Annotated in this window: 56 protein-coding genes and 2 pseudogenes (1 of these 58 cut by a window edge); 27 read left to right on the forward strand and 31 right to left on the reverse strand. The window is 73.6% G+C overall.

What is annotated here, in order from left to right; translation table 11 throughout:
- Positions 1–3,324: the 5' portion of a methionine synthase gene (gene metH / locus ABZ793_RS14725; RefSeq protein WP_357456989.1), read on the reverse strand. Its footprint begins 192 nt before the window's first position; only the first 3,324 of its 3,516 coding nucleotides appear in the window; it begins with the start codon at positions 3,322–3,324; its stop codon lies off the left edge, out of view.
- Positions 3,325–3,586: 262 nt separating this feature from the next.
- On the opposite strand from metH, the gene ABZ793_RS14730 reads away from it, so the two are divergent.
- Positions 3,587–4,456, forward strand: a complete 870-nt coding sequence (locus ABZ793_RS14730; RefSeq protein WP_357093678.1) for a PAC2 family protein — start codon at positions 3,587–3,589, stop codon at positions 4,454–4,456.
- A gap of 126 nt (positions 4,457–4,582) precedes the next feature.
- Positions 4,583–5,374: a GntR family transcriptional regulator gene (locus ABZ793_RS14735; protein WP_357456991.1), complete on the forward strand. Its 792-nt coding sequence runs from the start codon at positions 4,583–4,585 to the stop codon at positions 5,372–5,374.
- 132 nt (positions 5,375–5,506) lie between these two features.
- Here ABZ793_RS14735 and mshC read toward each other — a convergent pair whose 3' ends face one another.
- From mshC to ABZ793_RS14755, 4 genes are all read right to left on the reverse strand, one after another.
- Complete coding sequence (gene mshC, locus ABZ793_RS14740; protein ID WP_357456993.1) at positions 5,507–6,745, reverse strand: cysteine--1-D-myo-inosityl 2-amino-2-deoxy-alpha-D-glucopyranoside ligase; 1,239 nt, start codon at positions 6,743–6,745, stop codon at positions 5,507–5,509.
- 87 nt (positions 6,746–6,832) lie between these two features.
- Complete coding sequence (locus tag ABZ793_RS14745) at positions 6,833–7,651, reverse strand: SCO1664 family protein (protein ID WP_350704363.1); 819 nt, start codon at positions 7,649–7,651, stop codon at positions 6,833–6,835.
- Positions 7,648–8,223 (reverse strand): DUF3090 domain-containing protein, encoded by a 576-nt coding sequence (locus ABZ793_RS14750; protein ID WP_350704365.1) that lies wholly within the window; start codon positions 8,221–8,223, stop codon positions 7,648–7,650. Before ABZ793_RS14750 ends, ABZ793_RS14745 begins: the two co-directional genes overlap by 4 nt.
- 124 nt (positions 8,224–8,347) lie before the next feature.
- Positions 8,348–9,061, reverse strand: a complete 714-nt coding sequence (locus ABZ793_RS14755; RefSeq protein WP_357456996.1) for a histidine phosphatase family protein — start codon at positions 9,059–9,061, stop codon at positions 8,348–8,350.
- A gap of 121 nt (positions 9,062–9,182) precedes the next feature.
- Here ABZ793_RS14755 and ABZ793_RS14760 point away from each other — a divergent pair, with 121 nt between their 5' ends.
- Positions 9,183–9,791 carry an XRE family transcriptional regulator gene (locus ABZ793_RS14760; protein WP_357456998.1) on the forward strand — a complete coding sequence of 203 codons (609 nt, stop codon included), beginning with the start codon at positions 9,183–9,185 and terminating at the stop codon, positions 9,789–9,791.
- 91 nt (positions 9,792–9,882) lie between these two features.
- Here the strand turns inward: ABZ793_RS14760 and ABZ793_RS14765 are convergent, their stop codons facing one another.
- Together ABZ793_RS14765 and ABZ793_RS14770 are read right to left on the reverse strand one after the other, a co-directional pair.
- Positions 9,883–10,719, reverse strand: a complete 837-nt coding sequence (locus ABZ793_RS14765; protein ID WP_350704371.1) for an undecaprenyl-diphosphate phosphatase — start codon at positions 10,717–10,719, stop codon at positions 9,883–9,885.
- Positions 10,716–11,768 (reverse strand): LLM class F420-dependent oxidoreductase, encoded by a 1,053-nt coding sequence (locus ABZ793_RS14770; RefSeq protein ID WP_357457000.1) that lies wholly within the window; start codon positions 11,766–11,768, stop codon positions 10,716–10,718. Before ABZ793_RS14770 ends, ABZ793_RS14765 begins: the two co-directional genes overlap by 4 nt.
- 178 nt (positions 11,769–11,946) lie before the next feature.
- Here ABZ793_RS14770 and ABZ793_RS14775 point away from each other — a divergent pair, with 178 nt between their 5' ends.
- From ABZ793_RS14775 to ABZ793_RS14785, 3 genes are all read left to right on the forward strand, one after another.
- The gene (locus ABZ793_RS14775; RefSeq protein WP_350687314.1) at positions 11,947–12,918 is read left to right on the forward strand and encodes an aldo/keto reductase; all 972 of its coding nucleotides are present in this window, start codon (positions 11,947–11,949) and stop codon (positions 12,916–12,918) included.
- Positions 12,919–12,992: 74 nt separating this feature from the next.
- Positions 12,993–13,304, forward strand: a complete 312-nt coding sequence (locus ABZ793_RS14780; RefSeq protein ID WP_357457002.1) for a metalloregulator ArsR/SmtB family transcription factor — start codon at positions 12,993–12,995, stop codon at positions 13,302–13,304.
- Positions 13,301–13,714 carry an SRPBCC domain-containing protein gene (locus ABZ793_RS14785; RefSeq protein ID WP_357457004.1) on the forward strand — a complete coding sequence of 138 codons (414 nt, stop codon included), beginning with the start codon at positions 13,301–13,303 and terminating at the stop codon, positions 13,712–13,714. Before ABZ793_RS14780 ends, ABZ793_RS14785 begins: the two co-directional genes overlap by 4 nt.
- A 178-nt stretch (positions 13,715–13,892) precedes the next feature.
- On the opposite strand, the gene ABZ793_RS14790 is transcribed toward ABZ793_RS14785, so the two are convergent.
- Genes ABZ793_RS14790 through ABZ793_RS14800 form a run of 3 tightly spaced genes read right to left on the reverse strand, consistent with a single transcriptional unit; the run spans position 13,893 to position 16,203 of the window.
- A complete protein-coding gene (locus tag ABZ793_RS14790; protein WP_357457006.1) occupies positions 13,893–14,795 on the reverse strand; it encodes a hypothetical protein in 903 nt (300 codons plus the stop codon).
- Positions 14,796–14,818: 23 nt separating this feature from the next.
- Positions 14,819–15,877: a hypothetical protein gene (locus ABZ793_RS14795; RefSeq protein WP_357457008.1), complete on the reverse strand. Its 1,059-nt coding sequence runs from the start codon at positions 15,875–15,877 to the stop codon at positions 14,819–14,821.
- Positions 15,874–16,203, reverse strand: coding sequence for a hypothetical protein (locus ABZ793_RS14800; protein ID WP_357457010.1), 330 nt, complete (start codon positions 16,201–16,203; stop codon positions 15,874–15,876). Before ABZ793_RS14800 ends, ABZ793_RS14795 begins: the two co-directional genes overlap by 4 nt.
- Positions 16,204–16,338: 135 nt before the next feature.
- Between ABZ793_RS14800 and ABZ793_RS14805 the strand changes: the two genes are divergently transcribed.
- The 5 genes from ABZ793_RS14805 to ABZ793_RS14825 all read left to right on the forward strand — a co-directional run bounded on the left by ABZ793_RS14805 (position 16,339) and on the right by ABZ793_RS14825 (position 19,490).
- Positions 16,339–16,956 carry an IS607 family transposase gene (locus tag ABZ793_RS14805; RefSeq protein ID WP_357457012.1) on the forward strand — a complete coding sequence of 206 codons (618 nt, stop codon included), beginning with the start codon at positions 16,339–16,341 and terminating at the stop codon, positions 16,954–16,956.
- The gene (locus ABZ793_RS14810) at positions 16,953–17,528 is read left to right on the forward strand and encodes a zinc ribbon domain-containing protein (protein ID WP_357457014.1); all 576 of its coding nucleotides are present in this window, start codon (positions 16,953–16,955) and stop codon (positions 17,526–17,528) included. Before ABZ793_RS14805 ends, ABZ793_RS14810 begins: the two co-directional genes overlap by 4 nt.
- A gap of 135 nt (positions 17,529–17,663) precedes the next feature.
- The gene (locus tag ABZ793_RS14815; protein ID WP_357457016.1) at positions 17,664–18,083 is read left to right on the forward strand and encodes a YbaB/EbfC family nucleoid-associated protein; all 420 of its coding nucleotides are present in this window, start codon (positions 17,664–17,666) and stop codon (positions 18,081–18,083) included.
- The gene (locus ABZ793_RS14820) at positions 18,080–19,135 is read left to right on the forward strand and encodes an SseB family protein (protein ID WP_357457018.1); all 1,056 of its coding nucleotides are present in this window, start codon (positions 18,080–18,082) and stop codon (positions 19,133–19,135) included. Before ABZ793_RS14815 ends, ABZ793_RS14820 begins: the two co-directional genes overlap by 4 nt.
- A 163-nt stretch (positions 19,136–19,298) precedes the next feature.
- A complete protein-coding gene (locus ABZ793_RS14825; RefSeq protein ID WP_053655860.1) occupies positions 19,299–19,490 on the forward strand; it encodes a DUF5703 family protein in 192 nt (63 codons plus the stop codon).
- A gap of 75 nt (positions 19,491–19,565) precedes the next feature.
- On the opposite strand, the gene ABZ793_RS14830 is transcribed toward ABZ793_RS14825, so the two are convergent.
- Both ABZ793_RS14830 and ABZ793_RS14835 read right to left on the reverse strand, forming a co-directional pair.
- Entirely contained in the window at positions 19,566–20,216 is a 651-nt protein-coding gene (locus ABZ793_RS14830) for a hypothetical protein (protein WP_350704635.1), read from the reverse strand.
- Positions 20,217–20,278: 62 nt separating this feature from the next.
- Complete coding sequence (locus ABZ793_RS14835) at positions 20,279–21,607, reverse strand: M20/M25/M40 family metallo-hydrolase (RefSeq protein ID WP_357457021.1); 1,329 nt, start codon at positions 21,605–21,607, stop codon at positions 20,279–20,281.
- Between the two features lie 182 nt (positions 21,608–21,789).
- Here ABZ793_RS14835 and ABZ793_RS14840 point away from each other — a divergent pair, with 182 nt between their 5' ends.
- The 3 genes from ABZ793_RS14840 (at position 21,790) to ABZ793_RS14850 (ending at position 23,765) form a co-directional block, all read left to right on the forward strand.
- Positions 21,790–22,398, forward strand: a complete 609-nt coding sequence (locus ABZ793_RS14840) for a hemerythrin domain-containing protein (RefSeq protein ID WP_357457023.1) — start codon at positions 21,790–21,792, stop codon at positions 22,396–22,398.
- Positions 22,399–22,507: 109 nt separating this feature from the next.
- Positions 22,508–23,503 carry a LysR family transcriptional regulator gene (locus ABZ793_RS14845; RefSeq protein ID WP_350704388.1) on the forward strand — a complete coding sequence of 332 codons (996 nt, stop codon included), beginning with the start codon at positions 22,508–22,510 and terminating at the stop codon, positions 23,501–23,503.
- Positions 23,504–23,522: 19 nt separating this feature from the next.
- Positions 23,523–23,765: a hypothetical protein gene (locus ABZ793_RS14850; RefSeq protein ID WP_357457025.1), complete on the forward strand. Its 243-nt coding sequence runs from the start codon at positions 23,523–23,525 to the stop codon at positions 23,763–23,765.
- A gap of 69 nt (positions 23,766–23,834) precedes the next feature.
- Here the strand turns inward: ABZ793_RS14850 and ABZ793_RS14855 are convergent, their stop codons facing one another.
- Genes ABZ793_RS14855 through ABZ793_RS14865 form a run of 3 tightly spaced genes read right to left on the reverse strand, consistent with a single transcriptional unit; the run spans position 23,835 to position 26,925 of the window.
- Complete coding sequence (locus tag ABZ793_RS14855; RefSeq protein ID WP_350704392.1) at positions 23,835–24,185, reverse strand: DUF3140 domain-containing protein; 351 nt, start codon at positions 24,183–24,185, stop codon at positions 23,835–23,837.
- Positions 24,185–24,355 (reverse strand): hypothetical protein, encoded by a 171-nt coding sequence (locus ABZ793_RS14860; protein WP_350704394.1) that lies wholly within the window; start codon positions 24,353–24,355, stop codon positions 24,185–24,187. Before ABZ793_RS14860 ends, ABZ793_RS14855 begins: the two co-directional genes overlap by 1 nt.
- Before the next feature lie 14 nt (positions 24,356–24,369).
- Positions 24,370–26,925, reverse strand: coding sequence for an ATP-dependent Clp protease ATP-binding subunit (locus ABZ793_RS14865; protein WP_357457028.1), 2,556 nt, complete (start codon positions 26,923–26,925; stop codon positions 24,370–24,372).
- 199 nt (positions 26,926–27,124) lie between these two features.
- Between ABZ793_RS14865 and ABZ793_RS14870 the strand changes: the two genes are divergently transcribed.
- The 4 genes from ABZ793_RS14870 to ABZ793_RS14885 all read left to right on the forward strand — a co-directional run bounded on the left by ABZ793_RS14870 (position 27,125) and on the right by ABZ793_RS14885 (position 31,845).
- Positions 27,125–27,529, forward strand: a complete 405-nt coding sequence (locus ABZ793_RS14870) for a hypothetical protein (RefSeq protein ID WP_357457030.1) — start codon at positions 27,125–27,127, stop codon at positions 27,527–27,529.
- 124 nt (positions 27,530–27,653) lie between these two features.
- Positions 27,654–27,914, forward strand: a complete 261-nt coding sequence (locus ABZ793_RS14875) for a hypothetical protein (protein ID WP_089000636.1) — start codon at positions 27,654–27,656, stop codon at positions 27,912–27,914.
- A gap of 9 nt (positions 27,915–27,923) precedes the next feature.
- Positions 27,924–29,189 carry a hypothetical protein gene (locus ABZ793_RS14880; protein ID WP_357457032.1) on the forward strand — a complete coding sequence of 422 codons (1,266 nt, stop codon included), beginning with the start codon at positions 27,924–27,926 and terminating at the stop codon, positions 29,187–29,189.
- Positions 29,182–31,845 carry an FtsK/SpoIIIE domain-containing protein gene (locus tag ABZ793_RS14885; protein ID WP_357457034.1) on the forward strand — a complete coding sequence of 888 codons (2,664 nt, stop codon included), beginning with the start codon at positions 29,182–29,184 and terminating at the stop codon, positions 31,843–31,845. Before ABZ793_RS14880 ends, ABZ793_RS14885 begins: the two co-directional genes overlap by 8 nt.
- Positions 31,846–31,964: 119 nt before the next feature.
- Here ABZ793_RS14885 and ABZ793_RS14890 read toward each other — a convergent pair.
- Positions 31,965–32,387, reverse strand: a pseudogene (locus tag ABZ793_RS14890) (RNA-guided endonuclease TnpB family protein); the annotation flags it as partial.
- Positions 32,388–32,406: 19 nt separating this feature from the next.
- Positions 32,407–32,541, reverse strand: a pseudogene (locus tag ABZ793_RS14895) (helix-turn-helix domain-containing protein); the annotation flags it as partial.
- Between the two features lie 99 nt (positions 32,542–32,640).
- Here ABZ793_RS14895 and ABZ793_RS14900 point away from each other — a divergent pair.
- Complete coding sequence (locus tag ABZ793_RS14900) at positions 32,641–33,306, forward strand: hypothetical protein (protein WP_357457036.1); 666 nt, start codon at positions 32,641–32,643, stop codon at positions 33,304–33,306.
- A 54-nt stretch (positions 33,307–33,360) separates the two neighbouring features.
- On the opposite strand, the gene ABZ793_RS14905 is transcribed toward ABZ793_RS14900, so the two are convergent.
- Both ABZ793_RS14905 and ABZ793_RS14910 read right to left on the reverse strand, forming a co-directional pair.
- On the reverse strand, positions 33,361–34,629 hold the full coding sequence (locus ABZ793_RS14905) for a cupin domain-containing protein (protein WP_357457038.1): 1,269 nt from the start codon (positions 34,627–34,629) through the stop codon (positions 33,361–33,363).
- Positions 34,630–34,638: 9 nt separating this feature from the next.
- The gene (locus ABZ793_RS14910) at positions 34,639–34,977 is read right to left on the reverse strand and encodes a hypothetical protein (protein ID WP_357457040.1); all 339 of its coding nucleotides are present in this window, start codon (positions 34,975–34,977) and stop codon (positions 34,639–34,641) included.
- A gap of 259 nt (positions 34,978–35,236) precedes the next feature.
- Between ABZ793_RS14910 and ABZ793_RS14915 the strand changes: the two genes are divergently transcribed.
- Together ABZ793_RS14915 and ABZ793_RS14920 are read left to right on the forward strand one after the other, a co-directional pair.
- A complete protein-coding gene (locus ABZ793_RS14915; RefSeq protein ID WP_357457042.1) occupies positions 35,237–35,983 on the forward strand; it encodes a PIG-L deacetylase family protein in 747 nt (248 codons plus the stop codon).
- 10 nt (positions 35,984–35,993) lie between these two features.
- A complete protein-coding gene (locus ABZ793_RS14920; RefSeq protein ID WP_357457044.1) occupies positions 35,994–36,794 on the forward strand; it encodes a DUF72 domain-containing protein in 801 nt (266 codons plus the stop codon).
- 54 nt (positions 36,795–36,848) lie between these two features.
- Here the strand turns inward: ABZ793_RS14920 and ABZ793_RS14925 are convergent, their stop codons facing one another.
- The 9 genes from ABZ793_RS14925 to ABZ793_RS14965 form a co-directional block, all read right to left on the reverse strand.
- Positions 36,849–37,277 (reverse strand): DUF2267 domain-containing protein, encoded by a 429-nt coding sequence (locus tag ABZ793_RS14925; RefSeq protein ID WP_350704411.1) that lies wholly within the window; start codon positions 37,275–37,277, stop codon positions 36,849–36,851.
- Between the two features lie 303 nt (positions 37,278–37,580).
- The gene (locus tag ABZ793_RS14930) at positions 37,581–38,453 is read right to left on the reverse strand and encodes a DUF72 domain-containing protein (protein ID WP_357457047.1); all 873 of its coding nucleotides are present in this window, start codon (positions 38,451–38,453) and stop codon (positions 37,581–37,583) included.
- A gap of 44 nt (positions 38,454–38,497) precedes the next feature.
- The gene (locus tag ABZ793_RS14935) at positions 38,498–38,896 is read right to left on the reverse strand and encodes a TraR/DksA C4-type zinc finger protein (protein WP_350704414.1); all 399 of its coding nucleotides are present in this window, start codon (positions 38,894–38,896) and stop codon (positions 38,498–38,500) included.
- A 161-nt stretch (positions 38,897–39,057) separates the two neighbouring features.
- Positions 39,058–39,696 carry a uridine kinase gene (locus ABZ793_RS14940; protein ID WP_357457049.1) on the reverse strand — a complete coding sequence of 213 codons (639 nt, stop codon included), beginning with the start codon at positions 39,694–39,696 and terminating at the stop codon, positions 39,058–39,060.
- Positions 39,697–39,818: 122 nt separating this feature from the next.
- A complete protein-coding gene (locus ABZ793_RS14945; protein WP_357457051.1) occupies positions 39,819–40,424 on the reverse strand; it encodes a winged helix-turn-helix domain-containing protein in 606 nt (201 codons plus the stop codon).
- A 374-nt stretch (positions 40,425–40,798) separates the two neighbouring features.
- Entirely contained in the window at positions 40,799–41,236 is a 438-nt protein-coding gene (locus ABZ793_RS14950) for a DUF6463 family protein (protein ID WP_357457053.1), read from the reverse strand.
- A 115-nt stretch (positions 41,237–41,351) separates the two neighbouring features.
- Positions 41,352–42,488 (reverse strand): CapA family protein, encoded by a 1,137-nt coding sequence (locus ABZ793_RS14955; RefSeq protein ID WP_357457055.1) that lies wholly within the window; start codon positions 42,486–42,488, stop codon positions 41,352–41,354.
- Between the two features lie 182 nt (positions 42,489–42,670).
- Positions 42,671–43,345 carry a response regulator gene (locus ABZ793_RS14960; RefSeq protein ID WP_357457057.1) on the reverse strand — a complete coding sequence of 225 codons (675 nt, stop codon included), beginning with the start codon at positions 43,343–43,345 and terminating at the stop codon, positions 42,671–42,673.
- Positions 43,342–45,036 (reverse strand): ATP-binding protein, encoded by a 1,695-nt coding sequence (locus tag ABZ793_RS14965; protein ID WP_357457059.1) that lies wholly within the window; start codon positions 45,034–45,036, stop codon positions 43,342–43,344. The genes ABZ793_RS14960 and ABZ793_RS14965 overlap by 4 nt, the downstream gene beginning before the upstream one ends.
- A 99-nt stretch (positions 45,037–45,135) precedes the next feature.
- Between ABZ793_RS14965 and ABZ793_RS14970 the strand changes: the two genes are divergently transcribed.
- From ABZ793_RS14970 to ABZ793_RS14995, 6 genes are all read left to right on the forward strand, one after another.
- On the forward strand, positions 45,136–46,143 hold the full coding sequence (locus tag ABZ793_RS14970; RefSeq protein ID WP_357457061.1) for a tripartite tricarboxylate transporter substrate binding protein: 1,008 nt from the start codon (positions 45,136–45,138) through the stop codon (positions 46,141–46,143).
- A gap of 5 nt (positions 46,144–46,148) precedes the next feature.
- Positions 46,149–46,907 carry a tripartite tricarboxylate transporter TctB family protein gene (locus ABZ793_RS14975; RefSeq protein WP_357457063.1) on the forward strand — a complete coding sequence of 253 codons (759 nt, stop codon included), beginning with the start codon at positions 46,149–46,151 and terminating at the stop codon, positions 46,905–46,907.
- Positions 46,907–48,412, forward strand: coding sequence for a tripartite tricarboxylate transporter permease (locus tag ABZ793_RS14980; protein WP_357457065.1), 1,506 nt, complete (start codon positions 46,907–46,909; stop codon positions 48,410–48,412). The genes ABZ793_RS14975 and ABZ793_RS14980 overlap by 1 nt, the downstream gene beginning before the upstream one ends.
- Positions 48,409–48,801 carry a universal stress protein gene (locus tag ABZ793_RS14985; protein ID WP_357457067.1) on the forward strand — a complete coding sequence of 131 codons (393 nt, stop codon included), beginning with the start codon at positions 48,409–48,411 and terminating at the stop codon, positions 48,799–48,801. The genes ABZ793_RS14980 and ABZ793_RS14985 overlap by 4 nt, the downstream gene beginning before the upstream one ends.
- A gap of 50 nt (positions 48,802–48,851) precedes the next feature.
- Positions 48,852–50,012 carry an MFS transporter gene (locus ABZ793_RS14990; RefSeq protein ID WP_357457069.1) on the forward strand — a complete coding sequence of 387 codons (1,161 nt, stop codon included), beginning with the start codon at positions 48,852–48,854 and terminating at the stop codon, positions 50,010–50,012.
- Positions 50,013–50,389: 377 nt separating this feature from the next.
- Complete coding sequence (locus ABZ793_RS14995; RefSeq protein ID WP_357457071.1) at positions 50,390–51,454, forward strand: N-acetylmuramoyl-L-alanine amidase; 1,065 nt, start codon at positions 50,390–50,392, stop codon at positions 51,452–51,454.
- Between the two features lie 240 nt (positions 51,455–51,694).
- On the opposite strand, the gene ABZ793_RS15000 is transcribed toward ABZ793_RS14995, so the two are convergent.
- The 3 genes from ABZ793_RS15000 to ABZ793_RS15010 form a co-directional block, all read right to left on the reverse strand.
- A complete protein-coding gene (locus ABZ793_RS15000; protein ID WP_357457073.1) occupies positions 51,695–53,011 on the reverse strand; it encodes a multidrug effflux MFS transporter in 1,317 nt (438 codons plus the stop codon).
- 356 nt (positions 53,012–53,367) lie between these two features.
- A complete protein-coding gene (locus tag ABZ793_RS15005) occupies positions 53,368–53,730 on the reverse strand; it encodes a cyclophilin-like fold protein (RefSeq protein ID WP_357457084.1) in 363 nt (120 codons plus the stop codon).
- Positions 53,731–53,760: 30 nt separating this feature from the next.
- A complete protein-coding gene (locus ABZ793_RS15010) occupies positions 53,761–54,744 on the reverse strand; it encodes a zinc-dependent alcohol dehydrogenase family protein (RefSeq protein WP_357457076.1) in 984 nt (327 codons plus the stop codon).
- Positions 54,745–54,926 lie beyond the last annotated feature (182 nt).

Below are 54,926 nucleotides of genomic sequence, written 5' to 3' on the forward strand. Positions count from 1 at the left end.
GTCGGTGCGCAGCAGCCCCGCCAGGTCGGCCGGGTCGTCGTCGGCCACGGTACGGCCGCCCGGCAGGGTCAGCTCGGACCGGATCCGCCGGTGCCAGTACTCCGCCAGGGCCTCGGTGAGCTGCACGGACAGCCCGTGCACCTCCAGGTAGTCGCGGTACTCGTTGCGGGCGAACAGCTTGGCGGCGTACTCGCTGACCGGCTGGCCCACGGTGACCAGCTGCAACGCCACCACGTCCAGCTCGTCGCCGCGCGGGCGGAAGAAGTCGGCCAGGCAGAGCCGCCGCTCCTGGCGCTGCCGGGGGAACGAGAACCGGGCCCGCTCGGCGTGCCCGTTCTCGTCCAGCACCACCAGGTCGTTGCCCTCGGCGTACGCCGGGAAGTAGCCGTAGACGACGGCGGCCTCGAGCACCTGGTCGGCGATGAGACGGTCCAGCCAGTAGCGCAGCCGCGGCCGACCCTCGGTCTCCACCAGCTCCTCGTAGGACGGTCCCTTGCCGCCCCGCGCGCCGCGCAGGCCCCACTGCCCCAGGAAGGTGGCCCGCTCGTCGAGCAGCGCCGCGTAGTCCGCGAGCGGCACGCCCTTGACGACCCGGGTGCCCAGGAACGGCGGGGCGGGCACCTCGACGTCGGTGGCCACGTCGGAGCGGACCGAGGCGTCGTCCAGCGCCGGCAGCGCCTCGCTGACGATCGCCCGCTGCCGCTCACGGCGGGCTCGGCGGGCCGCCAGGGCCGCCTCCCGCTCGGCGTCGACCACGGGCGCCCCGCCACGCTTGGCGGTCATCACCCGGTCCATCAGGGACAGCCCCTCGAAGGCGTCCCGGGCGTAGTGCACCTGGCCGGGGAACATCTCCCGCAGGTCGTCCTCGACGTACGCCCGGGTCAGCGCCGCCCCGCCCAGCAGCACCGGCCAGCGCTCCGCGACCCCGCGCGAGGCCATCTCGGCCAGGTTCTCCTTCATGATCACGGTGCTCTTGACCAGCAGGCCGGACATGCCGATGGCATCGGCCCGGTGCTGCTCGGCGGCCTCCAGGATCGCGTTGATCGGCTGCTTGATGCCGATGTTGACGACCTCGTAGCCGTTGTTGGACAGGATGATGTCGACCAGGTTCTTGCCGATGTCGTGCACGTCGCCCCGCACGGTGGCCAGCACGATGCGGCCCTTGCCGCCGTCCTCGGCGGTCTCCATGTGCGGCTCCAGGTACGCCACCGCGGTCTTCATCACCTCGGCGGACTGGAGCACGAACGGCAGCTGCATCTGGCCCGAGCCGAACAACTCGCCGACGACCTTCATGCCGTCGAGCAGGATGTCGTTGATGATGGACAGCGGGCTGCGCCCCTGCGCCATCGCCGCGTCCAGGTCGGCCTCCAGGCCGTTGCGCTCGCCGTCGATGATCCGCCGCTTGAGCCGCTCCTCCAGCGGCAGCGCGGCCAGTTCCTCCGCCCGGCCGGCCCGCGCCGACGCGGCATCCACGCCCTCGAAGATCTCGATGAACTTCTGCACCGGGTCGTAGCCCTCGCGGCGCCGGTCGTAGACGAGGTCCAGCGCCACCTCCCGCTGCTCGTCGGGGATCTTGTTGAACGGCAGGATCTTGCTGGCGTGCACGATGGCGCTGGTCAGGCCGGCCTGCTGGCACTCGTGCAGGAAGACCGAGTTGAGCACCTGCCGGGCGGCCGGGTTGAGCCCGAAGGAGACGTTGGAGATGCCGAGGGTGAAGTTGACGCCCGGGTAGCGGCGGGCGATCTCCCGGATCGCCTCGATCGTCTCGATGCCGTCGCGCCGGGTCTCCTCCTGGCCGGTGGCGATCGGGAAGGTCAGCGCGTCGATCAGGATGTCCGCACGGTCCATCCCCCACCGCCCGGTGAGGTCCTCGATCAGGCGGCCCGCGACCCGCACCTTCCAGTCGGCGGTCCGCGCCTGCCCCTCCTCGTCGATGAGCAGCGCCACCACGGCGGCTCCGTGCTCCTTGACGATGGGCATCACCCGCGCGTACCGGGATTCGGGGCCGTCGCCGTCCTCGAAGTTGACCGAGTTGACCACGCACCGCCCGCCGAGCATCTCCAGCCCCGCCTCGATCACCGCCGGCTCGGTCGAGTCCAGCATGATCGGCAGGGTGGAGGCGGTGGCGAAGCGGCCGGCGAGTTCCCGCATGTCCTGCGTGCCGTCGCGGCCGACGTAGTCGACGCACAGGTCCAGCAGGTGCGAGCCGTCGCGCGCCTGGCTACGGGCGATCTCCACGCAGGCCCGCCAGTCGCCGGCGAGCATGGCCTCGCGGAACGCCTTGGAGCCGTTGGCGTTGGTCCGCTCCCCCACCATCAGCAGGGAGGCGTCCTGGGCGAACGGCACCGGGTGGTAGACCGACGACACCCCCGCCTCGTGCCGCGCTTCGCGGGGTACGGGGCCCGTGCCGTGCAGGCGCTCGGCCAGGACCCGGATGTGCTCGGGGGTGGTGCCGCAGCAGCCGCCGACCAGCGAGACGCCGTACTCGGTGACGAACCGCTCCAGGGCGTCGGCCAGCTCCACCGGGGTCAGCGGGAAGTACGCCCCGTCCGCGGTCAGCACCGGCAGGCCCGCGTTCGGCATCACCGACAGCGGGATGCGGGAGTGCTGGGAGAGGTAGCGCACGTGCTCGCCCATCTCGGCCGGCCCGGTCGAGCAGTTCAGCCCGATCAGGTCGACCCCCAACGGCTCGACGGCCGCCAGCGCCGCCCCGATCTCGCTGCCCACCAGCATGGTGCCGGTGGTCTCCACGGCGACGTGGCAGATGATCGGGACCGTCCGGCCGAGCCGGGCCATCGCCCGCTTCGAGCCGACCACCGCGGCCTTGACCTGGAGCAGGTCCTGGCAGGTCTCCACGATCAGCGCGTCCGAACCGCCGTCGATCAGGCCCTCGGCGTTCTCCTGGTAGGCGTCGCGCAGGGTCGCGTAGGCGGCGTGCCCGAGGGTGGGCAGCTTGGTGCCCGGACCGATCGATCCGAGCACGAACCGGGGCCGCTCCGGCGTGGCGTACGCGTCGGCGGCCGCCCGGGCGATCCGCGCCCCCGCCTCGGAGAGCTCGCGGATGCGGTGCGGGATGTCGTACTCACCGAGGTTGGCCAGGTTGGCCCCGAAGGTGTTGGTCTCGACGCAGTCCGCGCCGGCGGCCAGGTACGCCTCGTGCACCCCGCGGACCACGTCCGGCCTGGTGACGTTGAGGATCTCGTTGCAGCCCTCGTAGCCCTCGAAGTCGTCGAGGGTGAGGTCAGCCGCCTGCAGCATCGTGCCCATGGCGCCGTCGGCGATGAGGATCCGGTCTGCCAGCACGTCGAGCAATGAGGTCCGCACGGGGTTCAGGTTAGTGCCGCCGCGACCCGATGGGCTCCCCCGTGCTTGTCTTCCCACATTCTGTCAGCGGGATCACGCCGTCCGGTTCATCGCGCTATGACCGGCCGACGTCGGGCCCGACCGGCGCGGCCGACGGGCCGCTTCCCGCGCCGGGACGTAGGCTGACGGACGTGAAGGACTACAGCGACAGCACCACGCCCGGCGGGCGGGCGACCGGGTACGGTCCCGGCACCGCCCCCGACGAGCAGGGTGAGGTGACGGCGTGACCGAGTTCGACGGACTGCCGGTGCTGCGGTCCCCCGTGGCGATCGCCGCGTTTGAGGGTTGGAACGACGCCGCCGACGCGTCCACCGCCGCCGTGGAGCACCTGGAGCAGGTGTGGCAGGCCCGCCAGGTCACCGAGCTCGACCCGGAGGATTTCTACGATTTCCAGGTCAGCCGCCCCACCATCACGATGGCCGAGGGCGAGACCCGCCGGGTGGAGTGGCCCACCACGCGCTTCATGGTGGCCAGCCCCGAGGGCACCGAACGGGACGTGGTGCTGATCCGGGGCATCGAGCCGAGCATGCGGTGGCGCACCTTCTGCGAGCAGGTGCTGGAGATCTGCCACAGCCTGGAGGTCGAGCGGGTGGTCGTGCTCGGCGCCCTGCTGGCCGACGTGCCGTACACCCGGCCGCTGCCGATCAGCGGCAGCGCCTCCGACGCGGAGGCCGCGCAGCGCTACCAGCTCACCCCCACCCGCTACGACGGCCCGACCGGGATCGTGGGCGTGCTGCACGACGCCTGCAACCGCGCCGAGGTCGACGCGGTGTCGTTCTGGGTGCACGTGCCGCACTACGCCAACAACCCGCCCTGCCCGAAGGCCACCCTGGCCCTGCTGCACCGGGTCGAGGAGGTGCTCGACCTGCCGGTGCCGATGGCCGACCTCGCCGAGGAGGCCGCCGAGTGGGAGCAGCGGGTGCGCAGCGCCGCCGAGCAGGACGCCGAGCTCGGCGAGTACGTGCGCGAGTTGGAGGAACGCGTCGGCGACGCGGGCATCACCCCGCTGACGGGCGACGAGATCGCCCAGGAGTTCGAGAAGTACCTGCGCCGCCGCGGCGGCTCCGCCGGTCCGACCGCCGGCTCCTGGTAGCGCCTCTCCCCTGCCCGCCCCGGGCCCCGGACGCATGTCGTCCGGGGCCCTTTCCGCGTGTCCGGGGTGGCGCCGTCACCACCTCTACGGCATCCTAGGAACCTAGCTGTGATCGAGGAGGCGGGCATGCAGATCAATCCGGGGGCGGCCGAGTTCCCGCACCGACAGATCGCCGCGCAGCTCAAGGCGCAGATCCGCCGCGGCGACTGGGGGCCCGGCGAGCGGCTGCCGTCCATCCCGGCGATCGCCGAGATGTTCGGCGTGGCGAAGCAGACCGTGCAACGGGCCGTCGACCAGTTGCGGGTCGAGGGCATCCTGATCACCAAGCCCGGCTCCGGGACGTACGTCCGGGGCACGCGGCGGCGGCTCAACCGGCTCTCCCGGGGCCGGTACGGCGGCTTCCGCGGCTACCACACCGACCTGGCCGCCCGGTACCGGCAGCAGCTCGTCTCGGTCGGCCGGGCCCCCGCCCCGCCCGAGGTGGCCGACGCGTTCGGCGTGGCCGACGGCACCGAGCTGCTCTGCCGGCGCCACCTCGTCCGCACCGAGGACTCGCCGGTCGAGGTGGGCGCCTCGTGGTTCCTGCCCGCCGACACCGCCGGCACGTCCCTGGAGCGCGCCGAGGCGTTCGGCCGGCCGCTCTACCAGGAGGCCGAGGAGGCCACCGGCCGGCGGTACGTCTCGGCCACCGACACGATCAGTGCCCGCCAGCCCAGCCGGGAGGAGGCGGAGATCCTCCAGATCCGTCCCGACACCCCGGTGCTGCACCTGCTGCACGTCGCGTACGACGGCCACCGCAAGCCGATCGAGGTCGCCCAGGCGACCTGGCCCGGCCCGGTCACCACGCTGACCGAGGATTACAAGATCCCCTCCCCTACCCCGGACCCGGACCCCGACCCGGGGCTGGTCCTGGGCTGACGCCGCCCCTCCCGCCTCGCCCGACCGCGATCTTGCACCTGCCGCCCGGGGAAGGCGGACACACGCCGCGCGTCGAGGGCCGAAAGTGCAAGATCGCCGGTCGGGACCGGGGCGTGGGGAGCGAGGGCTGGGTTAGAGGCGGATGCCCAGGAGGGCGTCGAGGGTGTCGGCGAAGAGGGCGGGGGCGGCCGGGTCGGTCGCGGTGCCGGCGAGGGCAGCCACGGCCCACTCGTCGGCCAGCACCAGGGCGCCCGGCGAGTCGAGGTCGTCGGCGAGGCGGGCGCGTACGCCGGCCAGGAACGCCTCCCCCGACGGGCCGGCGGGCGCGGCGGCGGCCTGCCGCCAGCGGGCCAGCCGCTGCTGCGCGGCCGCCAGCAGTTCGTCGGTCCAGGTGCGGTCGGCGCGGTAGTGCCCGGAGAGCAGTGCCAGCCGGACCGCCATCGGGTCGACCTGGTCCGCGCGCAGCCGGGAGACGAAGACCAGGTTGCCCCGGGACTTCGACATCTTCTCGCCGTCCAGGCCGATCATGCCGGCGTGCACGTAGTGGTCGGCGAACGGCGCGGCGCCGGTGAGCCGCTCGGCGTGCGCGGCGGAGCACTCGTGGTGCGGGAAGATCAGGTCGTTGCCGCCGCCCTGCACGTCGATCCGATCGCCCAGCAGGTTGAGCGCGATCACCGCGCACTCGATGTGCCAGCCGGGGCGGCCGGAACCCAGGTCGCCGCCCGGCCAGGAGGGCTCGCCCTCGCGGGCGCCGCGCCACAGCAGCGGGTCGAGCGGGTCGCGCTTGCCGGCCCGGTCGGGGTCGCCCCCGCGCTCGGGGAAGATCTCCAGCATCTGCTCGCGGCTCAGGTTGGACTCGTAGCCGAACCGGGGCGTGGCGGCGATGTCGAAGTAGACGTCGCCGGTGCCGTCCTCCAGGCGGTACGCGGCCCCCTCCTTGAGCAGCACGAGGACCTTCTCGGCGATGTCGGGGATGGACTCGACCGCGCCCACGTAGTGCGCCGGCGGGATGATCCGCAGCGCCTCCATGTCCTCCCGGAACAGCGCCGTCTCGCGCATCGCCAGGACCTTCCAGTCCTCGCCGTCGCGCTCGGCCCGCTCCAGCAGGGGGTCGTCGATGTCGGTGACGTTCTGCACGTAGCGCACCTCGAGGCCCGCGTCCCGCCACATCCGCTGTACGAGATCGAACGCGATCATGGTGGCGGCGTGGCCGAGGTGGGTCGCGTCGTACGGGGTGATGCCGCAGACGTACATGGTCGCGGTGCCGGACGGCTCGCTCGGCCGGACGCCCTGCCGCGCCGAGTCGAACAACGCCAGCGGCCCGCCCCTGCCCGGCAGCCGCGGCACCTCGTGTCCCACCCAAGAGTCCATGACCGTCAGCCTAACCAGCCGCCGGACCCGGGCACGGCCACCCCACAAGTGATCATCACGACAGCCCGCCGAAGCGGTGCCGGGCGGTCACATGGGGGGCCAGGGCACCGCCGGCCAGTCCTGCGACGGCTGCGGGAAACAGCCGGTGTGGCGCATCCGGTCGACCCGGGCGGCCAGCTCGGCGATCTCCCCGATGGTGAGGTGGTCGGCCAGCTCCGCGCCGAGCGCGCCGGCGAGCTGACCGGCGAGCGCGTCGAGCATCTCCACGGCATCCCCCGGCAGCGGCCGGCCGGCCCAGCCCCAGAGCACCGTGCGCAGCTTCTCCTCGACGTGGAAGCTCACCCCGTGGTCCACGCCGTAGATCCGGTCGTCCGGGCCGACCAGCACGTGGCCGCCCTTGCGGTCGGCGTTGTTGATCACCGCGTCGAGCACCGCGAGGCGGGCCAGCCGCGGGTCGTCGGCGTGGGCGAGCGCGTAGGGCGTGCCGTCGTCGTCGCGGGCCGCGGCGATCGGGAACCAGCGGGGCGGCAGCGCGTCGGCCGGCACGAAGCCGACCAGCGGCTCGGCCTCCTCCGGCTCGTCGATCCAGAGCTGGCACGACCCCGGCCCCAACGGGCCGTCCCGCAGCACCGTGGGCGGGACCAGGTCCCACCCGGTGGCCCGGGAGACCACGTACGCCGAGACCTCCCGGCCGGCCAGGGTGCCGTCGGGGAAGTCCCACAGCGGACGCTCACCCCGCACGGGCTTGTAGACGCACCGCGCGGTCGCCCCGTCGAGGGTCAGGATGCCGCGCAGGGTGGTGTTGGAGGCGTCGACGAGTCGCCCCTCCAGGTCGAGTCGGCCGTCGCGGAGCAACCGGAGCGCGGCGTCGCCGTCCTGTCGGGGCTGGAGTTCCGACGACGTCACCGGTGATAACCGTTGTGGCGCGGGCAGAGGTGACCCGCCGGGTCGAGCGGCTGGCCGCACAGCGGGCAGGGCGGGCGGCCGGCGTTGACCACCCGTCGGGCCCGTTCGATGAACGCGCGGGTGGCCTCGGGGGTCAGCCTTACCCGGAGCCGGTCGAGGTCGTCGTCCGGCTCGTCGTCGACGTCCTCGTCGTCGTCCGGCTCGCCCAGCTCGACCTCGGCCTCCGCCTCGCCGGCGGCGATGGCCTCGATCACCACGGTCGCGGTGTCGACGTCGAAGGCCAGCCCGAGCGTGCCGACCCGGAACTCCTCGTCGACCGGCGTGTCCAGCGGGTCGTTGTCGCCGACGGCGGCCACCGGCTCGGGCAGCTCCACACCGAAGCGGCGCTGCGCCTCGGAGAGCAACTCCTCCAGCTTCTCGGCGAGCAGCGACACCTGGACCTTCTCCAGCGCGACGCTGACCAGCCGGCCGCCGCCGCGCGCCTGGAGGAAGAACGTGCGCTCCCCGGGCGGCCCGACGGTCCCGGCGACGAACCGCTCCGGCGGCTCGAAGGCGTGCACCTGGTGGGTCATACCCACGACCCTATCCGGCGCGCCACGGCACCGCGTACCCCACCGACGCGAATCGCCGCGCGCCCGCCGCGCCCGGCGGAGCGGCGGCCAGGCCCGGGCGTGGCGGTGGGCCGCCGCCGGGCCGTCACCGGCCTGCCCCCGCGCCGCCGCCCACCGCCGCGTCGGATTCGGCCGCGCCGGCCGCCCGGGCCGCCCGGCGGCGTCGCCTGGGCGGCGGCGGCACCAGGGTGGCCAGGTCGCCGCCGGTGTCGTTGAGCCGCACCAGGAACGGCCGCAGCGGGGTGTAGCGGATCGCCGTCACGGATGCCGGGTCGGCCACGATCCGCTGGAACAGGTCGAGGTGCACGCCGAGCGCGTCGGCCACGATGGCCTTGATCACGTCGCCGTGGCTGCACGCCAGCCACACCGCCTCCGGGCCGTGCTCCGCGGTGACCCGGGCGTCCCACGAGCGCACCGCGGCGACCGCCCGCGCCGCCATCGCCGCCATCGCCTCCCCCTCCGGGAAGACCGCCGCGCTCGGGTGCTGCTGGACCACCGGCCAGAGCGGCTCCTTGGCCAGCTTCTTGAGCGGTTGTCCCTCCCAGGTGCCGTAGCCGCACTCGGTCAGACCCTCCTCCACGGTCGGGGTCGCCCCGGGCAACGCCAGCTCCAGGGTCTGCCGGCAGCGGATGAGCGGGCTGGTCACCACCGCGGCCAGCGGCACCGGCCGCAGCCGCTCGCCCACCGCGGCGGCCTGGGCCCGGCCGGTGTCGTCCAGCTCGACCGGCTGGCGGCCGGCCAGCCCGCCGTCCGCGTTCGCGGTCGTCCGGCCGTGTCGCAGAAGCAGAAGGGTCGCCACGGTGACACCCTATGATCCTGCGCCCGGCGGCGGGCGTACGCGGCGTCCGCCGTGGCCGCCGTATCCGACCCCGCGCCGGACAGGGCGGCAAGTCGTGTTGCCGGGCTGGCAAACTGGCGGCATGGACGACGATCTCGACCACGCGCTCGGCGCGGTGGGACCCCGGCTGCGCGCGCTGCGCCGGCAGCGCGCGACCACGCTGGCCGACCTGTCGGGGGCGACCGGCATCTCGGTGAGCACGCTGTCCCGGCTGGAGTCCGGCTCCCGCCGGCCGACCCTCGAACTGCTGCTCCCCCTGGCCCGGGCCCACGGCGTCACGCTCGACGAGCTGGTCGGCGCCCCGCCCACCGGCGACCCGCGCATCCACCTGCGGCCCGTCACCCGGCACGGCATGACGATGCTGCCCCTGACCCGTCGGGCCGGCGGCATCCAGGCGTACAAGCTCGTGATCCCGGTCAGCAGCCCCCGCCGGGAGCCCGATCCGCAGACCCACGAGGGCTACGAGTGGCTCTACGTCCTCAACGGGCGGCTGCGGCTCGTCCTCGGCGAGCGGGACCTGGTGCTCTCCCCCGGCGAGGCGGCCGAGTTCGACACCCGGGTGCCGCACTGGTTCGGGGCCGCCGACGCCGAGCCGGTCGAGTTCCTCAGTCTGTTCGGCACGCAGGGCGAGCGGGCGCACCTGCGGGCCCGTCCCAGGGCCACCCCCTCGGAGGAGCCGGACGGGCGCTGACCTCGCCGACGGTCCGCACGGCTGGCCCCGGACACGGGCCGGCCCCCGTCCGCACGAGGCGGAGGCGGGGGCCGGCGGGGCTGCGGGCGGGTCAGGTGGCGCTGATGGTGCCGGTCATCAGCAGGGCGAGCACCAGGGTGCCCAGCGCGACCCGGTACAGCACGAAGACGTACAGGGTGTGGTGCGCGACGTAGCGCAGCAGCCAGGCGATGGCCGCGTACCCGACGCCGAAGGCGATGATCGTGGCCACGACCATCTGGGCGACGCTCGGCACGGAGGTGCCGGGGGCCGCCGGCTCGAAGACGTCGCCGACGCTGAAGATCCCGGACATCACCACCGCCGGGATGGCCAGCAGGAACGAGTAACGCGCCGCCGCCTCCCGGGTGAGGTTGAGCAGCAGCCCGGCGGTGAGCGTGCCGCCGGAGCGGGACACGCCGGGGATCAGCGCCATCGCCTGGGCGAAGCCCATCACCACGCCGTCGCGCATCCGGAAGTTCTCCAGGGTGCGGCTCTGCCGGCCCCAGTACTCGGCGAACGCCAGCACGAACGCGAAGACGATCAGCGTGGTGGACACCAGCCAGAGGTTGCGTCCGGCGGTGCGGATCTGGTCCTTGAACAGGAAGCCGAACAGCCCGATCGGGATCGAGCCGACGATCACGTACCAGCCCATCCGGTAGTCGAGGCTGGAGCGGACCGACTTGTCCCGGATGCCGACCAGCCACGTCCGGGTGATCCGCCAGATGTCCTTGGCGAAGTAGATCAGCACCGCCGCCTCGGTGCCCAGCTGGGTGACCGCGGTGAACGACGCCCCGGCGTCGCGGTCGAAGAAGATCGCCGAGGTGATCCGCAGATGCCCCGACGAGCTGACCGGCAGGAACTCGGTCAGTCCCTGGACGATGCCCAGGACGATGGCCTCGACCCAGGTCACTCGCCGACTCCCGAAAGCTCCAGCGCCTCGGCGACGGTACGCAGCGTCTGCACGCCGCTGTCCCGGTCCGCCGCGAACAGGGTCACCGACAGGGTGGTGACGCCGGCGGCCGCGTACTCGCGCATCCGCTCGGCGATGCGCTCCTTCGGGCCCAGCAGCGAGGTCCGGTCGATGAACTCCATCGGCACCGCCGCGGCGGCGTCACGCTGCCGCTTGGCCAGATAGAGGTCCTGCACCTCGCGGGCGGCGTCGCCGTAGCCCATCCGGGTGGCGAGCTGGTTGTAGAAGTTCTGCTGCCGGCTGCCCATGCCACCCACGTAGAGGGCCGCGTAGAAGCGGACCAGCTCGGCGCAGGACGCGACGTCGTCGCCGACCACCACCGGCACGGACGGGACCACGTCGAAGCCGGCGAGTTCCTTGCCCACCTTCGCCCGCCCGGCCCGGACCGACGCGAGCTGCTCCTCGGCGAACTCCGGGGCGTAGAAGACGGCGAGCCAGCCGTCGGCGATCTCCCCGGCCAGCTCCAGGTTCTTCGGGCCGACCGCGGCGAGGTAGATCGGGATGTGTTCGCGCGGCGGGCGGAAGCCGAGGCGCAGCGCCTTCCCGGGCCCGTCCGGCAGCGGCAGCGTGTAGAACTCGCCGTCGTACGCGACCTCCTTGCGAGCGACGGCGAGCTTCACGATGTCCACGAACTCGCGGGTCCGCGCCAGCGGCTTGCCGAACCGCACCCCGTGCCAGCCCTCGGAGACCTGCGGACCGGACACCCCCAGGCCGAGCCGGAACCGGCCGCCGGAGAGGGCGTCGATGGTGGCCGCGGTCATCGCGGTCATCGCCGGGGTGCGGGCGGGGATCTGCATCACCGCGCTGCCCACGTCGATCCGCTCCGTCTGCCCCGCCATCCAGGCGAGCATGCTCGGCGAGTCGGAGCCGTAGGCCTCCGCCGCCCACACCACCGAGTAGCCGAGCCGGTCCGCCTCCTGGGCGAGAGCCAGGTGATCGGCCGGCGTGCTCCACGCCGTCTGGTATCCGAGGCTGAGCCCGAGTCGCACTAAGGTCCTCCCCCATCCGCACCACAAGTCGCATCAGGTTACGCAATGCGGGAGGACGCCCCGATCACCGGCTCACCGCAACCCGGGGCCGACCCGGGCGGTCGGAAACACGACGCGCCCGGCAGACTTGACGGGAGCGAGGATGTCCGCGCGGCCCGGTTCGAAATAAGGTTCACCCATGCAACAGCGACCGCTCGGCCGAAGCGGGCTGGCGGTTTCGCGGCTCGCGCTCGGCACCATGACGTGGGGCCGGGACACCGACGCCGACGATGCGGCCGCCCAGCTGAAGAGTTACCTCGACGCGGGCGGCAACCTGATCGACACCGCCGACGTCTACGGCGACGGCGACGCCGAGTCGGTCATCGGGTCGCTGCTGGGCACCCTGGTGCCGCGCGAGGAGTTGCTGATCGCCACCAAGGCGGGGCTGCGGCCGGGCAGCGGCCGGCGCCGCGACGGCTCCCGGGGGCACCTGCTGCGGACGTTGGACGCCTCGCTGCGCCGCCTCAACACCGACCACGTCGACCTGTTCCAGGTGCACGGCTACGACCCCGACACCCCGCTGGAGGAGACCCTCGCGGCGCTGGACCACGCGGTGGCCAGCGGCCGGGTCCGCTACGTCGGGGTGTCGAACTTCTCCGGGTGGCAGACCGCGCGGGCGGCCGCCTGGCAGGCCGCCTGGCCGGGCCGCGCCCCGGTGGTGGCCGCGCAGGTGGAGTACTCGCTGCTGGAGCGGGGCGTGGAGCGGGAGGTGCTGCCCGCGTGCGAGGCCCTCGGGCTGGGGGTGCTGCCCTGGTCGCCGCTGGGCCGGGGGGTGCTCACCGGCAAGTACCGGCACGGCCGCCCCGCCGACTCGCGGGCGGCCTCGCCGCACTTCGAGCGGTTCGTCGCCACCTACCTGGAGCCGCGCTGCTCCAGCATCGTGGAGGCGGTCGCCACCGCGGCCGGCGGGCTGGGTGTCTCGCCGCTGGAGGTGGCGCTGGCCTGGATCCGCGACCGGCCCGGGGTGGTGGCCCCGATCCTCGGCGCGCGGACGGTCGGGCAGTTGCTCGGCGCGCTCCAGGTCGAGCGGATGACGCTGCCGGAGGAGATCATCACCGCGCTGGACGACGTGTCGGCCGTACCGGTCGGCTACCCCGAGCGCGACGGCTGACCTGCCCCGCCACGGCGGCGCCAACGCGTCGGAAATCATTGACATGTCGGCAATCTCCGACATAACTTGTGGTGGTGCCCGAAGACGACGTGTTCCTCGCGCTGGCGAGCCCGGTCCGCCGCAGACTCCTGCAGCTGCTCGCCGAGGGGCCTCGTACGGCCGGCGACCTGGCCAACCAGTTCGACCTGAGCCGGCCCGCGGTCGCCGAGCACCTGCAGGTGCTGCGGCGTGCCGAACTGGTGCACGACGAACCCAGCGGCCGGCAACGGCACTACCACCTCACCGCGGAGCCGCTCGCCCAGGTCGGCGACTGGCTCCACCCGTTCGAACGATTCTGGCGCCAGCGACTGCGTTCGCTCGCCGACGTCGCCGAGGAGGACGAGTGACCGCGACCAACACCGACACCATCGCCATCGACCAGTTCGTCGCCGCCCCGCCGAGCAAGGTCTGGCGCACCCTCACCGAGCCCGAGCTGCTCGCCCGCTGGTGGGTGCCCGGCGACATCGCCGCCGTCCTCGGGCACCGCTTCCACCTCCAGATGCCCGGCTGGGGAGCGGTGGCCTGCGAGGTCGTCGAGGTCGTCCCCGAGGAGAAGCTCGTCTACACCTTCAACGAGAGCTGGACACTGACCTGGCGTCTGGTCGCGGAGGGCAACGGCACCCGCCTGTTGTTCGAGCACAGCGGGTTCGACCTCGACCGGAAGTCCGAACGGGACGCCTTCGACCGGATGGGACCCGGGTGGCGGGACAAGGTGCTGCCGCAGCTCGCGCAGACCGCTTCCCGACGCACCGACTGACGTTCCGCCAGGGCACGCCGGGGCGGGGCCGACACCGGCTCGGGGGTGCCGCTGGCGCGGCCTGCACCGGATCGGGGTGCCGCTGGCGCGGCCGGTGGCCGTGGCGGGTTCTGTCGCGCTCCGCCCCCCCTGCCACACAGGACACCGGCGTCCACGCCGCTCGGCGGACGCCGCCGGCTCAGGTCGTGGGGCGCCGACCGGGGATGTCGCGTACAGCGGCGAGGAAGCGCGCCTGGTCGTCGCGGGCGGCCGGGTTGACGACCCGGATCCAGGAGCCGTCGTCGAACACGATGGTTGACGGGAACTGCACGAGGCGGGCGGCGCCGTGGTCGGAGTCGATCCGGGCGATGCGCCTCCGCTCCACGCTCCACAGCACCTGGGGGCGGCGGCGGTCCTCCCGATCGGGGTCGGGGCGGCGACCCATCCGCAACAGGTGCAGGTGGGTGTCGGTGACGACGAGCGGGGTGCCGGTGTAGCGCTCCAGGAACAGCAGCAGGCTGCCGGCGAGCGTGGCGAGGTCGCCGCTGAAGACGTACCGCCGCCGGTAGGCGATCTCCGCGAGCTGGTCGGCCAGCGGCCGGTAGCGGCTGAGCCGGAACAGCGCCCGGAACGCCTCCTGTTCGGCGGTGAGCGGCAGCGGCTGCCGGGGCTCGGCAGCCGGGCCCGGCTCGTCCGTCTCGGCCGCCTCCGGGGTGTTCGCCGCGAGGACGGCCGCCCTGCCCGGCAGCAGCAGGACGCCCGCGACGACCCGCACGGGCGTCATCACGGCGTCCACCCACGCGACCGGGTTGACGACGTGGAGCAGCCCGAACAGCGCGCGCGGGTCGAGCGCCTCGGCCAGCTCCGCGTTCACCCGGTCGGCGAGCTGGCCGCCCGCCCGGTGGTTCTCGGGCGCCCGCACCGGCGCCAGGCCGACGTAGCGGATCTCCTCGCCGGGCAGCAGCGGCGCGACCAGGGCGCGCTCCGGCTCGTCGCTGGTGCGGAACTCGTCGCGCAGCTCGCGGGCCTTGTCGCGGGCGGCCCGCGCCCCGCCGAGCACCGCGTCGGTCAGCCGGCCGAGTCGACCCCTGGCACCGGTCACGCCCCCACCCCCTCGATCGGCCCTCACCGGCCGGCCGGTTGCTCCGCCGGCTGCCCGAAGACATTCTGGTCGATCCACTCGGCGCCGCCGGCCACCGCCCCGTCGATCTTGTCGTCGATCTGGTCCGTGCCGGGCACCGACAGCCCCGAGACCACCGCGACGGTGCCCCAGGTCGCGCCGTGCACCACCGCGTTCGGGACGTTCCACGGCAGGTTGGTGACGAAGTCCCGGCCGATCATCCGCGCCCCGTCGGCCATGCCGTGCGCCCGCAGCGCCCCGACGCGCTCGAAGGTGCTCATGTCGAACGGCGTGCCCGACTTGCCGAGCTTCCAGCTGCCCTTCGCCGGATCCGTGAACTTGTGGAACCACTTGTCGGGGTCGCCGGCGGCGCGGCGCTTGTCGGCGTACTTCTGGCCGGTGCGCAGCGCCTTCTGCTTGTCGACCAGCTTGTCCAGGTGGTTGCGCAGCCTGCGCAGGTGGTGGAGCACCCGCTGGAGCAGCCGGATGACCTTCTGCAGGTGCGCCGCCAGCGGGCGGATGATCTTCAGCATCCGGGCGAGAGCGATCATGCCCCGGGTGACGCCCAGCGCCACGCCGGCCGCCCAGGACGCGCCGGCGGTGAACGGCGCCATCAGCAGCGCGGTCACCAGCGTCACCAGCAGGAAGTTGACGAACTCGACGCAGATGTCGACCAGCACGTCGTGGACGGCCTGCAGGGCGTCGGCGACGCCGCGCAGGTATTCGGCGGTGGCGGTGAACTGCGCCGCGACGTCCAGCAACTGCTGCTCGACCTCGGCCAGCCGCCGCCCGTACGCCTCGCCGGCCGGCGAGCGCCACCCGGCCCGCTCGGCCTCCCGCACGCCGCGGTGGCCCATGGCCAGCTCGCGGACCTGGGCGGCCAGGGCGTCCCACTCGGCGGCCTTGGCGCGCAGCGCGGCCGGCTCGCCGTCGACGAGGTCGACGAGCTGGATCAGCGGCCAGGCCAGGGCCCGGCAGACGCTGTCGACCGCCTTGTCCACGCTGGAGAGTGCGCCGTCGATGCCGTTCCACAGCTCGACGGCGGTTCCCGCCGGCCCGCTCACCGGGCCATCCCGGTGCCGATGGCGCGGAAGGACGCGTCGATGTCCTGCTCGTTGCGCTCGTACGCCTCGGCCGTCCCGCTCAGCGCAGCGCCGACGCGCTCGAACGCGTCGTGGCCGGACCGGAACAGCTCCATGCCGCCGCTGACCTGCTCGGCGTACTTCTCGCGGAGCAGGTCGCTGACGAACGGCAGGTGCCCGAACGCCCCGTCGGGAATGTCGCCCGCGGACGCGATCCGGCTCTCCAGCGCGGTCAGCGAGGTGGCCACCTGTTTCGCCGCCGCTTCCAGTCGCCGTACCGCCTGCACGTCGACGTCGATGTCCCCCATGCCGTTCCTCCCCGTCGCCCGGCGCGACGACGATACGATCATGCGGCTGCCGGTCGCCACCCCGGACCGGCGCTGCGCCCGGGAGCAGCTAATAGTGGTTGCTTTCCTTTCTAGAGCTGTCCATAGTTGACTGTTGTGGGGAGTGTCTATCGGATTGGCGAGTTTGCCGAGCGGGTGGGCCGTTCGGTGAGCACGGTGCGCCGGTGGGAGGCGGAGGGCCGGATCACGGCCCGTCGTCTGCCGTCGGGGCAGCGGTATTTCGACGATTCGGATGTGCGTAGGGTGCTGCAGCCGGGCTTCGCCGCCGACCGGCGGAGGGTTGTGGTGTACTGCCGGGTCTCGTCGCCGGGTCAGAAGTCTGACTTGGCCTCGCAGGTGGCGGCGATGCAACAGTTCTGCCTCGCTCGGGGTCTGGCCGTGGACGAGTGGATCAGCGAGGTCGGCGGCGGGATGGACCTTTGCCGCAGGAAATTCCTGGCGTTGATGGACGCCGTCGACCGGGGTGAGGTCGCCACGCTGGTGGTGGCGCACAAGGACAGGTTGGCCCGGTTCGGGTTCGACTTGCTAGAGCATTTGGCGGCGCGCGGCGGCTGCGAGATCGTCGTCGCCAACCAGGAGTCCCTGTCCCCGCAGCAGGAGCTGGTCGAGGATTTCCTGGCCATCGTGCACACCTTCTCGGGCCGGCTGTTCGGTCTGCGCCGCTACGAGAAGGAGTTGAAAAAGGCGGACTTGACCATGGATGGTGGCCGGTGAAGGTCACCCGGATCGCCTACTCCGCGCACCTAAATCCGGGCAAGTACGCCGCTCTGGTGGAGCAGGCCCGCCGGTTGGGTCGGGTGCGTAGTGAGGTGTGGCAGCGTTACGGCTCGATCCTCGCAGTCGGGTCCGGGTTGAGAGACCGGCAGGTGCGGGACCGCTGGTTGGCCGACGGCATCCACGTGCGGTTTGGTGTGTTGGCGAATGCGTGGAAGGAAACGGTCCGCGACGCCATCGCCGACATCGCAGCGAACATGGAGGCGGCCAAGGTCGACGTCCGGCGGGCGATCAGCCGACGCACCAACGATCCGGGCGAGCGTAAGCGGATGTTCACCGCGCTGCGGGCCGACCAGTGGGCCAGTGATCCGTTCCTGGCCCGGCAGATGCGCGAGCATTGGAAGCGGGGCCGTAACCGCACCCAATGCGGCGCCTTCGGCCGCCGTAGTGGCGACCGGTTTCACTGCACCCGATGCGGGGTGGTGTGGCAGGCCGACGTGAACGCCGCGATCAACATCCTGCACCGAGCCGGCGACCCGACATCGCCCTGCACACCCCACACCACAAGGTGAAGCAGATCCTGCAGGACCGGACCGATCGCCACCGGACCAGACTGCCGGTCCAGGACTCCAGCCCGGCCACCGCTGGGCGGAGAGCGAATCATCCGAACTGCTCAGCCATGAGCAACGAGTAGGAAGCAGGTTGTCATGTCCGACCCGCTGTCCGCGTTCGACGCCCTCGCCGGACGGCTCGCCGACATCGAACGCCGTTTCGCCGGTCTCAGGGACGACCTGGACGAGATGACCAGCACCGCGACCGACGACAGTGGACTGGTGTCCGCGACCGTCGACGCCACCGGCGAACTGACCGACCTGAGCTTCGCGCCGACCGCGCTGCGGGTGGGCACGGAGAACCTCGCGGCGATGGTGCTGGCGGCGTACCGGCAGGCTCGGACGGCGGCGGCGGAGCAGCTCGGCGAGCGCACCGAGGGCCTCGACGTCACGCTCGGCGCGGGCCTGGGCGAGATCTTCGGCACTCCCGGCGACTTCGCCTCGCTGGGCCGGCTGGAGGAGGCCATGGGGCGGCTCGGGCGGCTCGACGGGCGCCTCCCGGGGTCGCCGGCATGACGTCGCCGGGCTGGCCCGACGTCGTCGCCCAGCTCCACGACACGCTGTCCCGCTGCGACCACGACACCGATCTGGAACTCGCCGCGGGTCCCCGCCGGCTGCACCTGATGGTGCGCCGGAACCGGGTCCGGGGGATCTGCCCGGCCTACGACGAGCGGCACCTCGCGGAGCTCGGTTGGCAGGCGCCGCGGGGCGCCGGCGGCTGGTGGCACGAGACGCCGCGCACCCCCGAGGGCCTGCGTTGGTGGAGCGGGTTCGTGGCGCGGACCGCCGCCGCGGTGCTCACCACGGAACCCGACGCGCTGTCCTGCCAGATCCTCCCGCCCACCGGCCCCCGGGTGCGGCCGGCGCCGACCCTGCCGCGCCCGGCACGGCCCCGGCCCCAGGTAGCCGCGCCGCCCGTCCTGCCGGTGGCGGCGCCGCCCGCCGGCCCGGCCGTACCCGTGGCCCCGCCGGCCGCGCCGCCGCCCCCGCCCGTTCCCGCCGTCCCGCAGCCGCCGGCCGGGGACCGGCCGGGGCGGAGCGGAGCGGCCGCCACCTCGGCCCACCGGCCCGCCGACGGCCTCGCGCCCACCGCCGACGCCCGGGACGGGTCGGCCCGCACCGGGTCAGGGCCGGCCGCCGCCGCCGTCGCCGTCGGGGGCGGGGGCGGGCCGGCGGGGGACGGCCGGACGGTGCAGGACCTTCTCGGCGACGCCGTCGCGCGGCAGGACCTGCCGGCGTACCTCGGCGTCCTGGCCGCCGCGACGGTGTGCGTACCGCTGGCGGCGGAGCCGGGCCCGGACCGCGACGTGCCCTGGACGGTCGTCGCCGACGCGTCCGGCGCGTCGCTGCTGCCCGTCTTCACCACGCCGGACGCCCTGACCGCGTTCGCCGGGTCGGGCGTGCCGTTCGTCGCGGTGCCCTGCGCGGACCTGCTCGCCGACTGGCCGGACCCGGCGTGGGGGCTGGCGGTGGACGCCGGCACCCCGCGGACGCTGCTCCTGGCACCGCCGGCGCTGGCCGCCCTGCTGGCGGCGAACCCGCCCGTCGACAGCGCGCCCCTCGACTAGGGACGGTGTCGGGGCCTGCCGGTGTCGGGTGGACCGGCCGGGTACGGGGGCGACGACGGGCCGCGGCCCGGGGTGGGTCACGTCACATCCGGGCGTCGGACGGCGGCGCGGGTCACCGACGAGGGGGTGGCGGACGGCCGCCGGGCTGGGCAGCATAGGGCTCATGGACTACGAGTACGCGCCGCTGCGGCTGCCGCCGAACGTCGACCGGTTGACCGCCGCGGCGCAGTTGGCGATCCAGGCGGAGTTCTCCGGGTGGGAGTTGGCCCGGGTGCGGCTGTTCCGCGACGGCACGCGCCAGGTGGTGCTGCGCCGCCGACGGGTCAACCAGCCGCAGCCGGGCCTGTCGTACTGATCACCGGCGGCACCGCCGGTACGCGGACGCCCCGGGGCCCGGCCGAACTGCCGGGGGCCCCGGGGCGTCGCCGCCCTAGTGGGCGTGGTCGTGCTCGTCGTCGAGCTCCAGGAACGGGTGCTCGTCGAGCCGGCCCACAAGCCGGTCGTCGGGTGCCGGCTGGAACGGGCCGACCGGGTCGTCGTCGTCGAAGGACTCCAGGTCGACCGGGGTGCCGACCTCGCTGACCATCACCACACCGTCCAGCGGCTCCAGCTCCGGCACGTCCAGCGCGCCGAGTGAGCCGTCGCCGCTCTGGAGCAGCTCCAGCACCGCCTCACCGACCCCCTCGACGGGTGCCGGCTCGTCGTCGGCCGGGGTGCCCTCCCGGCGGGCCGCCTCGGCCACCCGGATCAGCGCCGAGACGCTCGGCACCCGGTAGTCGCGCCGCTGGCGCACCGAGATGACCCGCGGGTGCGGGTCGGTGGGCTCCACGCCCTCCCCGCCGAAGCGCTCGTCGGCCTCGTCCGGGTCGATCGACTCGACGTCCCAGGGGGTGACCTCGCCGAAGGCGTCCAGGAGTTGCTCGTCGTACGCGAAGGAGGCGTTGTTCAGGGCGACGTACGCCTGCCAGACGTCGTCGTCGTCGACGCGGCCCTGCGCGGCGCGGACGGCGGCCAGGTGGTGGCGGGCCGCATCGATCACGCGCTCGAGGGCGGCGTCCAGCTCACCGTGCTGGTCGGTCATGTGGGTCAGTCCCTTCACGATGGGGAGGTTCCCCGGCGGAACACTGGCGTTCCGGACGGGGGCTAGCAGGTGCGGAGGAACCGGTCGAGAACCCGCACGCCGAACTGTAGTCCGTCCACCGGAACGCGCTCGTCGATGCCGTGGAACAGCGCGGAGAAGTTCAGGTCGGCGGGCAGCCGCAGCGGCGCGAAGCCGAAGCATCGGATGCCGAGCTGGGAGAACGCCTTGGCGTCGGTGCCGCCGGAGAGCATGTACGGCACCGGCCGGGCCCCCGGGTCCTCCGCGCGCAGCGCCGCCGACATCGCGTCGACCAGGTCGCCGTCGAACGTCGTCTCCAGCGCGGGCTGCCGCTGGATGTACTCGATGACGATGTCCGGGCCGACCAGCTCGCGCAGCTGGCGCTCCAGCAGCTCCGACTGCCCGGGGAGGCTGCGGCAGTCGATGGTGGCGGTGGCCCGGCCGGGGATGACGTTGTCCTTGTAGCCGGCGGCGAGCCGGGTCGGGTTGGCGGTGTTGCGGATCGTCGCGCCGATGATGTTGGCGATCGGCCCCAGCTTGGCGATGGCGGCCTCCGGGTCCTCCGGGTCGAGTTCGATCCCGAGCAGGTCAGAGACCTCCTCGAGGAAGGCCCGGACGGTGTCGGTCACCACCACGGGGAAGCGGTGCCGGCCGACCCGGGCCACCGCCTCGGCGAGCGCGGTGACGGCGTTGTCGTCGTGCACCATCGAGCCGTGCCCGGGCCGGCCCTTGGCGCGCAGGCGCAGCCAGTCGATGCCCTTCTCGGCCGTCTCGATCAGGTAGAGCCGCTGCTCGTCGTTGACGGAGTAGGAGAAGCCGCCGACCTCGCCGATGGCCTCGGTGCAGCCGTCGAGGAGATCGCGGTGCCGCTGGACGATGAAGTGTGCGCCGTAGTCGCTGCCGGCCTCCTCGTCGGCGGTGTACGCGAGCACGATGTCGCGCGGCGGGCGCACCCCGGTGCGCTGCCAGTGCCGCACCACGGCCAGCACCATCGCGTCGAAGTCCTTCATGTCGATCGCGCCCCGGCCCCACAGGTAGCCGTCGCGCAGCTCCCCGGAGAACGGGTGCACCGACCACTCGTCGGCGTCGGCGGGGACCACGTCGAGGTGGCCGTGCACGAGCAGGGCGCCGCGGCTCGGGTTGGTGCCCGGGATGCGGGCGACCAGGTTGGCGCGGCCCGGCGCCGACTCGTGGATGACGGACTCGACGCCGACCTCGGCCAGCTTCTCCGCCACGTATTCGGCGGCGACGCGTTCGCCGACGCTGGTGTCGTTGTCCCCGGTGTTGGTGGTGTCGATCCGCAGGAGGTCGCGGCACAGGCCGACGACCTCGTCGGTGGGGTCGGGAAGGGCGGAGGCGGGGTCGCTCGTCATCGGTTCTTCATACCAGCCGACCGGTCCGCTCCGGTCGCCCCGTCCCGCCCCTGTGGCGCGGCGGGGCGGGTCCGCCGGGGCGGGCGCGGACCGCCGCCCGGTTTCGCCGCCGGCGCGGTCGGGTACCGCCGGTCGCGACCGCACCCCACCACGTGCTCCGCCCGCCGCCCGAGGAGGGCACCATGACCGTTCCCCTGCCGCCGCTGCCGCCCACCGGAGAGGACGAGACCTTCCGGCCGGGCGGGCGCAGCATCGCCGACATCGTCGACGCCGAGCACCGGCAACTGCGGGAGCTGCTGCGCCGGCTCACCGACGCCGACCCCGAGCCCGCCCCGGAACGGGGGCTGGAGGTGCTGACGGCGGCGCTGTCCCGGCACCTGTCCGCCGAGGAGCAGTACCTGCTGCCCACGGTCCGGGCCGCGCTGCCCGACGCCGCCGACCGGGTGGACCGGGCGCTCGCCGACGACGCGGCCCTGCTGACCGCCCTGGGTGGGCTCGCCGACGACGGGCTGGCCGAGGTCGACGCGCGGGTCCGCCGCCACGTCGAGGAGGTCGGTGCCCTGGTCGCGGCGCTGCGCGAGGTGGCCAGCCCCGAGGAGCTGATCCGCCTGGGCAACCGGCTGGAGATCGCCGAGGAGGCGGCCCCGACCCGACCGCACCCGGGCATGCCGGCGACCCCGCCCTGGAACCGGGTCGTCGAGCCGGCGGTGGGCGTGGTCGACAAGGTGCGCGACGCCGTCACCGGCCGCCCCACCTATCTCGCCGACCTGGCCGAGCCGCCGTCGAGCTGAGCCGCCGGCTTTCCCGCCGGGCGCCCCGGCCACCGGTCCGGAAAACATCGGAGAGTGTTGATCCGTTCAGGGCCTTCCGCCAGCCGCTGCGGGGTCATACCGTCACTCTATGAATCTGGAGCTGCGTCACCTGAGGGTGGTCTGCGCGATCGCGGAGACGGGGAGCGTGACCAAGGCGGCCTCGGCGCTCGGCCTGGCCCAGCCGGCGCTCACCGCCCAGCTCCAGCGCATCGAGCGGACGCTGGGCGGGCCGCTGTTCGAACGGGACCGCCGCGGCGCCCGGCCCACCGTCCTCGGCGAGCTGGTCCTCGCCCGGGCCCGGGTGCTGCTGCCGGCCATGAAGGGCCTGCAGGACGAGGCGGCCCGGCTGGCCGGTGCCGGGGACGCCCCCCGGCGCTACCGGTTCGGCGGGGTGAACAGCCCGATCCTCGGTCGGCTCGTGCACCGGCTCGCCGCCGATCCCCCGCCGGCCCAGATCACCACCCACGCCTCCTGGTCGGCGGAGGAGCTGACCCACCTGGTCGCGGGCGGCCGGCTGGACTTCGCGCTGATCGGGGTGTGCGGCGATGCCGCGCCGCCGGCCGAGTACGGGTTGAGCTGGCGGGAGGTTGCCGTCGACCCGGTGCTCGTCATGCTGCCCGAGCAGCACCCGTTGGCCGGCCGGGCCGAGGTGCCCCTGGCCGACCTGCGCCGCGAGCAGTGGGTCGCCGCGCCCGGCGACGGCTGCTTCGGCGACTGTTTCGCCGCCGCCTGCGCCCGCGCCGGCTTCACCCCGCGGAAGTTGTACGAGGCCGACGTGCGCGTGTGCATCGACATGGTCGACTCCGGCGAGGCGGTGGCGCTGTGCCAGGCCACCTTCCGCCCGGTCGCCGGGCTCGTCACCCGGATGCTGGCCGGGACCCCGCTGCGCTGGCGGCTGATGCTCGGCTGGCACCCCGACTCCCCCGCCGCCGGGGACGCCGAGGTGGTGCTGGAGACCGCGCTGGCCGCGTACACCGACTCGCTGGCGGCGCATCCGGAATACCTGTCCTGGCTGCTGCGCAACCCGGGCTTCGGGGCGCGGGGGCTGACGGCCGCCGGGACGGACCGGGTGCGAACGGCGTGATGTCGGGTATCTGGCGGGCATGACCGATCTCTACCCCGCCGCCGACGACCGGGAGATCCTCCGGCAGGCGGCCGCCGCGCACACGTCCGCCGCCCGCGACGTGGAGGCCTTCCTGCGCCGCCTGCCCGAGGTGCCCGACCCGGCGGACGTCACGGAGTACGCCACCCTGCTCACCCGGGAGGAGCGGACGCGCGCCGACCGCGAGGCGGCGGCCGACGCCGCGGGCCTCACGATCGGCAGCCTGGAGAGCGACCAGGGCTGAGCACACGGGGCCGGCGGCGCCCGGGAGGTGTTTCCCGGGGCGCCGCCGGCTCGTGTCGACGGGGACGGTTCAGCGTTCGACGAGGACGTCGTGGCCCAGGTCGAGCAGCGAGTGCCGCCACTCGTCGTCGGCGTTGCCGCGGTCCGGCTTGGCCTCCAGCAGGTTCTCGATCTCGTCGATCGCGTCCTGCATCACCTTGATGTCCTCCGGGGTGAGGTCGACCTTGCGCTTGGTGAGCACCTTGAGGATCTCCCGGCCCAGCGCGGGCAGGTCGAGGTCCGGGTTCGGCCCGAACGCCTCCTCCCCGGAGCCGCGGGTGAGCAGCCACTGCCGCAGCTTCTCCGACGGGACGTTCACCTGGGCGTGGAAGTCGTCCCAGAGCACCTCCACCTCGGGATCGAGCCGCTGCTCGCGTACCATCAGCCCTCCTCTCGACGGTGACGGTCGGACGCCACCGGCTCCGGCTCGTCGCCCTGCTGCTGGCCCAGGCCCTCCGGCGGCACCTGCACCCGGGCGGGGTTCGCCGTCGGCGGCGCCAGGATCGGATCGGTGCGGTCGGTCTCTTCCTGGGTCTCCTCGGGTTCGGTCATGTCCGCCCTCCGGGTCATCGGGGATGGGACGTGCTGGCCGCGGTGTATCCGCGCTCGCCGGCGGTCACGTCGAAGGCGAGTCGGCCGTCGCGGGCGTCGACGACGACCTTCTGGCCGGGCGAGATGGCCGATTCCAGCAGCATCCGGGAGAGGTGGTTGTCCACCTCCCGCTGGATGACCCGGCGCAGCGGCCGCGCGCCGAACTCCGGCTGGTAGCCGTGCTCGGCGAGCCAGTCGATGCCGGCGGTGGTGAAGTCGACCTCGATGTCCTGGGCGTGCAGGCGGCGGCGGGTCTCCTCCAGCATCAGCTCGGTGATCTGGCGCAGCTGCTCGGCCTCCAGCCGACGGAAGATGATCACCTCGTCGATGCGGTTGAGGAACTCCGGCCGGAAGTTCTCCTGGAGCCGGCGCATCAGCCGCTCGCGCAGCTCCTCGCGCTCGGCGTCGGTGCCCGGCGCGCCGGTGCCGAACCCGACCGCGCGCTGGGTGCCGGTGATCAGCTCCGAGCCGAGGTTGCTCGTCATGATCAGCACGGTGTTCTTGAAGTTGACCGTACGTCCCTGGCTGTCGGTGAGCCGGCCGTCGTCGAGCACCTGGAGCAGGATGTTGAACACGTCCGGGTGGGCCTTCTCGATCTCGTCGAGCAGCACCACCGCGTACGGGCGGCGGCGCACCGCCTCGGTGAGCTGGCCGGCCTCCTCGTAGCCGACGTACCCGGGCGGGGCGCCGACGAGGCGGCTCACCGTGTGCCGCTCCTGGAACTCGCTCATGTCCACCCGGACCATCCGGTCGGACTCGCCGAAGAGCGCCTCCGCGAGGGCCCGGGCCAGTTCCGTCTTGCCGACGCCGGTCGGCCCGAGGAACAGGAAGCTGCCCATCGGCCGTTCCGGGTCGGCCAGCCCCGTCCGCGAGCGGCGGACCGCCTCGGCGACCGCGGTGACCGCGTCGTCCTGGCCGACCACCTTCTCGTGCAAATAGCCCTCCAGGCGCAGCAGCCGGTCGCGTTCCTCCTCGGTGAGCTGGCTGGCCGGGATGCCGGTGGCCCGGGAGACCACCTCGGCGATCTCCTGCGGCCCCACCGCCGGCACCTGCGAGGTGGTGCCCTCGTCGCCCCGGGCGCGGCGGATCTGCTCCTCCAGCTCGGCGAGCCGGTCGCGCAGGGTGGACGCCTTCTCGTACTGCTCGTCGGCGACGGCCTGCTCCTTGTCCCGGCGTACGTCGTCGAGCTGCGTCTCCAGCTCGCGCACGTCGGAGGCCGGTGTGCGGGTGCGCAGCCGGACCCGGGCGCCGGCCTGGTCGATCAGGTCGATCGCCTTGTCCGGCAGGTACCGGTCGGTGATGTACCGGTCGGACAGCTCGGCCGCGGCGACCAGCGCCTCGTCGGTGAACCGCACCTGGTGGTGCGCCTCGTAGCGGTCCCGCAGGCCGCGCAGGATCGCCACGGTGTCCTCCACGCTGGGCTCCGGCACGAACACCGGCTGGAACCGGCGGGCCAGCGCGGCGTCCTTCTCGATGCTCTTGCGGTACTCGTCCAGGGTGGTCGCGCCGATCACCCGCAGCTCGCCCCGGGCCAGCGCGGGCTTGAGCATGTTGGAGGCGTCCATGCCGCCCTCGCTGCCCGCCCCACCCGCGCCGACCAGGGTGTGGATCTCGTCCAGGAAGACGATCAACTCCTCGCGGTGCGCGCGGATCTCGTCGATCACCTTCTTCAGCCGCTCCTCGAAGTCGCCCCGGTAGCGGGTGCCGGCGACCAGGCCGGCGAGGTCGAGCTGGACCACCCGCTTGCCGAGCAGCGTCTGCGGCACGTCGCCGTCGCAGATCCGCTCGGCGAGGCCCTCCACGATCGCGGTCTTGCCGACGCCCGCCTCGCCGATCAGCACCGGGTTGTTCTTCGTACGCCGGGACAGGATCTCGACGGCCTGCTCGATCTCGTCGGCCCGGCCGATCACCGGGTCGATCTGGTCGTTGCGGGCCAGGTCGGTGAGGTCCTGGCCGTACTGGTCGAGGGTGGGGGTGCCGCGGTCCGGCTTCGGACCGGCCATCGGCCCGCGCTCGGCGCTGGCCGCCTGCAGGGACTCGGGCTGGATCCGGCCGGCGGCGAGCATCCGGCCGGCGGGCGACTCCGGGTTCAGCGGCAGCGCCATCAGGATGTGCTCGGGGCCGATGTAGTTCGCGCCCATCGCCCGGGACAACTGGTGGGCGTCGAGCAGCGCCCGTTTCGCCGCCGGCGTCAGCGACAGGTTCGGCGGCACCTCGCCCCGGGGCGCGCCGTCGCCGCGCCCGCCGAGCGCGTTGAGCAGCGTGTCCGGGTCGGCGCCGGCGCGGCGGACCAGGTCGCGCAGCGGCTCGCGTTGCAGCGCTGCCCACAGCAGGTGGTCGGTGTCCAGGTCGGTGCTCTGCCGCTGGGCGGCCCGCCGGGCCGCGTCGGCCAGCATCTCCCGGGCGTCGGCGGTCATCAGCCGGGTGATGTCGACCCGGTGCGCGGGTCGGCGCCCACCCTCGCCCCGGCCGAAGTACCGGGCCAGGAACTCGTCCCACGGGTCGGAGCCGAAGTCACCGGGTCCCATCATGTCTTCCTCCGCTGCTCGGGCGCGGCACGGTCGCCAGGGGCTACCCGGCGGCCGGCCCGACAAACGCCGCCGCCCGCCGAGGCAACCCGCGTACGCCCGGCACGCCGCCGCCGGCGGGGCGTACGCGGAGGGAAGGGCCCCGGTCCGCACACCTGCCGCCGGCGACGTGGCGACGGGGGCGGGGTGGCAGGCTGGCGGCATGGAGCCGACGCCGCTGCTGATCGTGGACGCCGCCAACGTGGTGGGTTCCCGCCCGGACGGCTGGTGGCGGGACCGCGCGGGCGCCACCGCCCGGCTGCGCGACTCGCTGGTCCGGGTGGCCGACGACGGGCTGCCCCCGGAGCTGCCGGCCCCGGTGGAGGTGGTGCTGGTGGTGGAGGGCCGGGCGCGGAACGTGCCGAGCGCGGCCGGGGTCCGCGTGGTCGCCGCGGCGGGGTCCGGGGACGACGCCGCGGTCGAGCTGGTCGCCGACGCGCCGGAGCGCCGGCGGCTGGTCGTCACCGCCGACCGTGAGCTGCGGGAACGGGTCGCGGCACTGGGCGCCGAGGTGTACGGCCCGCGCTGGTTGCGGGACCGGACCGAGCCCTCCGACCAGTCCCGTTAACCGGACTCGCGGCGCTTCCGGTCGACAACCGGTCAGCGGGGCAGGAACACTGACAGGGCGGATGTTCTCCCGCCGCAACCGATAGGCTCTAATGGAGGCCTCCCCGCCCCCAGGAGGTTTCGCCGTGGCGAGCGTCGCCGAGCTCAAGGCAGCCATCGATGTCGCGCTCCAACAGATCGGCGACGGCCAGAGTGCCGTGCAGGCGGCCGGCGAGAAGCTGGCCGAGGCGCAGCAGACACTGGCCGGCGCGCTGGAGGGCAGCGGCCACGAGACGGTCGAGGCGGCCCAGTCCTCGCTGACCCAGGCCAGCCAGGAGCTGGAGGAGTGCCTCGCCGCGACACTCGTCGCGGTCGAGCAGGCGCAGCTCTACGTCGCGACGCTCTGAGGCCGGGTCGTGTCCATCGTCGAGGACGTCGGCGCGCAGGTCCGCGCCGCCGCCGAGGACCTGCCGCTCGCCCAGCTCGCCCTGGCGTTGGAGAAGTTCGGGCTGGCCGCCGAGCGGCTGCGCTGGGTGCGCCAGGAGTCGGCCGACCCGATGGGTGTGCCGGAGTTGTCCGCCGCCACCGAGCACGCCGAGACCGCCGGCTACGCGCTGCGCGTCGCGCAGGAGCAGTTGTCGGCGTACCTGGCGGCGATCGGGCTGGGCCCCGACGGCGCGCCGTCGCCCGGGCCGGAGCGGCAGCAACGCCGGCCGGCACACGACGCGCCGCGCGAGGCGGCCCCGGTCGCCCCGGCGCCCGAGCCGCCCGGCGAGGTGAAGCTGCGCCGCTGGTGGTCGGTGCGGGTGGCCGAGCTGACCGGCGGCCGCGAGGGGCCGCCGGCCGAGCCCGACGAGCGGGTCGGTGACGCCCGGGAGCTGCTGCGCCGGGTGGTGGGCGGGGTCCGGGCCGGCGACCGGGACCGGCTGCACCGCGAGCTGCGCCGCGCGCACGCCGACGTCGGCCTCGGCCTGGCCGCGCTGGCGCCGCCGCTGCTGCGCGACCTGGCCGGGGAGCTGCTGGGGCACCCGCCGCGCGCCGACGACCTGGGGCGACTGCACCGTGAGCTGGACGGCCGGGTCCGGGACCTGCTGCCCGGGCTGCCCGCGCCGGTGCTGGACACCCTCCTGACCCGGGTCTGCCGGATGCCGCCGCCGCGACGCGGCGAGGCGGAGCAGCCGCACGCCGCCGACCCCGCGGTCACCGCCGGGGTGCTGACCGGCGTGCTGCTGGCCCGGCTCGGCCGGGACCTGCCGGCCGAGGACGAGCGGGACCGGCAGGCCGAGGCCGCCCGGGAGCGGCAGGACGCCGCCGAGCGGGACCGCCGGGCCGACGCCGCGCGCGACCGGGCCGCCGACGCCGAGTGGGAGCGGCGCGCCGCCGACGCGCGGGACCGGGTGGCCGACGCCCGGAGGCGGGCCGCCGCGGCGTCCGACCGGGCGGCCTCGGCGCAGGAGCAAACCGCTGCGGTACGGGACCGGGCCGCCGCCTGGCGGAACGGACCGGCGGGCGGCGGCCGGGTCGCCCCTGGCGACCCGCCGGCACCGGGCGCAGCGGGGACAACCGGCGGGCCGGCGGCCGGCCGGGGCGCGGCGGGCGCCGGGCGCGCCTGGTCGAGCCCGCCGACGGGTCGGCCCGCCGGCGGGGCCGGCGAGCCGCGGTCGCGGGGCGTCGATGGCTGACCGGCGGGCGCAGCTGGTCACCCGGGTCCGGGGCATGCTCGGCGAGGCCCTCGGCGCGACCCGGACCCGGCTGTCGACGGCGCAGGCCGAGCTGACCACGGCCCGGGAGCGGCTGGCGAAGGTGCGGCGGGCCGCGGCGGTCGTGCCGGAGCGGGTGGGCGCGCAGCGGGACCGCCGGCTGGCCGACATCGACGACCGGCACGCGGCGCGGATCGCCGAGCTGGCCCGGCGCGCGGCGGACGCCGCGCGGCGGGAGGCCCCGGGCGCCGCGTCCGCCGACTGGGCGCGGTGGCGCCCCACCGCGGCGCGGCGGGCGGAGCCGCCCGGCGCGCTGCGGATCGGCACGGTCCGCATCCCGGGCGCGGAACCGGTGCCGGCGCTGGTGCCGCTGCTGGACGCCGGCCACGTGGAGCTGACCGGGGACGACCGGGACGGCGGCGAGGCGGTGGTGTCGGCGCTGCTGCTGCGCGCCGTCGGCCGGGCCGACCCGGGCGCCGTCCGGCTGATCGGCTACGACCCGGAGCACCTGGGCGGCGGCCTGGCCGGCTTCGCCCCGCTCGGCACCGCCGGGCTGCTCACCTTCGTCGGTCCGGGGGGGCTGGCCCGCCTGCTCGACGACCTGGTGGAGCAGATCCGCCGGATCAACGAGACGGTGCTGGCCGGGGAGCACGGCTCGCTGCGCGAGCTGGCCGCCGCGACCGGCCGCCGGCCGGAGCCGTGGCGGGTGGCGGTGCTGCTCGGCGGGGACGAGCTGTCCCGGCACGAGCGCGGTCAGCTCGACCGGGTGGTGCGTACCGGGGCGGCCTGCGGGGTGCACCTGGTGGTCCGGGGCGTGTCGCTGCCCGACGACCCCACGGTGACCCGGGTGACGGTCGACCCCGACAGCGCACGGATCGGCGGGCTGCCGGTCAGGTTGGACCCGCCGCCGCCCGCGGCCCTGGTCACCGAGACCTGCCGGGACGTGGCGGCGCGGGTGAACGCCGGCCCCGCCCCGACCCCGTTCACCGACCTGCTCCCGCCCCCGGAGCAGATGTGGCGGGAGGATTCGGCGACCGGGCTGACCGCCCCGATCGGCGAGGGGCCGCACGGCCGGCCGGTCCTGCTCACCCTGGGCGACTATCCGCCGCACGCGCTGATCGGCGGCCCGTCCGGCACCGGCAAGACGAACCTGATCTTCGCCTGGATCGGCGCGTTGGCGGCCCGCTACTCCCCCAGCGAGTTGGAGTTCTACCTGCTGGACTTCAAGGAGGGGGTCTCCTTCGCCCGGTTCGCCCAGGGCCGGCGCGACCCGAGCTGGCTGCCGCACATGCGGCTCGTCGGCATCAACGTCAACACCGACCGGGAGTTCGGCCTGGCGCTGCTGCGTTTCCTCGCCGAGGAGCTGCGCCGGCGGGCCGACGCCGCGAAGAAGCACGAGGTCACCAAGCTCGCCGAGCTGCGCGCGGTCGACCCGACAGGGCACTGGCCGCGGATCGTCGCGGTGGTCGACGAGTTCCAGATGCTCCTGGCCGGGCGCGACGTCGTCGCCCGGGAGGCCGCCGACCTGCTGGAGGACCTGGCCCGGCGCGGCCGGTCCCAGGGCATCCACCTGGTGCTCGCCTCGCAGGACGTGCGCGGCATCGAGGCGCTCTGGGGGCGGCCGGCCCTGGTCGCCCAGTTCACGCTGCGTATCGCGCTGCCCAAGGCGCTGCGGATCCTCGCCGAACGCAACGACGCCGCCCAGTCGCTGCCCCGTCACCACGCGGTCGTCAATGCCGAGTCGGGCATGGCCGAGGGCAACCAGGTGGCCCGCATCCCGTCGGCCAGCGACTGGGAGACGTGGAGCGAGTTGCAGCACCGGCTGTGGCGCATGCGCCCGCAGGACGCCGCCCCGGCCCGGCTCTTCGACGGCGACGCGATCCCCCGGCTCGCCGACGCGCCGGACTTCCGGGCGCTCACCGCGCCGGAGGCCGGCCATCCGCGGACGCCGGTCGCGCTGCTCGGCGAGATCATCGACGTGCAGGCCCGTTCGGCGGCGCTGCGGCTGCCCCGGGCCCCCGGGCGCAACCTGGCGGTGCTCGGCACGCGGGTGGACGAGGCGTGCGCGGTGCTCGACGCGGCGGCCCGCTCGCTGGCCCGGCAGCACCGCCCCGGTACGGCCCGCTTCTCCATCGCCTGCCTCGACCCGGACGCCGACCCGGCCGCCCGTTCCCTCTACGAGGACCTCGCCGACGACGCCGCCTGGTACGACGAGGAGACCGTCGGGGAGCTGATGGCCGAGACCGCCGAGGGGCTCGGCGCCCCGGGCATCCCGCACTATCTGCTGCTGTTCGCGGTCGACGCGGCGGCCGGGGCGCTGGCGGCGCGGCTCGGCCGGCGTACCGGGCTGGAGGAGCTGCGCCGGATCCTGCACGACGGGCCGGAACGGCGTACGCACGTGCTGGCCTGGTGGCGGGGTGTCGCCCGGATGCGCGCCGACCTGGGCGGGCCGGCGGCGCGGACGGACCAGATCGGCGCCTGGGTGGCGCTGGACGCGCACGGCGGCGAACTGGGCTCGTCGCTCTATCCGGGCACCGGCGGCCCGGACTGGTATCCCCGCCCCTGGCGTGGGCTGTTCTTCGACCGGGCGGTGCACCGCACCGGTCAGGTGATCATCCCCTACGGACCGGCCCGTTGACATCTTCCCGGCCCTGAAGGGCCGGGATTCCCCCGGTCGCCCGTGGGGTTTCCTGCTTCATCGCCGACTGCCCGCCCGGAGGAACTCCGTTGAGGTCTTACATCAGCTCCACAGGCGTTTTACCTGTCCGCCAGCCCGGCGGCCAGGAGGTTTCTCGCTGCGTTGATGTCCCGGTCATGGGTCGCACCGCACGGGCATTGCCATGTACGGATGTACAGCGGCAGGGATTCGGTGAGCCGCCCGCAGTCCGAGCACAGCTTGGACGACGGGAACCATCGGTCCACCGTCACCAAGGTGCGCCCGTACCAGGCGGCCTTGTACTCCAGCATGGCCCGCAGGTCGGACCAGGCCGCGTCGGAGATGGCGCGGGCGAGCCGGTGGTTGCGCAGCATGTTTCGCACCGTCAGGTCTTCGATCACGACCGTTTGAGTCTCGCGGACGAGTCGAGTCGACAGTTTGTGCAGGTGGTCTCGTCGCCGGTCGGCGATCCGGGCATGAATCCTGGCGACCTTGGGCCGCCGACGATTCCGTGTAGCTGATCGAGCGGCGTTCCGTGGCGTATGCGCGGGTCCGCATCTCGAGGGCCTTGTTGTAGACCAGGCGCACGCACCCGAAGGTGCGGTGGAGTTGTTCGGCCTGATCAGCGGTGGGATAGAAGCGGTACTTGTACGCCCGCTTCACCATCCCACCCCACATTTCACATTCTAGCGGTCCACTGTGTTACACGATCATTGAGGGGAGGCAGCGGCGTTTCCTCCCGGCCCTGAACGGCCGGGTTTCCACGCCGCAACTCTGATGAACGAACCGGCGACCAGTGAGACGTACGCGGCGCAGCTGCGGCGGCTGGCCGAGCTGACGGCGCGGGTGCGCGACCAGCGGACCGAGGCGCACACCTGGTACGCGCAGCAGTGTGCCGCCGCCGAACGGGCGGTCGCCGAGGCCGAGGCCGAGGTCGCGCGCGCCGAGCGGGAGCTGGTGGCGGCGCGGGAGTTGCAGGAGCGGGTGGACGCCGAGGTCGCCCACCTGTGGCAGCAGCTACGCGGCCGGCTCGGCGGGGGCGGCCGTCGGGCGGGCGGGCCCCCGGCCCCGGCGCCGGGCGCCACGGCGGACCCGGTGACGCTGCTGGACGGCGTACGCGACCTGCTGAACCGCACCCGCCAGCCCGGTGACCTGCCGGGCTCGGTGAACCCGCTGCTGGCGCTCTGCGGCGTGGCCGGCGCCGTGGTCGCGTACGCCCTCGGCGGCGCGGCCCGGGCGGCGGGCGACCGGTACGGCGGCGAACTCGCGGTCGGGCTGCCCGTGCTGGCCCTGGTGGTGACCCTGCTGGGCCCGCTGGTCGGCCTGGTGCCGGCGAAGGCCCTGGCCGACCGCCGGCACGCGGTGCTCGGCCCCCGCCCGGTCGCCGTGGTCCTCGGTGCCGGCCTGCTCACCACGGTCCTGCTGCTGACCCTCGCCCGCTGACCCCGCGCCTGTGGCGTGGGCGTCAGCGGGCACGCCGGGTGCCGGTCCCGCGCGTCAGGCGGGGACGACGACGGCCTCCCGGAGCAGGCGGCGGGCCAGGGTGACCCGGTCGGCGTCGTCGTCGAGGCCCGGCAGGTCGCCGACCCGGGTGGCCCCGCCGGTGAGCAGGGTGCGCACCGCCGGCGCGCACGACGCGGGCAGGGTGATGGTGCGGTCGAACAGGCGCAGCGCCACCCGGTCGCCCTGCGGGGCGAGCTGCCAGCGCAGGCCGGGGCGCGGGGCGAGCCGGGTGTCGGGGTCCAGCGCCGCCAGCGCGGCTGCCTGGGCCAGGGGCCGGATCGGCGCCGGCCGGGCGGCCGGCCAGGCGCGCTGACGCAGCCGGGCGGCCACCGCCGCCGGGTCGGCCCGCAGCAGCCAGTCCCGCAGCGCCTCGACGGTCTCGGTCAGCTCCGGCTCGATCGCGTCCGGGTCGGCCACGTCGGTGCCGAACGGCAGCGTGGCGCGTAGCCGCTGGTCCTCGGCCGCCAGGGCGAGCAGCTCCTCGACCAGGGCGTACCGGGTCAGTGCCCGGACGCCGACGGTCAGGTGCAGCGAGCTGGACTCCTGCGCCTGCGCGCTGTGCAGCCAGCCGCGGGGCAGGTAGAGCGCGTCGCCGGGGCCGAGCACCACGTCGAGCGCGGGCGGCCCGTCGGCGGTGGCGGCGACCTCGTCGGCCCGCCCGCCCCAGGTCTGCTTCTCCAGCGGGTCGGGCAGCACGGGCGGGTGGATCCGCCAGTGCTTGCGGCCGTCGACCTGGAGGACGAAGACGTCGTGGGTGTCGTAGTGGGTGGCGAAGCCCTGGTTGCCGGCGGGGGTCAGGTAGGCGTTGACCTGCAACGGCTGCCCGACCGCGACGCCGAGGTCGCGGGCGAAGTCGATCAGGGCCGGCCAGGTGCGGTGCAGGCCCTGCAGCACCAGGGTGGCGCCGTCGGCGTACAGCTCCAGGACCCGCTCGTCGAGGACCTGGTCGCCGATCTCGGCCCCGGCGCCGCCGCCGCCGGTGAAGCGCGCCGCCGGGACGAGTTGGCCGTCTTTGGCGATGCGCAGGAACGGGGTACGCAGGCCGCGCCGGCTGAGCAGCTCGTCGGCGTCGGCGGGGCTGAGCAGGTCGGCGAACCCGGCGGGGTTGGGCAGTTCGTCGGCGCGGGACAGCAGCGGCGTGCGTCCCCAGTGGGCGGCGGCGAACTTCGCCGGCTCGACCGACACGCAGCGGGTCAGCGCGGTCGTGGGTGCGGACGGAACCGCCGGGCGGCCGTGGCCGCCCGGCGGGACGATGTGGGTCACGGCGATCCGTCAGGAGGCGCTGCCGTCGGCGCCGCCGTCCTGCTGGCCGGGGGTGGCGCCGCCGTCGGCCGGGCCCTCCGCCCCGCCGTCGGCGCCGCCGTCCTGCTGGCCGGGGGTGGCACCACCGTCGGCCGGGCCCTCCGCGCCCCGGTCCGCGCCCTTGTCGGCGCCCCGGTCGGCGCCCTTGTCAGCGCCCTTGTCGGCACCCCGGTCGGCGCCCTTGTCGGCACCGCGGTCGGCACTGCCGTCGGCGCCGCCGTCCTGCTGGCCGGGGGTCGCGCCGCCGTCGGCCGGGCCCTCGAGGCCACCGCCGCCGGTGGTCTGCATGTCGTCGTCGTTGAGTGCCATCGGTGCTCCCTCGGATGTGCCGCCCCGCCGTGCGCCGGGGTCCGTCGTGCAGCGGGTGGTACCCCACGCCCGATCTTCTCTAACCACACCGTAGACGTCCTTTTCGGCTCACACCGGCGGTTCGCCGTGCCGGGGTGGGCGGTCAGTCCGGCGGTACGGCCGGACGGCCGAGGCAGGCGTTCACCCCCGCGGTCGGCGGTGCCGGACGGCGGGCCGGCACGGGCGGTGTCAGGATGGTCAGGCCGACGAGGAGGTGGCGATGACCGAGGGGCCGGGGCCGCTGGAGCCCGTGACCGAGCAGTGGCAGCGCGCGCTGGCGATCGTGGCGCACCCCGACGACCTGGAGTTCGGCGCCGCCGCCGCGGTCGCGCGCTGGACGGCGCAGGGCAAGCACATCGTGTACTGCCTGGTCACCAGCGGCGAGGCGGGCATCGACGGGATGCCGCCGGCGCGGGCCCGCCAGGTGCGCGAGCAGGAGCAGCGGGCGTCCGCCGCGCTGGTCGGGGTGGACACGGTGGAGTTCCTCGGGCTGCCCGACGGCATCCTGGAGTACGGCGTGCCGCTGCGCCGCGAGCTGGCCGCGGTGGTGCGCCGGCATCGCCCCGAGATCGTCATCACCAACAACTTCCGCGACACCTGGGACGGGGCGTACGCGCTGAACCAGGCCGACCACATCGCCACCGGGCGGGCGGTGCTGGACGCCGTCCGCGACGCCGGCAACCGCTGGATCTTCCCCGAGCAGCTCGCCGACGGCGTCGAACCGTGGGGCGGGGTGCGCCAGGTGTGGGCGGCCTCCTCCCCGCTCGCCGCGCACGGGGTGGACGTCACCGACACCTTCGACCGGGGAGTCGCCTCGCTGCGGGGGCACGACGCGTACCTGGCCGGGCTGGGCGACGGCAGCTTCGACGCCGAGGAGTTCCTCGAGGGGCTGGGCCGGCCCGCCGGCGCCCGGCTCGGCGTCCGCTACGGCACCGCCTTCGAGGTCTTCCACTTCGACCTCTGGTAGGGCTGCCGGGATGATCCTGCTCGGCACCTCGGGGTGGCAGTACCGCGACTGGCGGGGCCGCCTCTACCCGGCCGGGCTGCCGCAGCGCCGCTGGCTGGAGCACTTCGCCGCCCGGTTCGCCACGGTCGAGGTGAACAACGCCTTCTACCGGCTGCCGGAGCGGGACACCTTCGCCGCGTGGCGGGCCCGTACGCCGGACGACTTCTGCGTGGCGGTGAAGATGAGCCGCTACCTCACCCACGTCAAGCGGCTGCGTGACCCGGCCGAGCCGGTGGCCCGGTTCCTGGCTCGGGCCACCGCGCTCGGCGACCGGCTCGGCCCGGTGCTGCTGCAACTCCCACCGAACCTGCGCGCCGAACCTGCGGCGTTGGACGCCACGCTGCGGCTCTTTCCCGCCGACGTGCGGGTCGCGGTGGAGCCGCGCCACCCGTCGTGGTGGACCGACGCCACCCGGGCCGTGCTGGAGCGGCGACGGGCGGCGCTGGTGTGGGCCGACCGGCTCGGCCGGCCCGTTGCGCCCCGCTGGCGCACCACCGACTTCGGCTACCTGCGCCTGCACGAGGGGCGGGCTCGGCCCTGGCCCCGGTACGGCCGCACCTCGCTGGCCTCCTGGGTGCGGCGGCTGGCCGACGGGTTCGGCGACGACGAGCCGACGTACGTCTACTTCAACAACGACCCCGGCGGCGCCGCCGTCGTGGACGCCGTCGCCTTCGCCGCGCTGGCCGCTCGGGCCGGCCGGCGGGTCAGTCGCGTCCCGACCGCGGCGGATGCCGTCGGCCGGGACGACCGGCCGGGCTCGGCCGGGGCCTGAGCACGCGAGCGCCCGCCCCACGCCGGGTGGAGCGAGCCCTCGTCGACGCGCCGGTCAGGGAATCATCCGGGCCATGTCCTTGGGCATGGTGTCCTTCACGTCCTGCCACTCGCCCTGGGTCACGTGCCGGCGCAGGGTGTCCAGCACCACCTGCACCACCCGCTCCGGGCCGCCCTCGACGTCGTACGGAAAGCGCTGCCGGACCTCCAGCAGGAAGTCGTCCCGGTTCAGCTTGACCGGCACGTCCATCGGCTTCCAGCCGTCGAAGTAGATCCCCCGCACCACCACCGGCAACTGCGCGGCGAACTCCACGCTCTCCTGCACCGGCATCCGGTCGCGCAACAGGTGCAGCACCGTGCGCATCGCGCAGTAGGACTGGTTGCGATGCTCCTTCGGCCAGCCGTATGCCTGCTCGATGTCCCTCAACATCTCGTTGGTCTTCTGCATCGAGGACTCGATTGCCGACTGCAACTGCTCAGCCATCTCTCCACCCCCGTACGTCGGTCTCCCACCGTCGGTCGTCGTCGCGTCGCGGCGGCCCCACCGGGCCGCGCGGCTGCCGGGTCGGCCTGACCCGGTCGGCGCGCGGCACCCACCGGGCGTCGCCGGACGACCCGACGACGTGCAGCACGGCGCCGCGTCGTCGATCCGGTACCACCCGAACCGTCATCTCCAGCCACCTCCGTGGTGTCGGTTCCGCGGTCGCCGTCGACCGCACGCACCGTCCATGCTGCGCGGCGGCAGGGTGAGCGGGCTTCACCCGGACGGGATGAGAACGGGCGCGGCTCAGCCGGCGTCGAGCAGCCCGGCGAGGGTGGCGGCGTTGGTCTGCGCGTAGTCGCGGTAGCAGTTGTTGAGGAGAACGTGGGTCTGCTCGGTGGTCTCGGCCAGCTCGCGCAGCTTCGGCGCCCAGTCGCGCAACTCCCGGTCGGAGTAGCGGTAGCCGAACTTCTCGTGGATGTCCTTGCTGGTCCACTTGTCGCTGTGCCCGTGGAAGCGGACCACCGCCAGGTCCGCGGTGGCGGCCAGCACCGGCGGCACCGACGATCGGTGCCCCTGCGGCATGTCCACGCAGACGTACGCCAGCCGGTGCTGGCGCAGGAAGGCGAGCGTCTCGTCGGCGTTGTCGCCGTCGAACCAGGAGGCGTGCCGGAACTCGTAGACCGGGCGCAGCGGGGCGCAGCGCTTCGCCACCTCCAGGAGGTACTGCTTGTTGTCCCGGCGGATGGTGAACCAGGGCGGGAACTGGAACAGCAGCGCGCCGAGCCGGCCCGCCTCGACCAGCGGGTCCAGCGCGCTGAGGAACCGCGTCCAGACCTCCTCGTACGCCTGCGGCGGCAGGTCGTCCGGGTAGAGGTTCTTCTTCTCCGTGTCGGGCCGGAGATCCTTGTAGAGGGCGTTGACCCGGGTCGGGTGCCCGGTGAGCATGCTGAACGCCTTGACGTTGAAGGTGAAGCCGGTCGGGGTGCGCTCGGCCCACAGCCGCGCCGTTCGCTCGGCGGGCGGCGAGTAGTAGGTCGCGTCCACCTCGACGAGCGGGAACTGCCGGGCGTAGTACGCCAGCCGCTTCTCCGGGGTGTCGGCGGTCTGCGGGTACCAGCCGGAGTCCAGCAGCGTGCGGTCGGTCCAGGAGGCGGTGCCCACCTTGATCTCACCCATGGGTGGAGTCCACCGCGTCCCGGACCGACCGGCAACCGCTCGCGTCAGGCCGCCCGGCGCTCCCGGTTCTGCTTGCACTGCACGCAGGTGGTGGCGGAGGGGAAGATCTCCAGCCGCTCGACCGGGATGGCCGCGGAGCAGCCCTCGCAGAAGCCGTAGGTGCCCTCCTCCAGCCTGGTGAGGGCGTGCTCGTACTGGGCGCGGCGGTCGAGGATGGTCCGCAGCAGGGACTGCGCGGTGTCCCGTTCGGCCGTCTTGGTGCCGCTGTCGGCCTGGTCGTCGCCGGCGGTGTCGCCGACCTCCACCAGCCGCAGCACCTGGCTCTGCAGCACCGCCTGCTCGTACTCCGCGGACAGCTCGTCGTAGCGGGCCTGCAGGGAGCGCCGGATCTGGTCGATCTCCGCCTGGGATCGGCCCGTACCGACCTTGTCGTGGACGAGCATCGCTGCCTGCCTTTCTGGGCCTCAAAGTCCGTCGGGGCGCCGGTGCGTGCGCCCGGGCCGTGGTCGTCTGCGCGCGGGTGGATCACCCGTGCTCTGTGAGCCGGCCGAATACCCCGGCCCGCCGACGATCAAACCGGCCACTTTTCCGGACGTCGCGGCGGTCAGGAGGACACCGCGGACTCCACCAGCGCCGGGTGTCGGGGGTCGTCGGCGCGCACCACGACGTCGGCGAACGAGGCCGGGGCCACCTCGTCGGCGTACCGGGCGAAGGCCGGCAGCGTCCACCGCAGCGCCGGGTCGGTGCGCCGGGCCAGGGCCGCCGGGGAGAGCGCCAGGTGGACCGTGACGTCGAAGGGCAGGCCCCCGCCGAGCAGCAGCGCCCCGCTGACCAGCAGGACGCCCCCGGGTGGCAGGTCGACGTACACGGCGCGGCTGGCCCGGTCGGCGCGGGCGTCCCAGAGCGAGGGCAGCACCCGCCCGGAGCCGTCTGGCCCGGCCGGGTCGAGCACCTCCCGGCGCAGCCCCGCCTCGTCGACCCACCCCTCGTAGTACGCGTCGGGGTTGGTCCGGCCGTGCTCGAGGCGGACGGAGGCGGGGCGGAGGAAGTCGTCGGCGCGCACGTGCAGCACGGGCCGGCCGAGCGCGCGCAGCGGGTCGACCAGCGCGGCGGCCAGCGCGTCCGGGCCGGCGGCGGGCGGGCCGTCGACGCCCACGCGCAGCCGCCCGGCGCTCGCGGTGCCGGCGAGCCGCTCGGTCAGCTCGGTGACCAGCCGGTCCGGGGTGATGGGACGGATCCGCATCCGACCATCGTGCCTCGTGGGCCGACGGCCCCACCGGCAGGCTGCGGGGTGGGGGCCGGGAGGGCGCCGCCCGGTCGCGACCGGTGCGACTCGCTGACGATCGGGCCACTGCGGGCGCGAGGTCAGCCGCTGCGGTCGATGGTGACGCGGGCGTCGTCGGCCAGCCGGTAGCCGACGCCGTAGACGGTGGTGACCAACGGGACGTCGACGCCGACCTTGCCGCGCAGGCGGCGGACGTGCACGTCGACCGTACGCACCCCGGCGTGCTCGTAGCCCCACACCGCGTTGAGCAGCTGCAACCGGGTGAACACCCGGCGGGGGTGGGCGACCAGGTGCAGCAGCAGGTCGAACTCCAGCCGGGTCAGCGGCAACGGCTCGCCGTCGCGCAGCACGGAGCGGGACGAGGCGAGGATGTGCAGGGCGGGGATCGTGGGGGCGGCGGCTGGACGGGACGGCGACCGGCCGGCCGGCACGGCGTCGGGCCGGCGCTCCACGGTGGCGGCTGTGATGGTGCCCTCGCCGCGTTCGAGCATCTCCCGGGCGGCCTCCAGCAGCCGACGGGCGGGTGGGGTCAGCGACTCCTCGCAGGCCAGCGGGATGTTCAGCGTCACCGTGAGCATCGGGGCGGCCGTGTTGGCGGGGCGGCGCTGGCCGCCGGGGGGCCGGCCGGGAACAGCGGGCTGGGACGTATGCCATCCGGCGCGCGACGAGGCGGGGCTGACCGACATGGTCCTCCTTGGCTGGTCCGGGTATCTCCCCACGGCCCGGGACGCCGCTTCATCGATGCTTCCCGGCGCCCGTGCGAGGGTCAAGGGGCGGCTACGTTGCATGAATGTGACAATTGACGAACGCATCGGAGCCGAATGCTCGCTCTGCGTACGAAGCCTGATGATTACAGCAGAGCCGCCGGGTTGACCCGATACGGGGGGTCCCCGTCCGGTTCACGTCCGTCGAGGTGACATGTCCCGGCGCGGGTGAACCTGGCCCACCTCGGCAACGCACGGCGGTCGGGCACGCTCCCACGGATGGCGTGGCGAAGCGGCGACATGCACGGAGACGCTGCCCAGGTGGTCACGACCGGCGGCTGCCGTACTAGCGGCGATCAGCGCTGTGGCCGCGCGGCCTCCTCCCGCCCGACCGCCGGTCCTGTTACGCCGCGCCCGGCGGCCCCGCGGCGGGCCAGCAGGTCTTCGGCGATGAGCAGCCCGGCCGGGATGAGGCCCAGCAGGAAGCCGCTGGGACCGACGAGCAGTGCGCATCCGGCCGCCCAGCCGGCCACTGTCCAGCCGACGTAAGCCGGCGCGCGCTCGCCGCGCCGCCCCAGCCGCGCCAGCAGGAGGCCGAACAGGACCAGGGGGATGACGAAGCCCCCGGGCAGCGCCCAGAACACGGACAGGGACGCGTCACCGCCTTCGCCCGAGCGCAGTCCGCCGGTGAGCCACTCGCTCCAGTAGGGGTGGGGCAGGAAGACCGCGGCGTGCAGGACTCCGATGGCCGCCATCGACCATCCGGCGCCGATCGTCAATTTCTTCTTGATCATGCCCCTAGCCTCCGCCTCCTGCCCGGGGCCGCGCCTCCCCGATGAGGGGTGGCCCCCTCCCTCGTAGGAGGGAACATCCGCACGGGCGCGTGAAAGGGACGCGAATCCGGCTCGATCATTGGTGCGGCATCCGCAGCCCGGCGGAGAAGGCATCCCGCAGGTCGACGTATCCGTTGATCCGCCGTGCGATCGCGGCGTAGTGCGCCCGACGCGGGGCGGGCACCTTCGGGTCACTCAGCGCGGCGGTCAGGTCGACGACGCGGGCCCGCGGTCGGTACTCCATCCAGGTCGGCAGCACGGTCACGCCGGTGACCTCCCACCCACCGGACGGGGTGCGGGTGAAGGTGAACTCCGGCACGACCGCGTCCTGGGTGTTTTCCGCCGAGCCGTCGCCGAACCGGGCGGTCAGGTTTCCCATGCCGTAGGCGACCCATTTTGCGCCGACCTTCTCGAAGGGCTGGACCACGTGCGCATGGTGACCGACGATCAGGTCGATGTCGGGCGAGGACAGCAGCCGGCTCGCGAGGTCGACCTGGTCGCCGTTCGGTTCGTTCTGGTACTCCGTGCCCCAGTGCATAGACAGGATGACGATCTCCGCGCCGGCGACGCGGGCCCGCCGCGCTTCGGCGAGGATGGCGTCCGCGTCGATCAGGTTGGCCGCCCAGGGCCGTCCCGGCGGCAGCGGGATGTCGTTGAAGCTCAGGGTGTACGAGAGGTGTCCGATCTTGACGCCGCCCACGTCCATGACATTCGGGCGTTGGCTCTCCGCCGCGCTCCGGGCCGTGCCCGTGTGCCGCAGGCCCACCCGGTCCAGGTTGTCGAGAGTACGGGCGATGCCCTCGACCCCGGTGTCCAGAGAGTGGTTGGAGGCGGTGGAACAGGTGTCGAAGCCTGCCCACGCGGCGGCGTCGGCCAGTGCGGGGGGCACGCTGAAGTTCGGCCAGCCGGTGAACGGGCCGGCGGGCTCGGCCAGGGGCGTCTCCATGTGGCAGATGGCCAGATCGGCGGCGCTCACGCGGGCGCGGACCGCGGCGAGCACCTGGGTGAAGTCGTGGCCGTCGCGTCCCGCTCGGCGCGCATCGGCGGCTGCCTGCTCGGTGAGCGCGGGGTGTACGAGCAGGTCACCGGCCGCCACCACGGTGAGTGTGTTTCGGGGTCCGGCGCTGGTGGCGGCGGCGCTGGGCGGTTCGCTTGTCGTCTCCCTCTCCGGCGCGTCGCAGCCGGACGCCAGAGCGATCACCAACAGTGCCACAGCCGACATTCTCCTCATACCAGCACATAATGCCGATGCTCGGAACAGAGCGTCGGGAGAGAGGAAAACGTCCTCCCCGGGAGGAAGGGCCAGATGCCGGCATCGTCCTGGGACGACCGCGGCGAGCCCAGCCAGGCGCCTCCCCGGGGTGCCAGGTGCCTGCGGCACGGAGCCGTCGACCGTCAGGAAACCCAGACGTAGCGACGCTCCGGGCGGCCGGCGGAGCCGTACCGGAGACTGACCTCCGCCCGTCCGGTGTCGGCGAAGTGTTCCAGGTAGCGACGGGCGCTGACCCGGGAGATGCCCACCGCGGTGGCGCACTCGGCGGCGGAGAGCGTCCCGGAGTGCCCCCGCAGGGCGCGCTCCACCAGCTCGGCGGTCTCCGCGCTGAGGCCCCGGGGCAGCGCGGAGGTGGCGATGTGCGCGCCGCTGCGGGACAGCACCCGGTCCACGTCGCTCTGGTCGCTGACCACCGTGGCACGCAGCGAGTTGCGCCGGGCGGCGTACTGCTCCAGCCGGGTCCGCAGCTCGTCGAAGCCGAACGGCTTGAGCAGGTAGTTGACCGCGCCGTAACGGACGGCCCGACGCACCGCCTCGGCCTCCCGGGCCGCGCTGATCACCAGCACGTCGCAGTCGTGCCGGGCGGCCCGCAGCCGGGTCACCACATCCAGGCCGAACATGTCCGGCAGGTAGAGGTCGAGCAGCACCAGGTCGGGGCGAAACTCATCGACGGCGGCGATCGCCTCCTCGCCCGTGCTGGCCGTGCCCACCACCCGGAAGCCGTCGATACGCTCGACGAAGCCGCGGTGGATCCGGGCCACCATGAAGTCGTCGTCGACCACCAGTACGTCGATCACCGGCTCGCCTCCACTGCCCCGGTCACCGACATCCGGGCCGTGAACATCGCACCCTCCTCGGTGTTCGTCACCGCCACCTCGCCGCCACGACGGTGGCAGACCAGCCGGGTGAGCGCCAGCCCGATGCCGCGTTCGCCACCGCGCGCCGCCTTGGTGGTGAACCCGTGCGTGAAGACCTCCTGGGCCAGTTGCGGGGCCACCCCCGGGCCGGAGTCGCGGACCACGATCTCCACCGAGGAGGCGTCCTGGCGTAGTTCGACCTCCACCCAGGCCGGCCCGTCCGGGACGTCACCGCCGTCCGCTCCGGCGCCGTCCGGGCTGCCCGACGGCACCGGGGTCCGGCTCTCCCGGCCGCCGGCCACGGCCTCCACGGCGTTGTCGACCAGGTTGCCCAGGACCGTCGCGACGTCCGCGGCGACCGCCGGCTCCAACCGGTCCAGGCCGGTCCGCTCGGAGATCCGCAGCTCCACCCGGCGCTCGGCGGCCAGCGCCGACTTCGCCATCAGCAGGGCCGCCACCGCCGTGTCCTGGATCCGGCTGGTGACGGTGAGGTCGAGGGAGGCCCGGTGCCGGCTCAGCGCGTCGACGTACCGGACCACCTCGTCGTGCTCGCCGATCTGGATCAGCCCGGAGATGGTGTGCAGCTGGTTGGCGAACTCGTGGGTCTGGGCGCGCAGCAGCTCGGTGGTGCTGCGGAAGGAACCGATCTCCTGCTCGAGGCGGGCCAGTTCGGTGCGGTCCCGCAGGGTGGTCACCGAACCGAGCCGCCGTCCGTCCTTGCTGACCGTCATCCGGTTCATCACCAGCACCCGGCCGGCGCGCACCACCACCTCGTCCCGGGCCTGCGGCTCGTGGTCGGCGCCGGCCAGCACGTCCCGCAGCCGGCCGGAGATCCTCAGCTCGGCGAGGGTCCGGCCGAGGCAGTGCTCGGGCAGGTCGAGCAGCCGCCGGCCGACCGCGTTGACCAGGGTGACTCGCTGCTGCGGGTCCAGCGCGATCACCCCCTCGGCGATGCCGTGCAGCAGCGCCTCCCGATGCTCGGCCAGGCCGGCGATCTCCCGGGGCTCCAGGCCCAGGGTCTGCCGCTTGATCCGGCGGGCCAGGAGCCAGGAGCCGACGACCCCGATCAGGCTGGCGATGCCCAGGTAGGTGAAGAGGTACGACGATGCGCCCACCAGGCGCTGGGACCATCCGGGCGACGCCTCCCCGATCATCACCACGCCGAGATGCCGCCCGAGGTTGTCCTTGCGGTCGCCGAGCACCGGCACCTGGGCGACCAGCTCCCGCGAGTCGCCGACCGCCAGCTCGCCGGACCAGCTCCGGCCCCGTGCCACCTCGGGGTCGCCGAGCACGAGCGGGCTCCCCACCAGCGTCGGGTCGGTAGAGCTGACCACCCGGCCCCGGGCGTCGGCCACGGTCACCGAGGTCACCCCGGACTGGGTCAGCGCGTTCTGCACCAGCGGGGCGACGAGTTCCGCCGGCGCCGGCTGGTTGATCCGCTCACGCAGCAGCCGGTTGCCGGCGAGCTGCTCGCCAAGGGCGGCCACCCGCCGCCCCTCCACCCGGTTGAAGGTGGCGGCGGACTGGGCCAGCGAGACGGCGGCCACCGCCACCAGCACGACCACGATGATCGCGAGCTGGAGCACGAGCAACTGCCCGGCCAACGTACGGCGGGGGGTGACCGTGACCACAAAGACCTCAACTTCCGCTGGTGACAGAACGCAGACGTAGGGTTCGCCCGGGGGCCATCATCTTGCCGCCGGACTCCTTCGAAACGGAAGAGAAACATGATGGCAACTCGGAGAAAACTGCTGGTCATGGGCGCCGCGGCCGCCACGGCGCTGGCGCTGGGCGCCTGCGGTGCCACCGCGGACAAGAACGAGGGCGGGTCCGGCGGCGACGGCGGACCCGCCACCGGACTGCGGATCATGGTGCCGAACACCCCCGGCGGCGGGTACGACACCACCGCTCGCACCGCGGCGAAGGTGATGGAGGACGCCAAGATCGCCACCGGGGTGCAGGTCTTCAACCTGCCGGGCGCGGGCGGCACCGTCGGTCTGCAGCGCATGGTGAACGAGAAGGGCAACGGCAAGCTCGCCATGCAGATGGGGCTGGGCGTGGTGGGTGCCTCGTACACCTCGAAGTCCTCGGCGACGCTCACCCAGACCACCCCGCTGGCCAAGATGATCGAGGAGGCCGGCGCCATCGTGGTGCCGAAGGACTCGCCGTACAAGACCATCGGCGACCTCGTCGCGGCGTGGAAGGCCAACCCCAAGGGCATCGCGGTCGGCGGCGGCTCGTCCCCCGGCGGCCCGGACCACCTGCTGCCGATGCAGCTCGCCAAGGCCGTCGGCATCGACCCCCGCCAGGTCAACTTCGTCTCGTACGACGGCGGCGGCGAGCTGCTGCCGGCCGTGCTCGGCGGCAAGGTCGCCTTCGGCGCCAGCGGCTTCGGCGAGTTCCTCGACCAGGTCGAGGCCGGTCAGATCCGGGTCCTCGCGGTCACCAGCGCGGCCCCGATCGACGCGCTCAAGGACGTGCCGACGCTGAAGTCGTCCGGCATCGACCTCGTCTTCACCAACTGGCGGGGCATCGTCGCGCCGCCCGGCATCAGCGACGCCGACAAGAAGGTCTGGATCGACGCGCTGACGAAGATGCACGAGTCGGACGAGTGGAAGGCCGAGCTGACCAAGCGGGGCTGGACCGACGCCTTCGTCACCGGCGACCAGTTCGCCACCTTCCTCACCGAGCAGGACAAGTCGGTGGCGGACCTGCTCGCGCAGCTCGGCCTGGCATGACCGGCATGACCACCCGACCGGAACGGGGCGGCGACCCGCCGCCCCGCCCGGGCACCACCGACGGACCGGTCACCGCGCCGGTGCCGGGCCAGCCGACCGGTCCGGACCCGGTCACGGCGGGCGGGACGCCGACGGTTCCCGGCCCGGACGTGGCGCCCGTGCCAGCGGCGGGACGGCTGGGCGCGGCGCGTACGCCGGTCGGGCCGGCGGAGCCCGCGGCCGTGCCGGGCGGTCCCGCCCCGGCCGACGCGGAGGTCGGGGCGGGACCGGCGGCGACGCCCCGTCGCGACCGGGCCCAGTACGCCGTCTGCGCCTTCCTCGCCCTCGTCGGCGCGCTGGTCCTCGTCGACGCGGCCCGCACCGGGCACGCGATCAGCACCGCCGACCCGATCGGCCCGAAGCCGGTGCCGATCCTGCTCGGGGTGCTGCTGCTGATCGTCGCCGCGATCTACGCGGTGGACGTGGCCCGTGGCGGCGCCGGGGAGCCGGAGGCCGGCGAGGACGTCGACCTGACCACCCCGATCGACTGGCGGACGGTGCTGCTGCTCATCGGCGCGTTCGGAGTCAACGCGGTGCTCATCGACCGGCTGGGCTGGGTGATCAGCGGGACGCTGCTGTTCTGGGGTTCGGCGTTCGCGCTGGGCAACCGGCACCACGTGCGCAACCTGCTGATCTCCGTCGCGCTGTCGTTGATCACCTTCTACACGTTCGCCATCGGGCTCGGCGTGAACCTGCCCGCGGGCGTGCTGCAAGGGATCCTCTGATGGACAACCTCGGAAACCTGCTCGACGGGTTCGCCAACGTGGTGACCCCGATGAACCTGCTGATCGCGCTGCTCGGGGTCACCATCGGCACCGCCGTCGGCGTGCTGCCCGGGATCGGCCCGGCGATGACGGTGGCGCTGCTGCTGCCGGTCACCTACGGAATGGAGCCCACCCAGGCGTTCATCATGTTCGCCGGCATCTTCTACGGCGGCATGTACGGCGGCTCGACCACCTCGATCCTGTTGAACACCCCGGGCGAGTCGTCCTCGGTGATCACCGCGATCGAGGGCAACAAGATGGCGAAGGCGGGCCGGGCCGCGCAGGCTCTCGCCACCGCCGCGATCGGCTCGTTCGTCGCCGGGACCATCGCCACCCTGCTGCTGGTGGTGGTGACCCCGCCGGTCGTGCAGTTCGCGATCAGCCTCGGCGCGCCCGACTACTTCGCGCTGATGCTGCTGTCGTTCGTGGCGGTCACCGCGGTGCTCGGCGCGTCCCGGGTACGCGGCTTCGCCTCGCTGCTGATCGGCCTGGTCATCGGCACGATCGGGATCGACGCGGTGAGCGGCCAGCAGCGGCTCACCCTGGGCATCCCGCAACTCGCCGACGGCATCGACGTGGTGGTGGTGGCGGTCGGCATCTTCGCCGTCGGCGAGGCGCTCTGGATCGCCGCGCACCTGCGCCGCCGCGCCGCCGAGGTGATCCCGGTCGGACGGCCGTGGATGGGGAAGCAGGACTGGAAACGGTCCTGGAAGCCGTGGCTGCGCGGCACCGCGTACGGGTTCCCGTTCGGCGCGCTGCCGGCCGGCGGGGCGGAGATCCCGACGTTCCTGTCGTACGCCACCGAGAAGAAGCTGACGAGGCACCCGGAGGAGTTCGGCCGGGGCGCGATCGAGGGCGTCGCCGGGCCGGAGGCGGCCAACAACGCCTCCGCCGCCGGCACGCTGGTGCCGATGCTGGCCATCGGCCTGCCCACCAACGCCACCGCCGCGGTGATGCTGGCCGCCTTCCAGCAGTACGGCATCCAGCCGGGCCCGCTGCTCTTCGAGCGGGAGTCGGGCCTGGTGTGGACGCTGATCGCCAGCCTCTTCGTGGGCAACCTGCTGCTGTTGGTGCTCAACCTGCCGCTCGCGCCCGCCTGGGCGCGGCTGCTGCGGATCCCCCGCCCGTACCTCTACGCCGGGATCCTCTTCTTCGCCTCGATGGGCGCGTACGCCGTCAACGCCCAGCCGTTCGACCTGTTCCTGCTGCTCACCCTCGGCCTGCTCGGCTTCGGCATGCGTCGCTTCGGGCTGCCGATCCTGCCGCTGATCGTCGGGGTGATCCTCGGCCCGCGCGCCGAGTTGCAGGGCCGGCGGGCGTTGCAGCTCTCCGGCGGCGAGCTGCACGGCCTCATCGGCGGCTGGGTGTCCTGGACGATCTACGCCGTGGTCCTGGTGGTGCTGCTCTGGCCGGTGCTCGGCCGCTTCGTCGCTCGACCTGTTCAGAAAAGGCTGGTGACCCGATGACCGTGCTGGTGGGGTACGTCCCCTCGGCCCTCGGTGAGGCGGCCCTGCGGGCCGCCGTGGAGCAGGCCCGGTTCCGCGACGAGCCGGTGCTGGTGGTGAACACGTCGCGCGGCGACGCCTACGTCGACCCGCGCTTCGCCCAGGAGGACGACCTGGCCCGGGTGGTGCGAGAGTTGACCGCCGAGGCGGTGCCGCACACTGTCCGGCAGCTCATGCGCGGGCGGGACGCGGCCGAGGAGATCGCGGAGATCGTCGACACCGAGGAGATCTCGCTGGTGGTGATCGGCATCCGGCACCGCACCCCGGTGGGCAAGCTGATCATGGGTTCGACCGCACAGGAGATCCTGCTTCGGGTGCCCTGCCCGGTGCTCGCGGTGAAGGCCGACTGAGTGGAGTGCCGTCCACCGTTCACGGGGACCCCGGGCTGACCGGGGTCCCCGTGCGTACCCAGACGGGTCTGCTGCTCGCCCACACCGTCGTGGTGCAGGCGGTCACCTTCATGCTGCGCCCGGCGTCCGCGTACCGGGCGCTGGACCTGGACGTGCCGGCGGCCTGGCTCGGCGTGCTCGGGGCCAGCTTCGCCGTCGTGCCGCTGGTGCTCGCGGTCCCCTCCGGCCAGGCGGTCGACCGGTTCGGCGAACGCCGGATCGTGCTGGCCGGCTCGGGTCTGCTCGTCGCCGCCGGCGCCTGCTTCGTGCTGTTCGCCGACTCGGTCGCCGGCCTGGTCGTGGCCAGTATGGTCCTCGGCACCGGTCACCTCTTCGCCGTGGTCGGCCAGCAGGCGCTGGTCGCCAACCGCACGGCGGCGGACCGGTACGACACGGCGTTCGGCTACTACACCTTCGCCGCCTCGCTCGGTCAGGCGTTCGGTCCCGGCCTCATCGTGGCCTTCGGCGGGGACCGCCCGATCCCGGACACCGGGGCGATCTTCCTCGGCGCCACCGCGCTCGCCCTGCCCCTGCTGGTCGCCGCCGTGTTCCTCCGTCCGTCGGCGCACCACCGGCAGGCGGCGGGGCCGGCCGCCGGCGGGCTGGGCGGTCTGCTCCGCCAGCCGGGACTGGTGCGTGCCCTCGCGGTCAGTTGCGTCGTCCTGGCGGCGGTCGACATCACCCTGGTCTACCTGCCCGCCCTCGGCGCCGAGCGGGGCATCGCCGCCGGCACCATCGGCGTGCTGCTGGGGTTGCGGGCGGTCGCGTCGATGGCCTCGCGGCTGCTGCTCGGCCGGCTGGTCGCCGCCGTTGGTCGGCGCCGGCTGCTCGTCGGCACCGTCGCGATCTCCGCCGCCGGTCTCGGTCTGCTGCTGCCGCCCCTGCCGCTGTGGGCGATGGCCGTGGTGGTCACGGTCTCGGGGTTGGGCCTGGGCGCCGGGCAACCGCTGACCATGTCGTTCCTGGCCGAGGCCGCGCCGCCGGGGCTGCGCGGCCGGGCGATGTCCCTGCGCCTCACCGGCAACCGGCTCGGCCAGGTGCTCATCCCGAGCGCCGCCGGCGCGCTCGCCGCCGGCGCCGGGGCGGCGGGCGTGCTCGCCTGCACCGCCGCCGGCCTGGCCGGCGCGGCCGTCGCCGCGACCGGCCTGCACCGGCCGCCCCCGGCAACCTGAGCGCGGCCCTCGCTCGCCGAGTGGGGAACTGCATCTGACGTGGACACCTGGACGACCACCGCCGGCGCGCCCACCTTGGCCGCCTTCCAAGATCACGAACACGTAAACGTCCTTCCCGGACACATCGACGGTGGTTACAGTCTCCGCCGTGAGGATTCCCTGGACTCCACGCGCGTTGCCGGCGGCGGCAGCTGAGGTTGCCGCCACATCGGCCGCGCGCGCATGCCACCGCTGAACGCGACCCTTCGACGCCGTGGCGTCATCGCGCATGCTCACGTACGCGAGGTTCGCCGGGCGGAGGCAGACAGCGCCAGACCGGCGCCGTGGTGGGCGCCTCACACTCCCCCATTGCCCGTCCCTCTATCCGAGAGGCACCCATGCTCAGCAACACTCCCCTGCGGCGCCGTACTCTGTTGGCCGCCGCAGCCGGCGCGGCATTCGCGCCCGTCGTCGCCGGCCAGGCCCGGGCCGCGATCCCCCGCGTCTACATCGACCCGGGGCACGGCGGCACCGACCCCGGCGCGGTCGGGAACGGCCTGCAGGAGAAGGCACTCACCCTCGACATCGCCCTGCAGCTGCGCAGCATCCTGCTGGCCAACTGGAGCGTCGACGTGCGGATGTCACGGACGACCGACGTCACCCGCAGCCTCACCTACCGCACCGACGACGCCAACGCATGGGGCGCCGACCTGTTCGTGAGCATCCACATCAACTCGGGCGGCGGCACCGGCTTCGAAAGCTACCGGTACCCGACGGCGGATTCGGCTACGGTCAACCTGCACAACGCACTGCACTCGAGGGTCCTCTCGGGCATGCGGACGATCAGTGGGGTCGCCGACCGGGGCCAGCGGACGGCCAACTTCCACGTACTCCGCGAGACCACCATGCCGGCGGTCCTCACCGAGAACCTGTTCATCGACACCGTCGCCGACGCGAACCTGCTCAAGCGGGCCGACTTCATCACCGCCACCGCCCACGGGCACGCCCAGGGCATCGCGCAGTACCTGGGGCTCGGCAGCACTCCCCCGCCCGCATACAGCACCATCGTGGACAACGCCACCGCGGGTCGCTTCAGCGCGAGCACCAACTGGGGCACGTCGACCTACTCGGCGCAGCGGTACGGAGCCGACTATCGGTTCGCCAACCCGGTGGCCGCGAGCGACGCGGCATGGTTCAAGGTCAGCATTCCGCAGTCCGGCAACTACCGCGTCGAGGTGCGGCACCCGGCGGACCCGGGCTACAACAGCGCGACGCCGTACGTGATCGTCACCGCGGCGGGAAACCAGACGGTGCACGTGGACCAGCGCACCAACGGCGGCGTCTGGCGTTCGATCGGCACCTTCAACCTCGCTGCCGGCGACCGCAACCTCGTCGGTGTGAGCCGTTGGAGCAGCGCCGGCGGATACGTGATCGCCGACGCGGTACGGGTCACCCGGGTCTGAGGCGCCGGCCTCAGCGTCGAGTGGGAGGGCGCGGCCCGTGCATGGTCACGCTCCGCGCCCTCCCTGGCGAAGTGATGTGTCGGCGTGGACAACGTGGGGCGGCCGGACCAGCTCCCGCGACGGCGGGTCTGCCGCCGTGCATCGCGAACCCGGTTGACGGGCAGGGAGGTCACGGCAGGACCTCCCAGGATCGGCTCGGTGGCTGTCCGGGCATGGCGACGCGGAGAGGTCCCGCAGCCGTCACACGGGGGTCCTTTCCTGTCCGGCGCGCGATGGCAGGAGGGTGGTGGAGACGGGATCCGGCACGCCTGCGGGGACGTTGACCACGCTGGACGGCGCGCCGTCGGCGGCAGGATGGGGTGCGCCACTCGCCTCGTCGCGTAGGAGGATGACGTAGGTGGTGGCAGCGACGGCGGCTGACAGCACGGTAACGAGTCCCAGCGGCGTGGCGTCGTCGGCGCCGGCGAGGCCCACCAGTGGCGCTGCCAGGCCGCCGAAGGCGAAGCGGGCGCATCCCAGCAGCGAAGATGCCGTACCGGCGATGTCGGGGTAGCTGGCGAGTGCGAGGGAGGTGGCGGGTGGGGTGGTCACAGCCACGCCGCTGACCATGGTGAGCAGCGAGAGGACCATCGCGACGAGGGACAGGTGGAGCACGGCGGTGGCGAGGAGGGCGCCCGCGCCGACAAGCGTCATCAGGAGACCGAGCACGAGTGTGCCTTTCTCCGACCACGACTCGGCGAGCCTGCCGGCGACGAAGCCGAACGCCATGAACCCGAGCGAGTTGAGGCCGAAAGCGAACGAGTATCCCTGCGGGGAGAGCCCGTAGATGCCCTGCAGCACGTACGTGGCGCCGCTGAGGTAGGCAAACAGGGCGGCGTTGACGAAGCCGGTGATCACCACTGTTCCGACGAACATCCGGTCGGAGAGCAACCGCCGGAAGTCCCGCCCGGTGTGCGCGACGCCACCGACGACGCGCCGGTCGGCGGGCAGTGTCTCCCGGAAGATCAGCATGGTGGCGGCGAGGATGACGGCGCCGACACCGCCGAGGAACAGGAAGATACCTCTCCAGTCGGTCAGCGAGGCGAGCTGTCCGCCGATGACGGGGCCGATGATCGCGGCGAGACCGCCGAGCACCGTCAGCCGGCCGTAGTACCGGACGAGTCGGCCGCCGGAGTAGAGGTCACGGCCGGCGGCCTGGGCGATGACGATGCCCACCGCAGCGGCGAGGCCCTGCACGAACCGGGCCGCGACCAGCAGCTCGATGGTCGGGCTCACCGCACACAGGACAGAGGTGAGCAGGTACGCGACGACACCGGCCAGCAGCGGGCGACGCCGGCCGAGCCGGTCGGACAAGGGGCCGGCGACGACCTGGCCGATGGCCAACCCGAGCAGGCACGCGGTGACGGTCAGCTGCGCGGCCGAGGTGGTTGCCCCCAGCTCGGTGGTGAGGGCGGGGAGGGCGGGCAGGTAGAGGTCCATCGAGATGGGGCCGAAGATGGTCAGCAGGCCGAGGACGACCGCGAGAGCCTTTCCGATGTGCTGTTCGCGCGTGGTCACCGATATTTCACTTCCTGGGTCAGAGGCTGTTATTGGTGCGGCGCCGCTTACCCCGACGTTGCGGCTCGCGGCCTGGGTCGAGGCGACCGTGGCTGCCCCCATGGGCACAACACGACGGCGTCCGAGCGGGTGGGGCACTCCACATGGCCCGCACTGTGCGGCTGGCCCGCGACCCGCGGGCCGTCCTGCCCTTTCCGGAGATCCGCGCGGACGCGTCCGATAGCGTCAATCGATTTCAAGGAAACCGTGCTGCGAGCCGATTGGGGAGTCCCTGGTGAAAGGCGTACCGACAGAACACCCTTCGGGCAGGCCCATGACCTACGGTCGCTGCCGGCCCGGGTGAGAAATAGGAACGCTCAATCTGCCCGCTCGATCGTCACCCGGAATCCGTCTGCCTGGCGGGCAATCTCGCCCCGACCGCCGTCGAAGCTTCCGATCCGCACGATGCCGTTCCAGTATTCGACGTCGCCGTAGTGGAGCACGAGGTTTCCATCGGGAACCCAGTAGCCGATTTCACCGGGCACCGGATCGTCCCCCTCGGGCACGTCCTGTACCGACAGATCGCGTGCGAGGGGCGACGTCTCCTCGTCCATGAGATCGCGGAAGGGCAGCTGATCCGGGAGATCCCTGGCCGTCGAGGTGTCGTTGAGCCGCCCGGTGAGCGTAATGCCACCGAATGTGATCCGAATCGGTGTACCGCGCGCCGGCGCTGCCGGCAGTTGCGTCGCGGCCCGGGGTGGCGCGGTTCGTCAGGGATTGAGGAGGACCATAATGGCCCGTCGCTCATCCATGGCCTTGTACCCCTCGGCGGCCTGTTCAAGGGGGAGACTGAGGTCGAAGACCTTGCCAGGGTCGATCTGCCGGTTCCAGATCAGGTCGATCAGGTCTGGCAGGAAACGGCGCACCGGTGCCGGACCGCCGTGCAGGTGCACGTGCGAGAGGAACAGCTCCTCGCCGGGCAGTTGGACATCGTGGGCCACACCGACGTAGCCGACGTGGCCGCCGGGACGGGTCGAGCGGATGGACGTCATCATCGACTCCTGGGTGCCGACCGCCTCGATCACCGAGTGCGCCCCGACGCCGTCGGTGACGTCCTTGATACGTGCGACACCGTCATCGCCGCGCTCGGTGACGATGTCGGTGGCACCGTAGTGAATCGCCAGTTCTTGACGGGGCTCGTACCTGCTCATCGCGATGATGCGTTCCGCGCCGAGTTGCTTCGCCGCCAGAACGGCGAGAAGACCGACCGCACCGTCACCGACCACCGCGACGGTCTTGCCCGGGCCGACCTCGGCGGCCACGGCGCCGAACCAGCCCGTGCCGAGCATGTCGGAGGCAGCGAGCAGATCCGGGATCAGGTCGTCCGAGGGAGTGTCGGGCGTGGCGACCAGGGTGCCGTCGGCCAGAGGGACACGCAGGTACTGGGCCTGGGCGCCGAGTCCGCCCACCGGTTCCCGCTGGATGCACGAGGTCTGGTAGCCAGCCCGGCAGATCAGGCAGGTGTTGTCGGAGGCGAAGAACGAGCCGATGACGAACTGGCCCGGCCTGATGTTCTCGACCTCGCTGCCGACCTCCTGGACGACGCCGACGTACTCGTGGCCCATCGGGGACGGCCCCCTGACCGCTTCGACGCCCCGATACGGCCACAGGTCCGAACCGCAGATACAGGTCGCGGACAGGCGAATGATCGCGTCGGTCGGAAGCAGGATCCGGGGATCCTCCCGCGTTTCCACGCGGACGTCGCCAGGGGCATGCTTGACATCCTCCCGGCCCTGGAGGGCCGGGATTCCCCCTGGTCGCCCGTAGGGTTTCCTGCTTCGTCGCCGACTGCCCGCCCGGAGGAACTCCGTTGAGGTCTTACATCAGCTCCACAGGCGTTTTACCTGTCCGCCAGCCCGGCGGCCAGGAGGTTTCT

The organism is Micromonospora sp. NPDC047465 (genome assembly GCF_040643125.1).
Classification (GTDB): domain Bacteria; phylum Actinomycetota; class Actinomycetes; order Mycobacteriales; family Micromonosporaceae; genus Micromonospora.

Bases quoted from the DNA above. Each gene is read 5' to 3' on its own strand.
- ABZ793_RS14735 (WP_357456991.1), top strand. From the start codon at position 4,583: ATGCAGATCAATCCGGGGGCGGCCGAGTTCCCGCACCGACAGATCGCC.
- mshC (WP_357456993.1), bottom strand. From the start codon at position 6,745: ATGGACTCTTGGGTGGGACACGAGGTGCCGCGGCTGCCGGGCAGGGGC.
- ABZ793_RS14750 (WP_350704365.1), bottom strand. From the start codon at position 8,223: ATGACCCACCAGGTGCACGCCTTCGAGCCGCCGGAGCGGTTCGTCGCC.
- ABZ793_RS14760 (WP_357456998.1), top strand. From the start codon at position 9,183: ATGGACGACGATCTCGACCACGCGCTCGGCGCGGTGGGACCCCGGCTG.
- ABZ793_RS14775 (WP_350687314.1), top strand. From the start codon at position 11,947: ATGCAACAGCGACCGCTCGGCCGAAGCGGGCTGGCGGTTTCGCGGCTC.
- ABZ793_RS14800 (WP_357457010.1), bottom strand. From the start codon at position 16,203: ATGGGGGACATCGACGTCGACGTGCAGGCGGTACGGCGACTGGAAGCG.
- ABZ793_RS14815 (WP_357457016.1), top strand. From the start codon at position 17,664: ATGTCCGACCCGCTGTCCGCGTTCGACGCCCTCGCCGGACGGCTCGCC.
- ABZ793_RS14820 (WP_357457018.1), top strand. From the start codon at position 18,080: ATGACGTCGCCGGGCTGGCCCGACGTCGTCGCCCAGCTCCACGACACG.
- ABZ793_RS14825 (WP_053655860.1), top strand. From the start codon at position 19,299: ATGGACTACGAGTACGCGCCGCTGCGGCTGCCGCCGAACGTCGACCGG.
- ABZ793_RS14830 (WP_350704635.1), bottom strand. From the start codon at position 20,216: ATGACCGACCAGCACGGTGAGCTGGACGCCGCCCTCGAGCGCGTGATC.
- ABZ793_RS14835 (WP_357457021.1), bottom strand. From the start codon at position 21,607: ATGACGAGCGACCCCGCCTCCGCCCTTCCCGACCCCACCGACGAGGTC.
- ABZ793_RS14840 (WP_357457023.1), top strand. From the start codon at position 21,790: ATGACCGTTCCCCTGCCGCCGCTGCCGCCCACCGGAGAGGACGAGACC.
- ABZ793_RS14845 (WP_350704388.1), top strand. From the start codon at position 22,508: ATGAATCTGGAGCTGCGTCACCTGAGGGTGGTCTGCGCGATCGCGGAG.
- ABZ793_RS14850 (WP_357457025.1), top strand. From the start codon at position 23,523: ATGACCGATCTCTACCCCGCCGCCGACGACCGGGAGATCCTCCGGCAG.
- ABZ793_RS14855 (WP_350704392.1), bottom strand. From the start codon at position 24,185: ATGGTACGCGAGCAGCGGCTCGATCCCGAGGTGGAGGTGCTCTGGGAC.
- ABZ793_RS14860 (WP_350704394.1), bottom strand. From the start codon at position 24,355: ATGACCGAACCCGAGGAGACCCAGGAAGAGACCGACCGCACCGATCCG.
- ABZ793_RS14865 (WP_357457028.1), bottom strand. From the start codon at position 26,925: ATGATGGGACCCGGTGACTTCGGCTCCGACCCGTGGGACGAGTTCCTG.
- ABZ793_RS14870 (WP_357457030.1), top strand. From the start codon at position 27,125: ATGGAGCCGACGCCGCTGCTGATCGTGGACGCCGCCAACGTGGTGGGT.
- ABZ793_RS14885 (WP_357457034.1), top strand. From the start codon at position 29,182: ATGGCTGACCGGCGGGCGCAGCTGGTCACCCGGGTCCGGGGCATGCTC.
- ABZ793_RS14900 (WP_357457036.1), top strand. From the start codon at position 32,641: ATGAACGAACCGGCGACCAGTGAGACGTACGCGGCGCAGCTGCGGCGG.
- ABZ793_RS14910 (WP_357457040.1), bottom strand. From the start codon at position 34,977: ATGGCACTCAACGACGACGACATGCAGACCACCGGCGGCGGTGGCCTC.
- ABZ793_RS14915 (WP_357457042.1), top strand. From the start codon at position 35,237: ATGACCGAGGGGCCGGGGCCGCTGGAGCCCGTGACCGAGCAGTGGCAG.
- ABZ793_RS14920 (WP_357457044.1), top strand. From the start codon at position 35,994: ATGATCCTGCTCGGCACCTCGGGGTGGCAGTACCGCGACTGGCGGGGC.
- ABZ793_RS14925 (WP_350704411.1), bottom strand. From the start codon at position 37,277: ATGGCTGAGCAGTTGCAGTCGGCAATCGAGTCCTCGATGCAGAAGACC.
- ABZ793_RS14930 (WP_357457047.1), bottom strand. From the start codon at position 38,453: ATGGGTGAGATCAAGGTGGGCACCGCCTCCTGGACCGACCGCACGCTG.
- ABZ793_RS14935 (WP_350704414.1), bottom strand. From the start codon at position 38,896: ATGCTCGTCCACGACAAGGTCGGTACGGGCCGATCCCAGGCGGAGATC.
- ABZ793_RS14940 (WP_357457049.1), bottom strand. From the start codon at position 39,696: ATGCGGATCCGTCCCATCACCCCGGACCGGCTGGTCACCGAGCTGACC.
- ABZ793_RS14945 (WP_357457051.1), bottom strand. From the start codon at position 40,424: ATGTCGGTCAGCCCCGCCTCGTCGCGCGCCGGATGGCATACGTCCCAG.
- ABZ793_RS14950 (WP_357457053.1), bottom strand. From the start codon at position 41,236: ATGATCAAGAAGAAATTGACGATCGGCGCCGGATGGTCGATGGCGGCC.
- ABZ793_RS14970 (WP_357457061.1), top strand. From the start codon at position 45,136: ATGGCAACTCGGAGAAAACTGCTGGTCATGGGCGCCGCGGCCGCCACG.
- ABZ793_RS14975 (WP_357457063.1), top strand. From the start codon at position 46,149: ATGACCACCCGACCGGAACGGGGCGGCGACCCGCCGCCCCGCCCGGGC.
- ABZ793_RS14980 (WP_357457065.1), top strand. From the start codon at position 46,907: ATGGACAACCTCGGAAACCTGCTCGACGGGTTCGCCAACGTGGTGACC.
- ABZ793_RS14985 (WP_357457067.1), top strand. From the start codon at position 48,409: ATGACCGTGCTGGTGGGGTACGTCCCCTCGGCCCTCGGTGAGGCGGCC.
- ABZ793_RS14995 (WP_357457071.1), top strand. From the start codon at position 50,390: ATGCTCAGCAACACTCCCCTGCGGCGCCGTACTCTGTTGGCCGCCGCA.